This window comes from Cupriavidus yeoncheonensis, from assembly GCF_905397275.1.
In the GTDB taxonomy this organism is placed as follows: domain Bacteria; phylum Pseudomonadota; class Gammaproteobacteria; order Burkholderiales; family Burkholderiaceae; genus Cupriavidus; species Cupriavidus yeoncheonensis.
The window spans coordinates 113,144-170,361 of record NZ_CAJPUY010000016.1; the positions used below are offsets into that span (position 1 = coordinate 113,144).

Genomic DNA, 57,218 nt, shown 5'->3' on the forward strand with positions numbered 1-57,218 from the left:
CCTTCTGTGAACTCTGGATCGACACGGCCGACTTGGCCACGAGGCTTGCGTACCGGGCCTGGTCGTCGTGTGCTCGGACTGTGTCGGCATTCACCGCCGTCACCACGGCCTTCGCCTCAGCGATCATGGCCTGCTGGAGATTCTGTCGCGCATCGAGGTTGGCCAGCAGCGCCTGCTCGGCCGCCACCGCGCCCTCGGCCTTGGCCAGGGCGGCACGGTAGTCGCGGTCATCGATGCGGGCCAGCAGGTCGCCAGCATGAACCTGCTGGTTGTCCGTGACGGCCACCTCGGCGATATAGCCATTCACCTTCGCTGCAATCAGGGTGACATCGCCGCCGACATAGGCGTCATCGGTGGTCTGGACAAACCGTGCATCGGCCCACCAGTGGTAGCCGTAAGCAAGGGCGGCAAGCGCGGCAATGGCGGCGCCGCCACGCACGAGCAACTGTTTCTTGTTCACCTTCGGCTTGTTCGTGGTCGACGGCTCGGATGCAGCGCGCTCGGCGGTCGCGGTGTTAGTCATGGAAGCTCTCCTTGGTCAAAGCGTGCCCGCCACGGAAGGGGCGGGTTCAGATTGCGGAAATTCGGTTGGCGCGCCGGCCGTGTTCCCGAGCCGGGCGCGAAGCCCGTCGCTCGCGGCCGGCCCCGGCGCGATGTAGTGGTCTTCGATCGTGATCGGGTCACCGGTGGCGGCATCGACCAGGATGGGCTGCACCACGCGTCCGCTCTTGCGGTCCACCAGTTGCACGGCTGCGCCCTCGGACGCCAGGTGCCGGTTGCCCCACGCCATCAGCGCCAGCAGCACCGGGCGGAACTCGCGGCCCGCTTCGGTCAGGACATATTCGGAGCGAGGCGGGTGCTCGCTGTATGGCCGGCGCGCGAGCAGGCCATCCTGCACCAGCGCGTTCAGGCGCCGCGTCAGGATGTTGGGCGCGATGCCGAGCCGCTTCTGGAATTCATCAAAGCGAGTCACGCCATAGAAGGCCTCGCGCATGATCAGGACCGTCCAGGAGTCACCCACGCGTTCGACACCGCGGGCCATTGGACAGGGCACTTCGTTAAGTGGCGTTCGATGCATGAGAGAGGTTCCTCAAAAAGTAGTTGCTATCACGATGAAAGTTAGTCTAGAGTAGTAACTATCATCATGCAAGTAAATTCTCTCACCGCCCTGTATCGAAAGGAACCGCCATGGAAAAAGGACCCTTGCTTCTCTCCCGCGCCAGCGCCACGGCCCGCCGTGCCGCTTCTTTTGCCTTAGCCGGACTCGTCGCGGCGAGCCTGGCGGCTTGCGCCGTGGGTCCGGACTACCACACCCCGGATAGCCCCATGCCGGACCACTTTGTCCATGCGGCGGCGGTGGAGGCACTGAATGCGTCGCGCGAGCCGGTTGCGCTGGATACGTGGTGGAACGGCTTCAAGGACCCGGCCCTGACGAAGATCGTGCAGCGCGCGCTGGAGCAGAACCTCGACCTGGCAGCGTCGGTCGCACGTGTCGAACAGGCGCGTGCCGCCGCCAGCTTCGCCGGCGCCCAGTTGCTGCCGCAGGGCAGCCTCGGGGGCAGCGTTAGCAGGCAGCGCCAGTCCGTGGAAGGCGCGCAGGGCCGCGTGGGCAGCGCCTTGCCCGGCTATGAGCGGAACACCACGACGTATGCGGTCGGCGCAGGCGCGAGCTGGGAGATCGACATCGCCGGTGGCCTCAGGCGCGGCGCCGAGGCGGCGGATGCGGAATTGCAGGCTGCAGAGGCCAGCCACATCGGGGTGCGCATCCTGGTCGCGGCGGAGGCTGCGGACGCCTATTTCCGTGTGCGTGGCGCGCAGGCAAGGATTGCCATCGCGCGACAGCAGGAGGAGACCAACCGCAAGCTGCTGGAGCTGGTCCGCTATCGCCTCGCAGAAGGCATCGGCGCCGAGCGGGAGCAGGCGCAGGCCGAGGCGCAACTCGCCCAGACGCGCGTGACCATTCCTCCGCTCCAGATCGAACTCGATACCCAGCTCAACCGGCTCGATGTGCTGATGGGCGCGCAGCCCGGCACTTATGCGGCCGAGCTCGGCAAGCCGGCCGACGGGGGCGTTGTGCCCCGCATCGCCCTGGCCGAAGGCCCTGCGAACCTGCTGCAACGCCGCCCGGACGTCATTGCGGCCGAACGGCGTCTGGCCGCATCGAATGCCAGGATCGGCGTGGCAACGGCGGAGTACTACCCTAAGCTTTCGCTCTCGGCGCTGCTCGGATTCGAGAGCCTGTCCGCCGGCAAGCTGTTTACCGCGGCGGCCTTCCAGCCAGCGGCCGCCGCAGGCCTGCGTTGGCGGCTCTTTGACTTTGGCCGGGTGGACGCCGAGGTCGCGCAGGCGAAGGGGGCAAATGCCGAAGCGCTGGCCAATTACCGCAAGTCCATGCTGCGCGCCACCGAAGACGTGGAAAACGCCCTGATTTCACTGACGCAACTGGAACAGCAGAGCCGCGAGCTCGACAAGGAAATCGATGCGCAGCAGCGCGCCCGCAACGCCTCGGAAGATGCCTACAAGGGCGGGGCGGTGAGCCTGTATGAAGTCCTCGAGCAGGACCGCCAGCTGCTGGCCGCGCGTGATGAGCGCGCTCGCGTGCAGGCCGACAATGCCCGTGCCGCGGTGTCGGCATTCCGTTCGCTGGGCGGCGGATGGTCTTGATCCGGGCCGCCCGGGCGCGTGTTCCTGCAGCCCTCACACGCGATACCCGTAGAGTGTGCCGCCGGCTTCGCGCGCATTGTCCAGCGGGTCGCCAGCGAGTTCGCTGCGGGCATTGCCGTCTGGCTGAACTGTGCCGACAGTTGGCCGTGCCGCGTGGTCATTGACCGTAGCCAGGGCAAGGTTGGCGGCAGCGGCGAAAGCGGCGACTGTCATCGCCCGCATCAGCATGCGTGTGTGGATCATCTGAAATCCCCTATGTGGGTGGGAAGCTTGGAGAACGCCAGATTCATGAGCAGTTGGCCTGCGGCTGCACGAATACATTCAGGCGCCGGCCGACGTCCTCAGGTCATGCGATCAGTTGAGCGTGCGGGCCCAATGCCCTGGTGCCTAACGGTCCCAGCGGGTCCGCAGAAATCCAGCCAGACTGATGGCCGCTGCCACGGCAATGCCGACGGCCACCAGTACGAAGGCAGTGTGCAGGCTCGCGTAGCCTTGCAGGACCAGCGCCATGGCGGCCAGCGCAAATACGCAGCGCACCACGCTTGCGGTCATCGGCCAGCGCATGCGCTGTGCCCCCTGACCTGCAAAGTAGAGCTCGAAAATCACGCCGATCACCGCATAGAAGGGCGCCACCACATGCAGGTATTGGGCGCCGACCGCCATCACTGCGCTATCGCTGGTAAACATGCCCAGCCAGAGTTGCGGGAAGAGCGAGACAAGCAGTCCGCCCAGGCCGACCACGCCGGCAACAAACAGTACGTTCACGATCGCCACGCACCGGGCACGCGCCACGTTGCCTGCGCCCAGGTTCGTGCCCACCAGCGTGATCGCGGCGGTTCCGAAGCCGAACATCACCGGCACCAGCAGCATCTCGAGGCGCGAGGCAATGCCGTAGCCGGCGATGGCGGCGACGCTCACGGCACCGGCCGCAGCGGTCAGCGCATTGACCGACGTGGCCGACATGACGGCGTTGATCGACGACAGCAAGCCGACGCCGAGGATCGCACTGAAATGCTTGCGCTGCAGCGGATAGCGCCGCAGTCGCAGCGTTGACGAGGGCAAACGCATGTAGACGACCACCACGCCCAGCGCGGCGATATTGCACAGCACCTGGGCGACGCCGGCGCCCGCCACACCCATGCGCGGCGCACCCAGCCAGCCGTTGATCAGCAGCGGTGACAGCATCAGGCCGGCAACCGCGCCGCCCAGTATGATCAGCGCCGGCACCTTGACGTTGCCGGCTCCGCGCAGCGCCGACTGCAACAGCAGGAGTATCCAGAACGGGATCGCGCCTCCGAACAGGATGTTGGAGTAGAGCACCGCCTGGTCCAGCGATGGTCCGCTGCCGCCAAGGCTGCGGTACAGCGCCGGGCCGGCCAACAGCACCACCAGCGCGGACAGTCCGCCTGCCACGGCGCCGATGACCACCGCATGCCAGGCCAGGCTTTCCGCCTCGTCCTGGCGGCGGGCGCCGGTGGCGCGGGCGATGACCGACGACACGGCGCCGCCGATGCCGGCACTCGCGATCGTGGTCATCATCACCATGACGGGAACCACCAGGGATACGGCGGCGATCGCCCCCAGGCCCAGTGAGCTGACGAAATAGGTCTCGGCGACGCTGACCAGGGTTGTCACGAACAGCACTGCGACCGTCGGCAAGGCAAGGCGGATCAGATTTGACAACAACGGACCGTGGAGCAGTCTGTTGACCGGCAGGTTGTCAGGAGGCGCAGAAGGCTTGTCGGCCGGACTGGCAAGCGTAGCGGACATGATTTTTTTCCAGGCTAGGAAGAAGAGACCGCCCGACGATGGCCGGGCGAAGACAGATCGTCGGATGCGTGGGCCTCAATCAGGCGGCCATCGCGGGCCGTGTGAATTCCGCGGCGTGCGCCTGCACGAACTCGCGCATGCTCATCGGCACCCGGCCCGCCAGCCGCGTGAAGTCGTCCGTCATGCGGTCGTAGCGGCCCTGCTGGTGCAGGTGCGCCATCGCGGCGAAGTGCGCCAGCACGTGAGCCGGAAAGCCAGCCTCGCGCAGCTTGCCGATCCAGGCGTCGACCGGCACATCGCGGTAGGTGATCGTGCGCCCGAGCGCCTCGGAGAAGACCTTCGCGAAGTGCGTCAGGTCGGCCGACTCGTGGCCCGTGAGGTTGTAGGCGCGACCGATGTGAGGCGCCGGATCGTCCAGCACCAAGGCGACAGCGAATGCGACGTCCAACGCGGAGATCGGCGCGGTATGGCCGCTGCCGAGCGGCAGCACGAGCGCATCGCTGTCGCGCACGCCCGCTGCGGCGAGCACCTGGAAGAAGCCCTCCAGGAATACCGTCGGCCGTATCGTGACGACCGGCAGGCCGGACCATGAGAGCGCCTGCTCGGCGAGCCAGTGCAGTTTGTGCTGGGGACTGTCGGTGGTCTCGGTGATGCTCATCTGCGTGACCGTCATCTGCGACATGTTCACGATGGCCTCGACGCCATGGTGGCGGGCGACGGCGGCGATGTTGACGGTGGCCTCGAGATAGGCCGCGGAAACCGACATGCCGAAGTAGATGCGCTTGCAGCCCTCGACGGCGCGATGCACCGAGGCAAGGTCGGTCAGGTCACCCACGACCACCTCGGCGCCGAGGCGGCGCAGGCCTTCCGCGCGCGCATCCTCCCGTCGCACCATGGCGCGCACCTTGTGGCCCTGGGCCAGCAGCATCTCGGTGACGCTGCGGCCGATGGCGCCGACCGTGCCGGCGGCGCCGGTCACGAGGATAGGGGAGTCGTGTTCTGAACGGGTGGTCATAACGTTTTCCTTGGGAAATCAGGTTGTGATGAAAGAGGGCGGGTGCGATCGGCGCTGTGCACAGGCGACCGCCATCGAAAAATCCCGGTTCGCGCGACACGCGGCGTGGATCATGGCGGCGCAAGAGGAGCGCGATGGGGCTAGTCTGGGTCTGCCGGACTCACTTGACTAGTGCAATGTTCTGAAGCCAATATTGCATGGAATGAAAACATATGATCTGAACCTGCTGCGCACGCTTGACGCACTGCTGGCTGCCGGCAGCGTCACCGGCGCCGCCGAGCGGCTTCACCTGAGCGTGCCGGCTACGAGCCACGCGCTCGCGCGCCTGCGCGAACTCACTGGCGATCCGCTCCTGGTGCGCGCTGGCCGGCGCCTGGTGCCCACGCCGCGTGCCGTGGCGCTGCGCGAGCCGGTCGCGCAGTGGATTGCACAGGCGGCGGCGCTGGTGCAGGCGCCGCGCGGGGACGATCTGGCGGCCACTGAACGCAGCTTCGTCGTGCGCGCGCCGGATGGCTTCGCGATCGCCTTCGGCGGTGCCCTCGGCGCCGCGCTGGCGGCAGACATGCCGCGCGCCCAGTTGCGCTTCGTGACCGAGACACAAGACGATGACGGTGCGCTGCGCGACGGTCGCGTCGACCTCGACATCGGTACGTTCAGGCCGCCAGAACCGGAGATCGAAGTGGTCGACCTGTTCCCCCAGGCGCTGATCGCGGTCGTGCGCGCCGGTCATCCGTTCGCCGCCCGCCCTGCAACCGCGCGCCGTTACGCAGCACAGGCGCACATTGACGTGCAGCGCCGCGCCGGGACGCCATCGGCAGTCGACGACGCGCTGGCCGCGCTCGGCCTGGCGCGGCGCGTCGTGCTCACCGTGGCGCACGCCAGCGCGGCGCCCGTCATCGCCGCACGGGGCGACTTCGTCGCCACGCTCAGCGAGCGACTGGGGCGGGCGATGGCGCCCGGCCTCGGCCTCGTGGTGGTGCCGCTGCCGTTCCTGCCGCGCGGCGAGACGGTGGTCATGGCCTGGCATCCGCGCCACGCAGCCGACCCGGCGCACGCCTGGCTGCGGCGGCAGGTGCCGGCCGCGATCGCTGCCTCCGGTGCCGCCCAGGGCTATCGGACGGTGTCGGCCCCTTCGACGTGACCCGTGGAGGGCCGGCGGCGCACGGCGACTGATGCGGGGCGGGTAGGCCAGCCGGATGCCGGCCGAATTCAGGCCGGGCGCGCGGCTTGAATTTACCCAATGGAGGTGCCGAAGCTACTTTCGTTGCCCCCGGAGACGAAAGGCCGTCAGCGAGGCTATCCCTTGTGAATGGCCTATCCTGAAGGAGGCATATTGTCCAGGGACGCAGACATGGACTGCCTGTGCAGTGCAAAAGAAATACAGAAAAAATTCAAAGCGATTTAACGCGGCCCCGTTGCTTATTCTCTGTTTGGATTAGAGGAGGTCAATGATGTGGCTCTATCGGGTCGATGAACCTCACCTGGGATCACTTCGAATACGGGAATGGCGCCGTCGGGTGCGCCATACGATTGGTTTGCTGGTGTTGTTGCTCGTCGGTGCCGTCGTGGGGCTGGCGCTGCTTGATCGATCAAACGCATCGCCCAGCACCAAAATGTTTGCGGCATTGTGGGACGGCATGAACCTTGTCACCACGCTCGGCGATTTCTCCGAATTTGATGATCGCAAGAAGGTGTTCATGCTGCTGGCCATGTTTGCGACCATGCTGGTCGGCGGCTACGCAGTTTCGAGGCTTACGGGCATGCTGTCAGGCGACGACGTGATGGCGTATCGCGAGAACAGGGCGATGGAGCGCAAGCTCGAAAGGCTTGTCAATCATGTCGTCCTGGTTGGCTTCGATGCGCTTGGCGAACTGGTGGCGGAACGATTGCGCGAGGCGGGTGAGACAATACTCGTCCTGGTAGCCGATCGGTACGCGGCCGAGCGAGCATGCGCTCATGAGCATATGGCCTTGCTTGGCTCACCTGGCGTATTCGATGAGGTCCTCAGGCTGGCACGGCTTGATTGCGCCAAAGCTCTTATCGTGACTGTTCGCGAGGCCGACAATAAGCTGGCTGTCACATTGATGGCTCACACACTGAATCCTGCACTCGCTATCGCCGTGCCCGGCGAGAATAGTTTACGGAAGAACCTGCTTGAGAGCGCCGGCGCGTCGGACGTTGTGCTCGGGGACGAGCTTGTCGCCAATGCCTTGGTGAGCAAGCTCTTTAGCAACATGATCCCGAGGGAATAAGTTCTGCGAGTGCACCGCTCCTGCGTTGTACGCCCGGACTTCGCAATCGCCCACCCTTGAACACAGGTCTCGCAGGGGCTATGGGAGGCGTTACGACGTGCCGAGGTGCGGATAAACGGAAAGCCTGTTCCCATGCACTATCTTTAGGGAGCACGCACAATCCACCTGGCCCGGGCGCACACTGGCGCACCCAATCCTGTGATGCAGAAGGAACATTCGATGGCTGCGTCGGCTTCGATTACAGAGATTCGTAGCGGCCAACAACCACGATGGCACATCGAGGATGGCACGGCTCGTCTTGAAGGGCACTGGACGTTTGACCAGTTGCATGCGCGTGGCGCCGTGGAGAACGAACTCAGGGCCATGGAGGCGGCGCGCTGGGATATCACCGGCGTGGAGCGGTTCGATACCGTCGGGCTACGCACCCTGGTCAGGCGCTGGCATCATGCGCTCCCGGCTGACCTGCAGTGCACGCAAGCACAGCGCGTGCTGCTGGAGCAGATTGTTGCCATCGGCGACGCCCCGGCCTTGCCCGAGCGGCGGCTGGTGCAGGAAACGCTGATCGCCATCGGGGAAGCACTGCTTGGGCCGTTCCAGCACGTTGGCGAATTCATTCGCTTGCTGGGTGGCTATGTCCTTGCCACGTTGGTGATCGTGCTGCGGCCACGCCTGCTGCCATGGCGGGAGCTTTCCGTGGAGACCTATCGGGCAGGTGTCACTGCGCTCGGCATCACGGCGCTGGTCGGGTTCCTGATTGGCATGGTGCTCAGCTACCTCTCGGCCCAGCAACTTCAGCAGTATGGCGCCAACATCTTCATCGTCGACTTTCTGGGCATTGCGATTCTGCGCGAACTGGGGCCCTTGCTCTGTGCCATCCTGATCGCGGGCCGGTCGGGTTCGGCCCTGACAGCGCGCCTGGGGGCGATGAAGCTGAGCCAGGAACTGGATGCCATGAGCGTGCACGGCATTTCCCATACCCTGCGCCTGCACTGGCCGATGATTACGGCGCTGACGCTGGCCATCCCCTTGCTGACCCTGTGGACGGACCTGCTTGCGCTCGCGGGCGGTGCCCTGGCCGCGTCCATGCAACTGGATATCCCGTTCGCACTGTTCATCGACCGCTTTCGTGACGTGGTTCCCGTGCGCCAGCTGTTTATCGGCCTCGGGAAGGGTCTGCTGTTCGGCCTGTCCGTTGGCATGGTCGGCTGCTATTTCGGCATCAACGTCCAGCCGGACAGTACCAGCGTGGGCACTTCGACGACAAAGTCGGTGGTGGCGGCGATCACGCTCGTCATTGTGCTGGACGCGATCGTGGCAGTCGGACTGTCGCTGGCGGGCAGGTAGCCGTGGCAGACCAGGCTTTCCCGGTTCGGCTGACCGGCATCTGGACGCAGTTTGGCGACAAGGTCATCCATCGGGATCTGGATCTCGATGTCGGGCCGGGGGAGGTGGTCGCGCTGGTGGGTGGCTCGGGCAGCGGCAAGACGACGTTGCTGCGGCACATGATGGGGCTGACTGAACCGGCTCGCGGCACAGTCGAGATCTTCGGCGAGCAGATTCAGTCTTCGCGGTTCCTGCGGCAGCGCCACCTGCGCGAGCGGTGGGGCGTGTTGTTCCAGTTCGGAGCCCTTTTCAGCGCCTTGAGCGTGCTGGAGAACATCATGGTGCCCTTGCATGAGCGCGGCGGCATGACGCTTGGGGAGATGCGCGACATTGCCTACCTCAAGCTGGCGCAGGTCGGCCTGAATCCGACGGATGCCGACAAGCGGCCGTCGGAGCTGTCCGGCGGCATGGTCAAGCGGGCTGCACTGGCACGCGCCATCGTGCTGGATCCGGAGCTGCTGTTCCTGGACGAACCCACATCCGGCCTCGATCCGGTTGCGGCCAGCGAGTTTGTGGAACTGATCCTCTCGATGCGCCACCTGCTCAGGCTGGCGGCGGTGGTCGTCACGCACGAGATCTTCCGCCTCGAGCCGATGATCGACCGGGTGGCGGTTCTGGCTGACCAGCGCCTGATCGCGAACGGGCCGCTGGAAGCTGTGCGGCAGGTCGACCATCCCTTCATCCATCAGTATTTCCAGACCGACAGGACATCCGCCACATGACAGGCGGGCGAGACAGGAGGCGATATGGAAAGCAAGACCTATGCGCTATTCACCGGCATCTTCTTCCTGGTGCTTGTCGCCATCGGGGCCGCACTGGCGGTGTGGATGGCGCGCGAACGCGGCGCCTACGGACAGAACCTGACCCTGGTCTCGTCGGAATCAGTGACCGGCCTGAACCGCGAGGCGCCTGTGCTGTACCGCGGCATCCCGGTGGGCAAGGTGGCCGACCTTCGGATCAATTCCGAGAACCAGAAAGAGGTGGTCATCGTTGCGCGGCTGACGCAGCCGCTCAGGCTCAGCGCAGCCACTCGCGCACGACTCGTCAGCCAGGGCATCACGGGACTGTCCAATGTCGAACTGGTCGATGAAGGCGGTGCAGGAGCCCTGGATCAGGACAGTGCCCGGATCCCGGTCGAGCAGTCGTCATTGCAGCGTGTGGGCGCGTCATTGCCTGAAGCGGTGGACGAGCTGCGGCGGCTGACTGCGACGTTAGCGGATACCTTCAGCCCCGCCATGCGCGAGGATCTGCACACGACCATGCACAATGTCAGCGCCGCTTCCGCCGAATTCCCGACCCTGGTCAAGTCGGCGCATGCCAGCATGGGTGGTGTCGACCGCCTGACCAGCGAATTGCGCAGCCTTGCCGCGGACCTGAAGGGGGAGATTCGCAGTGTCCAGGTCGAGGCCAATGGCGCGCTGTCCGGCATCAAGGACATGGCGGGGAACATGGACCGTTCCGCGGCGCGCATCGACCGCAGTGTGTTGCCGCAGCTTGAGCAATCGCTGCAGGGCGTCGATGAGCTGGTCAGTTCCCTGAACGAAATCGCGGTGCAGCAGCGGGACGACCCGCAGCGGCTCATCTTTGGACGCAAGCCGGGCAAGGCAGGGCCTGGCGAGAACGGATTCGGAGGTGGAATGTGACAGGCCCGACTCGATCCCTCCGGCTTCGCAGCGTGTTTGCGGCGATGCTGGTTTCATGCCTGCTGGCAGCATGTTCGAACGCGCCGACGAACGCGGTCCGGTGGTCTGTCCCGGCCGGCGAGCGGGCGCCAGTCGCGGCGCAAGGCCTGCCCTCGGGCCTCCAGATTCGCGTCACCGGGGCACCCTGGATCAATCAGACTGGCTTCTTGTACTCCCTCGACTACAGAGCCCCAGGCACCTTCGACAACTATGCACACAATCAATGGGTCGACCGTCCGCCGGTCCTGGTCGAGGACCTGATGCGACGGGCGTATGCCGCCGCGCAGGCGACGCCATCGGGATCGGCGAGCGCGGGCGGCGGTGCGGCTGCGCAGGTGGCGGCGCTCAGCGTGCGGCTGGTGGAGTTCGCGCAGCATTACCGTAGCCAGAACGAGAGCGAGGCCCGGGTCGCGGCCGTGGTGACGGTGAGCGAGGTCAATCCCGGCCGCGTCCGCAGCGCCATGTTCCAGGCCAGTGCATCGGCACCGAGTGCCGATGCCGCTGGCGGAGCAGAAGCCATGGCGCAGGCGAGTGATCGCCTGATCGAGCAGATCTTCGCGTGGGCGGCTGCCAGATAGGGGGCAGGAGTAGCGCTCGCTCAGGACCTGGACGGAGAGTTCACGGCTTTTCCGGATCGGCGCCACGGGACTGGGCAGATCTACGAGCTGGTGTCGCAATTGCGGGCGGAGGCTGGGCCGCGCCAGGTCGAGGGCGCGCGCATCGCACTGGCCGGGGATGGCGGCGGCCTGCACGGCGTGGAAGAAGCGGTCGCGTGCCTGACCATCCTTGGCAGATAGGCCATCCCGGCGGCCTGCCGACTTCAGCCTTCCGGCATGCGGGGGATGAACGGGCATTGCTCGATAACGCCGCCCCTGGCCTGGATGGCCGTGCCCTCGGCGATCTCCGTCCACACACCAGGCAGATCCACCAGCGGTTCCGACAGGACGAGAAAAGCGTCGTCGCCCGCTTCGGCAATGCGGGGGTTCTCCGGATAGAGCTCGCGCAGATGGCGGAACGAGTTGCTGTGGAACAGCGAGCGCGAGTCGGTCTCGCTGGAATAGCGTACGGCAACGAGCTGTTCCCCGTCAGTCGCGCACACCGTCATGTTCAGCGGATTCGCGATGCCGTGGCGATGACCGACGTCTTCGATCAGGCCCGCCATCTGCTGCAGCGCGGCTACCGGATTCCGCTCCAGCCCGTAAGTCAGCGCCAGGAAGAACATGACTTCCGAGTCCGTGGATCCAGTTGAGTTCCAGCACCTTGTAGCGCACCAGTTCGCAGATCCGGGTGGTGCCGTCCACGTGCGGGATGATCTTCAGCAGATAGCCCGGGCGGCGGGCCCCGCAACATGGCTTGCCAGGTCAACGACCTTCAGGTCGGAAAAAATGCTCTCCTGCTGCACGGGCCGCTCCCTGGCAGATGTGTGGTACCTCGCTGCCCCCGGTATTCGCTTGTCAATACATCGGCTGCGAACAGAGTCTAGGCTTTCATTGAGAATCCACAAGTAAAAATATCAGGAGAGATGCCATGGATGACACCACCGATAACGTTGCCGATCAACCTATCCTGCCGCACCATGTGATCCGTGAGTTCACCAGGGTGCTCTGGCATCTGCGCGCGGTGCTGCTGGCCCTGTTCCTCTTGTTCGTGCTGCTTGCGGTGGTCATGCACTATGCGGGCGGCGCTGTTGACGTGGCCACGCGCGCACCGGCTTCCGCCGGGCAGATCGCCTATTTCTGCGCCATCACGGCACTGACGATCGGATACGGGGATATCGTGCCCACCACCGAAACTGGCCGCGTCGTCGCGGTGCTGCTTGGCATGCTGGGCGTGTTGATCACGGGGCTGGTGACTGCGGCCGCGGTGTACGGGGTCCAGGCCGCAGCCCACCGGGCGGGCATCCGGCCGCGGTAACGATGCAGCCGGGGCATTCAGGACCGCCTGATGCAGATCCTCCCGACCTCCGTGCGCAAAGGCTTGCTGAACGGGCCGCCGATGAAGCGGACCGAGTAGCGGGTTTTCCTGATGCGGTGATCGTCAGGCGCAGGTCCGTCTGCGTACCAGCTCGCTCTGCAAGCTGGGCCGTTCAACAGCCTCGGCTTGCCGCTTGGTCGCGAAGAATCGCGATCAGGTTCTCAATCGCTTTGCACTGGATCTGCCAACCGGGAAATATCCATAAATCTCGATATGCCCAGCGCGCACCGCGATGGCGCGGTGCTGTCGACCGCCGGTACGACCCCAAGCGGCATTGTCCAAGTTTGCCGAACCCTGCGTACAACCCGTGACGGCTGCCCAATCGGTATCCGCCGTCATAAGCTGTCGCACAGGAGCGGCAATGCGCTGTTTCTACATGCTATTTCAAACTGGAGAGGACAATGTTAGTGCTCAAGGGATTTCATCATCTGACCCTCGGCGTGCGGCACGCGCAGGAGGATGTGGACTTCTACGTCAAGCTGCTCGGGCAGAGCCTCGTGAAAAAGACCGTGCTTCTCGACGGCGAGGACCCCATCTACCACCTTTACTACGGCAACGCGAACGGCGATCCGGGGACCCTGGTGACGTCGTTCCCGTTCCGCCAGCGCGGGGTCATGGCGCGTCAGGGGTCGGGCCAGGTGCGGGTCATCAACTACTCGGTCCCCACGGGCTCGCTCGAGTTCTGGCGCAGCCGCTTCGCTGCCATGAACGTGCCGTATGACAGCGAGATCGTCGAGCGCTTCGGCGAGCGTCGCCAGCGGTTCCAGCATCCATGCGGCATCGAGTTCGATCTCGTCGAAACGGATCTGGATCCGCGTCCGGCATGCGTGGCCAGCGATATCCCCGAAGCCCATGCCATCCGCGGCGTGCACAGCATCACGCTGTCGCTGCGGGAAGTCGCCGAGTCGATCCGCTTCATGAGCGAAGCGATCGGCTTCCGGAACGCAGGCCAGGCGGGATCCCACTACCGCTTCGAGACGTACACCGGCGGCCCGGGCACCATTGTCGAATTCCTGCATGAGCCGGACCGGCACCAGGGTTCGTCGATCTACGGCGAAGGCACGGTCCACCATGTGGCCTTCGCAGTGGACAACGTGGAACAGCAGGAGATCCTGAAGGAGAGAATGTTTGCCCTGGGCTATATCGATACGTCCGAATCGGTGCACCGCAACTACTTCCGCTCGATGTACTTCAAGATGCCCGGCGGCGTGATGTTCGAGGCGACGACCACCGACATCGGCTTCGCGATCGATGAAGCGCCCGGCCATTTTGGCGAGGAGTTCCAGCTCCCGCCGTGGCTGGCCGGTCGCAAAGACGAGTTGCTGGGGCGGCTCGAGCCCATCTCTGTATGACCTTGCCGGGGATCACCATGCATAAAACCAAAGTACTGATTGTCTTCTACTCGCGGAACAGTTCCACCGAGATGCTGGCCAAGGCCGTCGCCGAGGGGGCCCTCGCGGCAGGCGCAGAAGTGCGCATGCGGCGTGTGCGCGAGGTCGTCGGCCCCGAGGTCATGCGGCAGGCGCCGGGCTGGCTCGAGAACGCCACGGAGATGAACGCGAAATACGAGGCGCCGACCGAGGCCGATGCCGAGTGGGCCGACGCCATCGTGTTCGGCACGCCGACGCGGTTCGGGTCGATCTCGGCCGAACTCAAGGCGTTTATCGACGGGCTCGGCGGCCTCTGGTTCGCGGGCAAGCTGAACGGAAAAGTGGGCTCGGTCTTCGGCTCGACGTCCTCGCGCCACGGCGGCAATGAAGCCACGCTGCTGGCGACCTATGCGCCCATGGCGCACCTGGGCCTGATCATCGTGCCGCTGGGCTATGCCGACGCGGCGATGTTCAAGGCCGGCACCCCGTACGGCGCGACTCACGTCTCGCACCGTGACGCCGTCAAGCCCGACGACGATCACCTGGCGGTTGCCCGGTTCCAGGGCCTCAGGGTAACGACCGTTGCCCGTGCCTTGCACGCCCAGCCGCAGCCGGTAGCAGCCTGACAATAAAAAAGGCGGAGGCACGCAGTCTCCGCCTGATTCCTGCACCGGCACAGGCCGGTGACGCGATGGCAATCACTCAGGCCGGCGCCGTCACCATGCAGCCTCCCATGGCATCCATGCTGACGCGATCGGCGACAGCAAATTCTGTATCCCCGGCACTGAAGACGACCATGGACACGAGCACTGCGATCTTGTGATCGCAGTCTGTTTCCATGGCCGTCCTGAGCGCGTTATTCCGCAGCCCGGGCGTTACCCTGTCCGCGTGCGTGCGGACACACCGCGGGCGGATCGCCGATGAAGCCGCGCGCGGACCAGAGTTCCGGGAACGGGATCTCGTTCATGGTCGGCAGGAGCCAGGCAATGCCCTCGGTGCCGAAGTAGGCCGGCCGGGCGCCGAACGTGCGGCGCGTTGCCATCAGGTGCAGGTGCTTCCACGCGGAGAATCCCTCGGCGATATCGGCCAGCGTCTCGCCCAGTTGCTGCAGTTCCCGGTGCTCGTCCGGGTCGGCGTAGACGTCGCGCCACGCGTTCTCGACTGCCTGGTCCGGCGTGTAGGGCACACTGAAATCGCGGTCGAGTACCACCGCCGGCACGGCGAAGCCCTTGCGGCCCAGGTGGGCGAGTACGTCGTCATACAGGCTCGGCTCTGCCAGCGCCTTGCTGAGTTGTTCCCAGCGCTGCGGTTGCGGCAGGAAGTGCTGCAGGTGCTCCCCCTGCTTGATGCCGAGCAGGTAGACCATCTGCCGGTATGTCCAGCCCTGGAGGGCGGTGTCCTTGCCGTACTTCGGGCCAACGCAGGACAGGATGGCCAGCAGGTCGACAGGCGTCATCCACGCGATGGAGCGCCATGTGGCATTGAGCGGCTCGTGGTGGGCGACGACGCGCCGCAGCGTCCGGCAGGCCCCGGCCAGGTCATCGGCACGCAATTGCGCCTGCGCGGCGTGTATTTCCTTGATGATCAGCATCCAGTAAAGCTCGGACACCTGCGCCGATACGATCCAGGCGTGCTCGCCGGGATGATCGCTGACCGGGTGCTGCAGCGAGTGGAGCACGTCGGTCTGCAGCCAGTCACTGTATGGCGTATGCCCGGCTGGCGTTCCGGCCGTTGTGGGGGATGTGGGGGATGCGGTCTTGACGGTATCGTTCACGTTGGTCTCCTCGTGGTGGTGGGGTCAGGCAAGTTTTGTGGAACGGTGACGGCAGGGCCTCGAGCGCGTGGCGCAGGCCCTCGGCATGCGGGAAGCTGTCCGATGGCTGGCCGGCCATTACCACAGGCTCTCCAGCAGCGCATCCAGCTTCGTGCCGGGATCCTCGCCAAGGTCGCCGACCTCGGAGGGATAGTTCTGCCTGAGCAGGGCCGCCATCTCCGGAAGCTTCGCCCGATCGAAATCGAGGTCGCCGAGCCGGCTCGGCAGCTCCAGTGCGTCCACGGCTGCCTCGATGCGGTCAGCGAGGAATGCGGCGGGCGTGCGGCTGCCGCGGTCCGTGGAGAAAATCCCGAGCTTTCGGCCATAGGCGTCGGCGCAGGCGCGGATGACGGGCGCCAGCGCGATGCACGATGTCACGCTGTGCGGTACCCCGTACGTCCCGCCGAGGATGTGCCCGATGCGATGGCTCAGGCCGTAGGTGACCGAAGCGGGATAGAAGTAACACTGCCACGCGGCCAGCTGCAGCTGCAGCAGGTCGTCGGTCGACACGTGGCTGCCCGCGATGGCCTCGCGCGTTTCGAGCTTGCGCGGCCACTTCTCCAGCACGGCAAGGAAGCGCTCCACGCCGCGGGCCGCCAGGATGGCGTGAGGGTGATCCACGTCGACGCGGCGCATGCCTTCCACCGCATGGTCGATCCCCTTGATGGCCGAACTCAGCAGCAGCATGCGTGGCGTGTCGACGATCATCCGGGGATCGAGCACCACCAGCGCGGGTGTGGTTTCGCGCACGGCATAGCTGCGCTTGAACTTCTGCGGACCGTCTGTTTCCGTCACGCCGAAGTAGTGTGAGAACTCCGAACCCGACAGGGTCGTCGGAATCGCGGCAATCGGCAGGTAGCGGCCTGTCTGCTGGAAATGCTGGAAGGAGACTGCCTTTGCGGCGTCGAGTACGGAGCCGCCGCCGAGCGCGATGATCGATCCCGCATTGGCCTCGATGCATGCGCGCAGTCCGTCGCGCACGGCGAAATCTGGCACATGCGGCGGCAGGCCGGTGAAGGTGCCAACGCCGTCGCTGATGGCAGGCTGCAGGTGCTCGCGGTTCAATGCCTCGAGGAATTCCACCGTGAACGTTATCGGACGGCGGATGCCGTAATTCCCCATGGCGGGGGCGACGGCTTTCAGCACGTCGTGCCCCCAGACAATCTCTTCCTGCGGCAAGCATTTCAACTGGTTCATTCCACCTCTCCACCCTATTTTCGTATGCGATCGGGGCTCCGATCACGAGTAGGAAGATAGGCGAATCGCGTTCGCGCGTGCGCGCGGGATTGGGGAACGGAGCGTCCAGGAATCTGGACGCCGCACATCTGCGGCCGGGCGCCCCGTCGTTCATTGTTTCCGAACGAAGCTTTCAGTATTGCCATCTTCACAAGGCAGGGGACGTGTCTGATCCTTTCCACCGTTGCAACCCCATACGACAACGGAGACATGAAGATGGAGGCAATCCAGATAACCGAAGCGCTGATTCGCGGACGCCACAGCAAGCGCGGCTTCCTTGACCAGCCGGTGCCGATCGAGACCGTCAGGGACATCCTGTCGGTCGCGAAATACGCGCCGAGTTCGAGCAACACGCAACCGTGGCGCTGCCATGTGCTGACCGGAAAGGCCCGCGAGAAGATTGCGGGAGCCGCGGTCGAGGCGTATCGCGCCGCGCCTGAGGGCCTGGTGCCCGATTACCCGTTCTTTCCCAAGGAATTGCCGGCGCCATTCTCGTCGCGCTTCAATACGTTTCGCGGGATGCTGGGCGATGCGCAGGGCGTGCAAAGGTGCGATATCGCCGGGCGCCGCCGCGACGTCGAACGGCAGTTCCGGTTCTTCGATGCGCCCGTGGGGCTGATCTTCACCATGGACCGGCGCCTGGAATGGGCCAGCTTCATCTGTTACGGCTGCTTTCTCCAGAACATCATGCTGGCCGCGCGCGCGCGGGGGCTGGACACTTGCCCGCAGCAGATCTGGTCGCTGCAATCGGCGGTGCTTCGTGAAGGCCTCGACATTCCCGACGGCGAGATGATCGTGGCCGGCATGTCACTCGGCTATGCGGACAACAGTATTCCGGAAAACAACATGCAGCTGCGCAAGCTGGAACTGGACGAGTTCGTCTCGTTCGTCGACCGGTGACACGCGGAACCGTCCGGGTCGCTCCCTGACCTGGAAAAGCACGAAGAAGCGATAGCCATCGTTAGCCTGCTTCGGCAAGTTGCGGAGCTGTCGAATCGTGATGGCAGGCGCGCTTCAGCGGCTGATGCGGATGCCCCGAGCCCTCAGCCGAAAAATAGAATACAGAGACGGAGGAGACATGATTAAAGTGCCCGCGAAGTTTTCTGCGGTGGTTGCGCTCGCATGCTTGCTGGCCTCGAACGCCAAGGCAACCGAGAATGGTCAGACCAGCTACCCTGTTGGCGTCAATACCGTATTGAATGGAATTCTGCCACCGCCTGGTGAAACCCAGTTCTACAACTACACGCTCTACTACGATGCCGGAAAGTTCGCTGGCCCGCACGGAGAAAGTCTCGTGCCCGGGTTCCAGTTGAAGGCGTTTGTTGACGCCCCGCGTTTCGTTCACACATGGGGCACTACATTGGGCCCCTTTACCCTGTCTAGTGGTGCAATCTTCCCGCTCGTTCATGTTCGGGCGGACACGCCAGGCGGCAGCGACAAGCGCACTGGAATTGGCGACATCATCGTTGAGCCGCTGTACATCGGTTATTCCAATCCATCGCGATCATTCTTCGCCTACCTCACCACTGAAATCTCGGTGCCGAGCGGGTCCTACTCCGCGAACCGGGTGGCGAACACTGGCCGCAATGTATATGCGATAACACCGCAACTCAGTACGACATGGTTCCCCACGCCCGCAGTTGAAGTCTCTACCACCATGCTGGTGGAGTTCAGTTCACCGAATTCGGCGACTCGATATCACTCCGGCGCTGTTGCAGCCCTCGAGTATCTTGTCGGCTATTCACTGAACAGCAAGTTCCAGCTCGGACTTCAGGGATATCTGCTGAAGCAGTTCACCGATGACAAGGTCAACGGCACGCCCATACCAGGGGATGGGTTCCGCGGAAGAGCTGTCGCAGTCGGGCCGCAACTACGATACATGTGGTCGCAGGCGTCCGGCGTTGTGTTCAAGTATCAGCGCGAGTTCGACGTGCAGAATCGCCCGCAAGGCAACAAGTTCTGGATTGAGCTGTGCTTCCCGCTTTGATCCGGCACATCATGCATTGACGGTCGTGGCCGAGCGGGCGCCGGCCACGGTGGCGGTCATCGGGGCGCCCGACCATGGCGCCGCGCGTAGCCGTTGCAGTACCATGCGATGGAAAGCACACGCCATTGGCCCGACCCAACCGCTACCAAGGCAGCCCGATGCTGGACCTGAAAGACGTTTTCTACTTCGTGCAAGTTGTCGACCGCGGTGGCTTTACGTCCGCCGGCAACAGCCTGGGGCTGCCCAAGTCCACGTTAAGTCACAGGGTCAAGGAGCTGGAGGCCTCGCTGGGCGTTCGCCTGATCAACCGGACCTCGCGCCAGTTTGCCTTGACCGACGTAGGCGCGGAGTTCTACCAGTACGCTCTCGCCTTGCTGCAGAGCGCGGACGTCGCGGAACAGGCGATGCGCCAGAGGCTCTCGGAACCCAGCGGGATCATTCGCGTGACGGTGGCGGTCGAGCTGGCGCAGTTTGCGCTGCGCCAGGTCCTGCCGACGTTCCTGAGCAGCAATCCCAAGGTCAGCATCGTGGAAGTCGCCACGGACAGGCTCGTGGATGTGGTCGGCGAGGGCTTCGACCTGGCGCTGCGCGGACATACCTCGGCACTGCAGGATTCCAACCTGGTCCAGCGGCCCATTGTCAGGGCGCCGTGGTACCTGTTTGCGGGTGCCGACTACCTCGAACGGATGCCACTCCTGGAGGAACCGGAGCAGCTCGCATCCCATGCCATCGTCTCGATGGTGCGCAAAGGGCCGCTGCAGTGGCAACTGCGCGGCCCCGACGACAGGCTCGTCACCATCCCGATCGAGCCAAGATTCCAGAGCAACAGCATGATGTCCCTGAAGGAGGCAGCCTGCGCCAACGTTGGCGTGGCAGCCCTGCCCGGATATATCTGCCGGTCCGAGCTGCAGGCTGGCGTGCTGCGGCAGGTACTGCCGGGCTGGATCGCCGCGGATGCGCGCATCTCCGCCCTCATGCCCTATCGGACCGGGCTGCTTCCCGCGGTGCGCTCGCTGGTCGATTACCTCGCCGCAGAGCTGCCCAAGGTCACCGCGTTCGACGGCCGCTAACCCGGCACTACCGGCACTACCGGCACTACCTCCTCCCGCTCCCATGCTGCGCGGGCCACGCCACGTGCGGCCCGCCGGGCGTTCCATATTCATGGACGCTGTGTTCGGCACCAGCCAGCTTCCAAGGCCGAGCCGATCCACTATCGTTTCCAGCCAGGGATACCAACCCCAATGTCACCCTGGAGTGGAATACATGAACCAGCCGAACTGCCTGCCGCAAGACGCGATCTTCCGCGGCCAGAACCCTGCCCGAGAGGCTGTGGCAATGACCGATCTACATCAACCATCCCGAACGACGGCCCCGCATTCGATGGGCTTGCGCAATGCGCTGGATGCCCTTGCCACGCGGCAGATCACCGCGACGTCATTGACCGAGCAGGCACTCGAACGCGCGGAAGCCAGCAAGCGGCTGCTCAATGCATTCTCGGCGATCGATTGGGACCGCGCCCTGAAGGCGGCCGCGGAAAGCGATCGCCGCTATGGCGAGAGCCGGCAGCGGGCGCTGGAAGGCTTGCCCATTGCGGTCAAGGATCTGATCGACACCAGGGGCATGGAGACCCGCTACGGTTCCGCGGCCTATCTCGGCCACCAGCCCGCCGCCGATGCCGACATCGTGACAGCACTGGTGGAACGTGGCGCGATCATCATCGGCAAGACCACGACGCACGAATTCGCGTGGGGCGTGACAACCGCCAGCGCCAGGTTTGGCGATACCCTGAATCCGCTGGACCATGCGCGCATACCCGGCGGGTCCAGTGGTGGCGCCGCGGCAGCGATTGCGCACGGTGCCATCAAGGCGGGCGTGGGCACCGATACCGGCGGCTCGGTCCGGATTCCCGCCGCGCTGTGCGGCGTCGTCGGATACAAGCCCACGCTCGGCACGTTGTCCACGCGCGGCGTGTTTCCCCTGGCGCCTACTTGCGACCATATTGGCCTGCTCGGCGAGCAGGTGGATGACGTGATGTTGCTCGCCGATGCCATCGACATCAAGGTTCCCGAGAGCGATGCGTGGCTGTCCGCAAGGCTGGGGGTCATTCGTGACATCGCACCGGTTCCACTGAGTCCGGAAATTGCGGTGGCCTTTGATGGCGCGACGAAGCGGCTGGCGCAAGTCTTTTCCTGTGTGAATGTCAGCACGTCCGGCCTGTTCGACGGGGTATTCGGTGCCTTCGCGAGCATCGTCCTGATCGAAGGCGGCATCGAGCATTTCCGCCGCAACGACTGGGACCGTATCTCGACGCACTACAACCCGGAAACCGTCGACCGGCTGAAGCGCGCCGAAACCATGGACCTGCGCGCCTATGCGGCGGCCCAGCAGACCAGGCGATGTTTCACGGCACGGCTGCACGAGGTGATGTCGACGGTTGACTATCTCGTGCTGCCGACATGCCCGTGCACCGCACCGCATCTCGATGCCGGCACCGTCAGCATTGGCGCGTGGACCGGCACCGTCCGCGAGGCGCTGATGACCTATACCGCACCGTTCAATATCGCGGGATTTCCCGCCATTTCGATTCCCCTGGCGACCGGCGAACGCAGCCTTCCGGCTGCATTGCAGATCGTCGCGAAGCCCGGCGACGACGGTGCGCTGCTGCAGATCGCACAGCAGATGGAGCTGATGCTCCGAACAGGCACCGCCCACAAGCATTGATAGACGTCAGAGACGTCAGCCCCAACAACCAGGAGACAACGATGAACAATAGCGCCAAACCTGAGCACGCAGTCATGAGCAAGGAGAAATTGACGAATATGGCGGCCGGTGCGCGTGCCGCCATCGCGGATCGCGCGCGAATCTCCCTCGTGGGTAGTGACGCCAATCCGCGCTTCGAACTGTTCCACGCAGCCAGTTCGCTCTGCTCGCAGAAAGTGCGCACGGTACTGTCCGAGAAGCAGTTGCCATACCGTTCCAACGACATGATGATCCTCGGTTCGATGGGCGCCGATGGCCTTGTTCCAGCCGAGCACTACCATCCCCCCTACGTCCGACTGCGGACGATTGCAGGCCGGGAAGTGGGGCGGGAACTTGTCAGCGGCTATAGCGGGCGCACTTCGGTGGAGACCGAAGGCTTTGATCCCTGCACGGTCCCGTTGCTGGTGGACTACGAGGCTGGCCGTGTCATTGCCGATTCCAAGTGGATCTGCTGCTATCTCGATGCGGTGTCGCGCGACCCCATTGATCTCGTGCCGGAAGAAGCCGATGCGCGCGCCCGGGTGATGCATCAGGTGAGCATCGTCGACCGGATCCCGAACGGCACGTTGCTCTACGGCTTTCATCCCGACGCCGACCTGCGGCCCGAAGCGCTCAAGACGGCCATGGAAACGGTCTACGACTACAAGATCAAGGCGCTCGAAGCCATGATTGAAGCCAATGCCGACGATGCCGAGCTCGTTGCAGCCTATCGCGCGAAGATCGCGAAGGAGCGGGGCGGCAAGTCGGTCCGCCACAATGCGGCATTCCAGCGTGCCGCACGTCAGTACGTCGGCGGCCTCCTGGCGGACCTCGACCACGCGCTTGGTTCATCGTCACCGTACCTCAGGGGGGAATCATTTTCGCTCGCCGATGTGCTGTGGGGTGTCAACCTGGTTCGGATGGCTTATCTGGGGCTTGCGGCGATGTGGGAAAACCTGCCCAACGTCGAGCGGTATGTGGATGCGCTGGCCAGGCGTCCGTCCCTGTGCAAGGAAGCGGTCCAGGCCACGCTCGAATCCATGCCGCCCTCGCGCTATATGCATGTCTTTGCCGGCTGCGGGGAGGCGGTGCCGGTGTAGTCCCCCAGCCCGATGGCACCGGCCAACGCCAGTGCCTGTGGCAAGAGGGGAAGGGGGACTCTGAGCCTCCGCCCCTTTGCCTTCTCAGGCTGCCGCGGGCCGGATCCCGGCGGATGCGCGCCCTGGAGTATGATCGGAGCTCAAGATCACACCCATATCCGATCCGTTGCCACCGCCGGCGATGATCCGCGTTCCCATGCATCGGCGCTGCGGCACTGCCCGGATACGTCTGCCAGGCTATGACGAAGTCACCGGCTCACGACCCATCCCATGCAGCGCCGCTGCATGAGCAGATCTACGCGCGGATTCTTGCCTCGATTCGGCAAGGGCAACTCAAACCCGGGCAGCGGGTGCCATCCTTGCGTGCGTTTGCGGGCGAGCTCGGCGTGGCTCGCGGGACCGTTCAGGTTGCCTATGACCGGCTCCTGGGCGAAGGCTACCTAATCGCCAAGGGTCCTGCGGGGACGTTCGTTTCCGAGCAGACTGCGCCATTGCGCCCCCACCGCGTCGCCACCGCGGCTGCTTCCGGCTGCGCGCCACCGGACCAGGAACTTACCGAGTTTTCGACCGAAGCGGAAAGGGTAATCCCCGCGCCGTTCCAGCTGGGGCTTCCCGCGCTGGATGAGTTCCCGCGAAAGCTATGGACGAGGTTGATGGCGAGTCAGATACGCAGCGCCGGCTCGCTGACCAGGCCGGCGGCAGCCGGATATGGCCCATTGCGGGAAGCGTTGACCGCTTACTTGCAGCGCGCACGGGGCATCGACGCCCAGCCGCACCAGGTGTTCGTCGTGCCGGCCTATACGGCCGGCCTTGCGCTGATCGTGGATGCGCTCAGGCTGGCGGGCGAAGGCGCCTGGGTCGAGGATCCCGGCTACCCTCCGACCGCCCAGTCGCTCCGGCGCCTGAACCTGCAGGTCCGGAAGGTGCCAGTGGATGATCATGGCCTCGATGTCGAATTCGGGCGTCAGCGTTTTCCGGATGCGCGCCTGGCCGTCGTGACGCCATCGCACCAGAGCCCGACTGGCGTGGCACTGACACTGCAACGTCGCGTCGAACTGCTCGACTGGGCCGGTGAGCGGGGCGCATGGGTCATCGAGGACGACTACGATGGCGAGTTTCGTTACCGCGGCCACCCGTTGCCGGCCTTGAAGAGCCTGGACACATGCGAGCGGGTGATCTATTGCGGCACGCTCAGCAAGGTGCTGTACCCGGGGCTACGGCTCGCTTACGTGGTCGTGCCACAAAGTCTGGCGCCGACCATGGATCTGGCCTGCAGGCGCACGGTGCATGGCGGTTGCCCCGAACTTTTGCAAGCCGTGGCGGCGGAGTTTATCGCACAGGGGCACTTCGCCCGGCACATCAAACGCATGCGCACGCTCTACGCGCGCCGACGGGGAATGCTGGCCGAGGCGCTGGCTCCATTCATCACGGACGGCTTCACCGTTCGCCTGCAGGATGGCGGCATGCACCTGCTGGTCGATGTCAGGGACGATCTCGACGATCTGGCGATGGCCCGCCGTGCGCGCGAGGCAGGCTTCGCCGTCCATTCGCTGACCGCCTGGCGGCAGGGTGCGCCAGGGCGGCGTGGCCTGATCATCGGCTTCACCAATCTCCGTAGCCAGACTGAAGCCGATCGCCTGGTTGCCGATCTGATGCGCGCGCTGAAAGCATAGACGATCGTCATACGCGCACTCGCGCCAGTCGATCACCGGATCGACTCAGCCGCCCCATGTCGATGGCCCAGTCGAAAACGATAAACATGTGCCTGTTGACGGTCTGATCGCTCAATTACATTGACCGCACAGAGCAGCACGCATCGGCACCATGACCAAGGACCTGCCGCTCACACGTATTCAAGGCAACGCGCGCACGCGCCAAGAGAGGAGTCTCACCATGTCTTCAGATCGCAGCCTCGACCCGGGCCTGTCGCGACGTAACCTGCTGCTGGGCAGCGCGGCCGCAGCCAGCGCGCTGGTGGCCTCCGGCTTGTCCGAACCTGCGGCGGCAGCACCGTCGGCAGAAAAGGCGAACACCGCAAAGGCAAGCGGGAAGGCTCCGGGCAGCTACATCACGGTAAAGGATGGCACCCAGCTCTATTTCAAGGACTGGGGCGCCGGCCGCCCCGTCGTATTCAGTCATGGCTGGCCACTGAGCTCGGACAGTTGGGAATCCCAGATGATGCTGGTTGCGTCGGAAGGGTATCGCGCCGTGGCACATGACCGTCGTGGTCACGGCCGTTCCAGCCAGTCATGGCATGGCAATGAGATGAACACGTATGCCGACGACCTGGCCGCTGTGTTCGACACCCTTGACCTGCGGGATGCCATCCTGGTGGGCTTCTCCACAGGTGGAGGCGAGGTGGCCCGGTATATCGGCCGGCATGGGACGCGACGCGTTGCAAAGGTGGTGCTGGTTTCGGCGGTGCCGCCCTTGATGGTGAAGACCGCCGCCAATCCACGCGGACTGCCAATCGAAGTATTCGACGGCCTGCGTGCCGCACAACTTGCCAATCGGTCGCAGTTCTACCGGGACGTGCCGGCGGGGCCGTTCTATGGCTTCAACCGTCCCGGTGCAAAGCCGTCGCAGGGGTTGATCGACGCATGGTGGGCGCAGGGCATGCAGGGTGGACACAAGAATACGTACGACTCGATCAAGGCCTTTTCCGAGACCGATTTCACCGAGGACCTCAGGAAGATCGATGTGCCGACCCTGATCATCCACGGCGACGACGATCAGATCGTGCCGATCGACGCCGCCGGGCGCGCCTCGGCAAAGCTCGTCAGGAACTCGAAGCTGATCGTCTACCCCGGTGCGCCGCATGGGCTCACCGACATCCACAAAGACAGATTCAACGCCGACCTGCTGGCATTCATCCGTAGCTGAAGCGACGCCGTATCTGCCGGGCCCCACGAAGGCGCCGGCAGACTGGCTCACCATAAGAGGTACTTCCCTTGTGCAACCACCATGGTCCCTACGCAGATCCCGTTGATCCGGCTCTGCCGAAGTCCGGCATTGCGCTGGACCTGTCACGCACCGCGCTCGTCGTGATTGACCCGCAGATCGACTTCATGAGCCCCGAAGGCCGCAGCTGGGGCGTGGTCGGAGAAAGCGTGACGGAGCAGGACCTCGTACCCAACCTTGTCCGTCTGTTCGAGGCCGCAAGACAGGCGGGCATCACGGTCGCCATCTCTCCCCACTATTACTTTCCCCATGACCACACATGGAAAGTGCAGGGCCCCGCCGAAATGTTCCAGCATGCCATCGGCATGTTCGACCGTCCGGGCGCGCTGAACCTGGACGGATTCCGTGACTCGGGCGCGGACTTCATGCCGGAGCTCAGGCCGTATATCGAGGATGGCAAGACCATCATCTGCTCCACGCACAAGCTGTATGGCCCGCAGGCCAACGACCTGGTCCTGCAGTTGCGCAAGCAGCGCGTCGACCAGGTGATCCTTGCGGGCATGGCCGCCAATCTGTGCGTCGAATCCCATCTGCGGGATCTGCTGGAGCAAGGTTTCGAAGTAGCTGTCGTGCGCGACGCCGTAGCAGGGCCGAAGCTACCGGAAGGCGACGGGTATCACGCGGCACTGGTCAACTTCCGCTTCATCGCAAACGCGCTGTGGGATACCGACGAAACCGTGCAGCGGTTGGCAGCAAAGGTTGGAGCAGCCGCGTAGCTCCGGCGCGGCGATGGCAGGGTGCAGGAGTGTCCAGTTCAAAGAATGCATAGGCGAATCACATGCCCAAGATTCCTTCGCGCTACAGCTATTTCGCCTATGGCGTTATCCAGGCCGGCCTGACCTGCTCCATCGCTGCTGCCATTGCAAGCATTCCATTTGCGGAAGAAGGCCGGTTCTTTCAGCACTGGCTAAGGTCCTGGAGCGTTTCCTGGCTGACCATGCTGCCGGTTGTGGTGTCGGCCACGCCCATCATTCGCCGCCTGGTCGATCGCATGACAAGCCACTCTTAGGTCATACCGTCCATGTCGATGGCCTAGTTGAAAACGATAAACATGTGCCTGTTGACTGCGCCATCGCTCCACTACATTGAAGCCTGCACAAACCAGCACGCATCGACAATATGACCAGGAACCTGACTCTCAGACACGCGGAAACGGAGGCCGAGATCCGTGCTTGTTTCCCTGTCATGCGGCAACTACGCCCCACGCTGAAAATGCCGGAAGACTTTCTCGACACCGTCACGCTGCAAAGCGGACAGGGGTACCGGCTGCTCGCGCTCTGGGACGGTGGCGAGGCGGTTGCGCTGGCCGGATATCGGCGTCTCGACAACCTGATTCACGGGCGCTTCCTGTACGTCGACGATCTGATCACCGATGCCGGAGGCCGGGGGCAGGGTCACGGCGAGCGTCTGCTGCAAGCGCTTTGCGAACTGGGACGCACAGAAGGCTGCCAGCGACTCGTCCTGGATACCGGACTCGCGAACGCGCTGGCCCAGCGCTTCTATTTCCGTTCCGGCCTGCTCGCCAAGGGCCTCCACTTCTGCATGGAACTGCAATGAAGCCCCTCAACCTGCTGCTGCTTGATTGCAGCCCGCGCCGCGACTATTCCACGAGCCGGCACCTGACCGGGCAACTGCTGCCTGCGTTGTCCGCGCATTTCGGGCGGGAGATCCGTGTCACGCGACGCAATCTAGGCACCGAACCGCTGCCGGCGATCACCGCGGAGTACGCGGAGTCACTGCTCCTGCCCGCCGCCGAGGCACAGCAACGCTATGGCGCAGCGCTCGCCGCGTCGGACGCGTTGATTCGGGAGCTGGAACAGGCCGATCTGCTGTGGATTTCCACCCCGGTGTACAACTTCACCGTCCCGGCCGTGCTCAAGAACTGGATCGATCTCGTGGTCCGACGCGACGTGACGTTCATCGCCACGCCCGGGGGAAAAGTCGGATTGCTGCGGGATCGCCCGACGTTCGTGGCGGTGACTTCCGGCGGCGCCATGTTCCGCGATCCACCCGTCCAGCCCGATTTCTTTCGGCCGTATCTGAGCGCCGTGCTTGGCATCATCGGACTCAAGGATGTGAGGTTCTCGCACGCCACGGGCCTGGCTTTTACGGAAGTGCCTCAATCCGTCATCGAAGTCCAGGCTACGCAATCGCTGCGCAGCGGCGCGCTGTTGTAGCACAGTCGTCCCGGCGGGCCTTTCCCCGTTCACATATTTCAGCATCCGCAAGCAGCGCTGATGCCGCTTCCGGATGGATGCCGAACGGGAAACCCGGTGCGCTCCGAGTCGATCTGGCACGGGGGCATCGCCTTACCTAACATGGCTTCGTGGGATCGTTCCACGTGCCTCAATATGGAGACATAGCATGAAGATTGTCATCATTGGCGGGACCGGCCTGATCGGCTCGAAGACCGTCGCCATTCTGCGCCAGGGCGGCCACGAGGTCGTGGCCGCCTCTCCCAAGAGCGGTGTCAACAGCATCACTGGCGAGGGGCTCCGGGAGGCCCTGAGCGGCGCCCAGGTGGTGATCGACCTCGCCAATTCCCCATCGTTTGAAGACAAGGCGGTGCTGGAATTCTTCGAGACCTCCGGCAAAAACCTTCACGCGGCGGAGGCCGCAGCGGGCGTTCAGCACCATGTCGCGCTGTCCATCGTCGGCACCGACCGGACGCCTGACAACGGCTATTTCCGCGCCAAGGTCGCGCAGGAAAAACTGATCGAGGCCTCCGGCATTCCCTACACCATCATCCGCTCGACCCAGTTCATGGAATTCCTCGGCGGCATCGCCGATTCCGGTGCGCAAGGAAATGTCGTCCGCCTTTCTCCCGGGCTGTTCCAGCCGATTGCCGCGGACGACGTGGCTGCCCAGGTTGCCGATGTTGCGCTGGCGCCCCCCCGAAACGGCATCGTCGAGATCGCCGGCCCGGAGCGAGCCCCGTTTGACGAGATCGTCGCCCGCTATCTCAAGGCGGTTGGCGACCCGCGCGAAGTCGTGCGCGACCCCGAGGCCCGCTACTTCGGCGGCCGGGTCGAGGAACATTCGCTCGTGCCGTTGGGCGAGGCACGCCTCGGGCGCATCGGCCTGGAGGAATGGATGCGTCAAGCGCGGCAACGATAGTCCGCGGGGCGCATGCCCACGTCAGCAGCATCGGTTTCTTAAGCACCACATTGATCAGATCAACAGGAGCAAACATGACCCAACGTACGAATTACTTCCAGCAATCCCCGGAACTGTCCAAGAAGCTCATGGAATTCGGGCCGCTGTTCCAGAAGACCACGATCGAAGCGCCCATCCGCGAACTCGTCGAGATTCGCGCATCGCAGCTCAATGGCTGCGCGTTCTGTGTCGACATGCATATCAAGATGGCGAAGATCCACGGCGAGCGCGAATTGCGCCTGCATCATGTGGCGATCTGGCGCGAGTCGACGCTATTCTCGCCGCGCGAACGCGCCGCGCTGGCCTGGACCGAGGTGCTGACCAGGCTTCCCGCCGACGGCGTGCCCGACGATATCTATGAGCGCGTGCGCACCCAGTACAGCGAGAAGGAACTGTCGGACCTCACTTTCCTGGTGGGGGCGATCAATACCTGGAACCGCCTGAACGTGGCGTTCCGCATGGTGCCTGGTTCGTCGGACAAGGCGTTCGGGCTCGACAAGGCCAACCTGGAGTGATGCCATGAAGACCGTCACTTCCGTTGCGGCAGCACTGGTGTTGTCGTGCCTGACGGTTGCACAGCCGGTCGCCGCCGCGCCGGAGGCAAGCGTCACGCCCTTGCTCTCGGAGGCGTTGCCCGAATACCCGGGGAAGGAGGCCACGATGATCGTGGTGGACTATCCGCCGGGCGCCGTCGATCCCGTGCATCGCCATGACGCGCACGCCTTCGTCTATGTACTCGAGGGTAGCATCGTCATGGGCGTCAGGGGCGGCAAGGAGGTGACGCTCAAGGCGGGTGACACCTTCCACGAACGTCCCGACGATATCCATACCGTCGGACGCAACGCCAGCAACACACAGCCGGCAAAATTCGTCGTGTTCCTGCTCAAGAAGAAGGGCGCGCCAATCCTGACGCCGGTGAAGTAGCCGCCGTCCACGCACGCGCCGGCAATGCCGGTGCTCACCCTCCGGCCGGCAAGAGCAGTGCTACCGCATGCTCTTGCCGGCCGCTGTCTTCCAGGGTGGTGTGACAGTCTTGATGAAGCGGCCGGATAGCCCGGCTCGGTGAACGGAACCACGCCCCCCGGGGCAGGTTTTCGCTCGCCCACCGTCGGCCGCCATGCGCGTCGATGATCAACGGCAGATCGACAGCCCCATGGCCCCCATGGTCCCGACATGGCGGTACCACCTCTTGAAAGGGTGCGGTACGGAAATTGATACTCCGCGGGTTTCTTGGCAATATCACCCTTACAAAATCAGGCCCCGGGCAGCAATCTGGCCGGTGGTGAGGGCGGTTGGCCATATTGCCGCCGGCAGTTCGGACCTCCGCCCTGCGACCGGCCGCGCCGCCGCGAGACGCGCACACCATGCACCTGGGAAAATCGTACACAATCTCCGAGTTCACATTCTGGTCGAGACGGCTCATCTACGCCTCGCTGGCCTGCGGTACGCTGCCCGTTGTCCTGTATCAGTTCCTCGGACTCAAATGGCTGTCGATCCCGGTCTCGGTTGTGGTGCTGCTGGGCACGGCCACTTCATTCATCGTAGGTTTCAGGAACGTGCAGACCTACAGCAGGGCCCTGGAGGCCCAGCAGATCTGGACTGAGATTCTGAATGGCAGCCGGTGTCTGGGTGTGATGAGCCGGGACTTCCTGGCCGGGCAGGCGGGCGGGCGAGAACTGATTCTCCGGCATTGCGCCTGGCTGACGGCGCTGCGCTATCAACTGAGGACCCCAAGGATCTGGGAAAACGCCGGCAAGGCATCCAACCTGGAGTACCGGAAGTACTACCGGGTTCCGGAGTGGGAGACGCCCCTGGACGAGGCGCTTGCGCGGTATCTGCCACAGGCGGAGATCGACTCGCTTGCGCATGCCGAGAGCAAGACAAGCCGCTTGCTGGGAACGCAGTCAGCGACGATCAGGCGGTTCCTCGATGCTGGCGAGATCAGCAATGCCTTCTATCTGGAGTTGGTAGCATCGATCAGAGGCTTCTTCGCGCAGCAGGGACGGGCGGAGCGTATCAAGGACTATCCGTATCCCAGGCAATATGCAGTCACTAACAAGCTCTTTGTCCGTACCTTTTGCCTGCTGTTGCCTTTCGGCATTCTTACGGAGTTCGAAAAGCTCGATGCCAGCATTTCGGGCTTCATGCATGGCAACATGATCTGGCTGGTCATTCCATTCAGCACGATGATCTCGTGGATGTACCTCGCGCTGGAGCAGGTGGGCGAAAGCACGGAGAACCCGTTTGAAGGCATGCCCAATGACGTGCCCATGGCACAGATCTCCAGGAAGATCGAACGCGAACTCATGGACATGCTTGGCGAGAAGAGCGATGTCGAGCCATTTGACGAGCGCGATATTGTCCTCTAGACCGTTCCACGGCTAGCGCCTTTCGGCCAGACAGGAATCATCCTGCTTCAAAGGTTCCGGGCCGGCTTGAGCGACGGTCGATGGCATGTCGCGTCAGCGCAGGCTGCCGTCCAGGCGGAGCAGCGCCGTCGCGATGGCGTACATCGAATACGCGGCCGCCAGCAGCAGCATGCTGCCCACAATGGATGCGGTCATCATCTGGAGTGCGACATCCGAAAAGATGGCGGCCGCCTGCCAGCTGGCTCCGACCAGCCTGTGCGAGGTACGACGGAGGTCTGCCAGGCTGGCGGAAGGGAAGGGGCTTTGCGACATCGCTGTGGAACGAAGTGGTCTGGCGATCCGTTTCTGCGTTGCGGCTGGGCGGCTCTCAGTGGGCCGCGGCCGCGGCGTCGGATACCTGGCCCTTGCCTGGCTTGGTGAACCAGATCAGCGGCACGATGGCGACGAAGATCACTCCCGATATCCAGAAGATGTCGTTCAGGCCGAGCATGATGGCCTGCGTGTTCAGGCTGCGCTCGAAGTAAGCAACGGCCTGCCCTGGCGTGAAGCCCAGGGTTGACTGGATCGAAGCGAGCGCGGCACTGTACGCCGGATTGTTCGGGCCGGCTTGTTCCGCGAGGCGTGCATGGTGCAGGACGGCACGGTTGTTCCAGACGGTGGTGGCGAGCGACGTGCCCGCGGCGCCGCAGAATACGCGCACGAAGTTGGACAGGCCGGCGGCGGCGGGGATCTTCGCCGGAGGCTGGCCCGAGAGGATGATCGCCGTCAGCGGGACGAAGAACAGCGCCGTCGGAATGCCCTGAAGCAGGGTCGGCATGACCAGCGTGTAGGTGTCGACGCCGGTGGTGTAGTGCGAGCGCATAAAGAATACAGCCGCATAACCGACGAAAGAGAGCGTGGCGAGTACGCGCAGTTCCGACTTCGGCAGGATCTTGCCGATCACCGGCGCCAGCAGCACGGCGAAGATGCCCAGCGGTGCGGTAGCCAGCCCGGCGTTGACGGCGGGGTAGGCCAGGTACTGCTGCATCCACTGCGGCAGCACCACCAGGTTGGCGAAGAAGACGGCGAAGGCCACCGAGATCGCGACGGTGCCGGCCAGGAAGTTGCGACCCATGAACAGGCGCAGGTCGATGATGGGATTCGGTTCTGTCAGTTCCCAGATCACGAAGAAGAGGAAGCTGAGCAGGGCGACGATGGCCAGGATGATGATCACCGGCGAACTGAACCAGTCGAGGTCCTTGCCTTTGTCGAGCATGATCTGCAGCGATGCCACCCAGGTGATCAGCGAAGCCAGGCCTACCAGGTCGATGGGCAGCTTGCGCGTCGGGGTTTCGCGATCGCGGTAGATCGTCCAGGTGATGGCCGCGGCGAACAGGCCTACCGGCACATTGATGTAGAAAATCCATGACCACGAGTAGCTGTCGGTCATCCAGCCACCCAGTGCCGGACCTGCGATCGGCCCCACCGTTGCGGTCATGGCCCAGAGGGCCAGGGCCGAGGCGCTCTTTTCCCTGGGGAAGGACGACAGCAGGATCGACTGCGACAGCGGAATCAGCGGACCTGCCACTGCGCCCTGCAGGATGCGCGCGGCCAGCAGCATGGTCAGGTTGGGCGCAATGCCGCACAGCCACGACGACAGCACGAACAGCAGGATGGCGCCGACGAACAGGCGGATCTGGCCCACGCGCTGCGTGAGCCAGCCGGTCAGCGGAATTGCCACGGCATTGGCGGCGGCGAACAGGGTGATCACCCAGGTGCCTTCATCCACCGAAACGCCGAGGTTGCCGGAAATCGTCGGGATCGCGACGTTGGCGATCGACGAGTCCAGCACGTTCATGAAGGTGGCCAGGGCCACGGCGAAGCTTCCCATGACCAGCTTGCCGCCGGTGAGCGGCGCTGGCACGAGTGAGGTCTGGGCTTGGGATGACATGGTGTGCTCGGGCTGGGAATCTGATTTGTCAGATAAATGGGCAGGGCAAGGCGGTGGCGGGCGGCTTGCTCAGGCGCCCGAAGCCTCACTGGCTGGCTGTCCGGCGCGATGCGCCAGGGGCTGTGGCCGGACCTTGTTTCCCTGTTGCACCTGGCGGTGCTCGGCTAGCGGCTCCGGGCTTCCCGTGCCGATGCGGTTCTGGGCGATGATCCGCTGGATCTCGCGCTCGGCCTCCTCGCCGTACCGCTGGAATACATCGGTCCGGTAAGTCGCGCGGTACGGTGCTTCCCCGCTATTCGCGAGCCGGGAGCCTTCTTCCTTCTCCGTCTGTACATCGACCTGCATCGACAGGCCGATCTGCAGCGGGTGGGCGCGCAGCTCGGCCGGATCGAGCCGAATGCGCACCGGCAGGCGCTGCACGACCTTGATCCAGTTGCCGGTGGCATTCTGCGCGGGCAGGGCAGAGAATGCGCTGCCGGTACCGGCCGAGAAACCGACCACCACGCCGTGGTAGGTCACCTTGCTGCCATACAGGTCGGCATGCAGTTCAACCGGCTGGCCGGTGCGAATGTGCTTGAGCTGGACTTCCTTGAAGTTGGCATCGACCCAGACGCCGTCGAGCGGCACGATGGCCATCAGCGGGTTGCCCGGCGCCACGCGCTGCCCGACCTGCACCGAGCGCCGCGCGACATAGCCGGCGACCGGGGCGGGAAGGGTATTGCGGGCATTGGCCAGGTGGGCCTCGCGCACCTTGGCTGCCGCGGCGAGCACGCTGGGATGGTCGACAACGCTGGCCTGGTCGGTCAGTGCGTGGTTGGAGGAGAGCTGCTGGCGCGCAGTCTCGAGCGCGGCTTCGGCTGCCCTGACCGCATTGCGGGCGTGGGCCACGTCTTCCGCGGCCACGGCGCCCGTTTCAGCCACTTCGGTGCGGCGGCGCAGGTCATCCTGGGCACGGGCCAGATCCGTCTGCCGCTGCTGCACCGTGGCTGCCAGCACGTTGTTGTTGACATAGAGCGCGCTGACCTGCCGCACGGTCTGGCCGAGCGCCGCTTCGGCGTTGGCCAGCGCAATGCGGGCGTCGGCGGCATCGAGGGTTACCACGGCTTCCCCGGCCTTGACGATCTGCGTGTCGTCGGCGTTGACCGCGACGACGGTGCCGCTCACCTGTGGCGTGAGCTGGACGAGGTTGCCGTTGACGTAAGCGTCATCGGTTTCCTCGTGGAAGCGCGCTACGGTGTAGTAGTAGGCGCCATAGCCGGCCGCTGCCAAGGCGGTGGCCAGGCCGAGCATGGCAAGCAGGCGCTTGCGGGTGTTCTTCTTGCCGGGATGGGCCTGGGCGGCCGCCGGCGCGCCGGGCTGTTCGGCTGCGGGGCTGGTTCTGGTCGTTTCGTTCATGGCGTCACCTGTTTGTTGCGTGCGGATTCAGCGGATAAGCGCCGCTTGCCGGATCGAGTCGGAGGTATCCGTATAACCACCGCCCAGCGCGGCGGCCAGCGCGATCTTCCGGTCGCGTCGGGTCATGCGCAGATTGGCCAGCACCTGGCTGCTGCGCAGCGCGTTGGTCTGCGCATTCAGGACGGTCAGCTGCGTGGTCAGGCCTGCCTTGTACTGCGCCAGCGCCAGAGTCAGTGCGCGTTGCGCGGCGGTGTCGGTGCGCACGGCGCTATCGATCTGCGTGTCGATGGAGCGGATGTCCGCGAGTTGCGTGGCGACGTCGGTCAGCGCATTGACCAGCGTTTCGTTGTAGTTGGCCACGGCGAAGTCGAACTCGGCGTAGCGCCCCTTGAGCTGGGCACGCAGTGCGCCGCCATCGAAAATTGGCAGGTGAATCGCGGCACCGGCCGAAGCGGTGCGGCTGGCGGCGTGCAGGAAACGGCTCCAGCCGAAGGCATCGAGGCCGATCATGGCGCCCAGGTTGATGTCCGGATAGAACTCGGCCTTGGCGACCTTGATATCGTGCAGCGTTGCATCGACGCGCCAGCGCGCGGCTACGAGGTCGGGCCGGCGCGAGATCAGGTCGGCGGGCAGGTTGTCGGGCAGGCGGACTTCATCGCCGGTGCCAAGGGCCGGGCGGGCGATCGCCATGCCGCGGTCCGGGCCCTGCCCGAGCAGCGCGCCGAGCTGGTAGCGCGTGCGCTGGATGCTGCCATCGAGCGCGGCCAGCGCAACTTCACTGGCAGCCAGGTTGGCTTCCGCGGTGCGTTTCTCGACCTCGGTGTCCAGCCCCATCGTGACGCGGCCGCCGGTGACGCGCAGCACTTCGCGGCGCTGCTTCACCTCATCCTGCGCGATGTCATGCAGCGCGTAGAGGCGGGCAAGCTCGTTGTAAGCGCGGGCGACCGCGCTGCTGAGCGTCAGCTTCACCTGTTCCGACTCGGCCTCGCTGGCGTGCAGCGCGGAGATGGCGGATCTGAGCGCCTCACGGTTCTTGCCCCACAGGTCCAGCTCATACGATGCGTTGATGAACGCCTTGTTTTCGGATTGCCAGGAACCGGCGAAGGGCGGCGGCACCAGCGTGCTCTCCGAGTAGCGCTGGCGCGTCCAGGAATAGCCGGCGCCCACCTGCGGCAGCGTATTGGCGTTGGCGCTCTCGCTGAACGCGGTAGCGGCGGCGACACGTGCCCGGGCCTTTTCCAGCGAGGGGCTGCCCTGCAGCGCTTCCGCAATCAGCGTCTTGAGCTGCGCATCACCGAACTGGTCGGCCCAGTCCACGGAGGGCCAGCGGCCCTGTTCGGCAGGGATACTCTGCGTTGTGGTATAGGCGGCGGCGTCTGCGATGTGCTTGTCGCTCTTGATGCCGGCATAGTTTGCACAGCCGGCCAGCACGGCGACCATCAGGATAGAGAGCGCGGGGCCCGCACGCCGTCGAAGTCGGCGAAAGACGCCTGGTTTCTGAGTTTGCATTGTCTGACATGTCAGATAAATGGGTATGAAAAAAACGCGCTCACGCGTCTCCGAATTTGGCGAGTAGCCGGCGGAATTCCGCGAACTCCTGCCTGGTAAAGTGCTTGAGTCGGCGGTTGAGCACCTTCGGTGCCAACTCAGGGATGCGCTCGGCGACTTCCTCGCCCTTCCGAGTCAGGATCAGGTTCACCACGCGGCGATCGTCGACGCTGCGGCTGCGGGTCAGGAGGCCCCTGGCTTCCAGCTTGTCCAGCATGCGCGTCATCAGGCCCGTGTCGATCTCAAGCAACTTGCTCAGCTCGTACGGGGTGGACGCTGTGCCACTGGTCAGCGACAGCAGAATTCCCATCTGCTGGCCGGTGATGTCCAGTTCCTTCAGGGCCGCATCCATTTCCATCAGCACGGCGTTGCGGGCGCGGTTCAGGAGGAACCCCACGCTCTGCGTGAGCTGGTAGTTTTCCTTCGAATAGTGGTCCATGGCGAGCGTCCTGATTTTGTTGATTCAACAGTAGCTGATTTGTCAGATAATTACAAGAAGAATGCACGAGTGCTACCAGGAGAGGGGGACCGGGATTCGAAGATCTGCGAACGTGCTTTTTGTGCGGGGTTGGCGTCTTTTGCGGGGTGGACGTCAGGCAGTGGTGCTGGCTTGAGACGCCAGAGTGGATCGGGGTGGGGCGGTTCCGTCCCCGTCGGCGAAGTTAAAATGTCCACCTTCTGATCAGCAGCGTGCAGGCTGGCGCGCGCTCCTCAAACCAGCGATGATCGCAGCCGTCGATCTGAATCAGCTCGCCATAGCAGGCACGGCGGTTGCGCGGCTGGTAGATCTTCGGCGGCCGCTGTTTGCGCGGTATCCAAAGCCCAGATGCCGTCATCAGCCGGCGGATCGTTTCCTTGGACAATGTGAGTCCGTGGCGTTCGCGGAGCTTCTCGCAGGCCAGTGCTATTCGGACACAGCCGGCATCTTCCGCGTCACTATGGTATTCAGCCTGCCCGGTTGAACACGATGGAGGCGCCAAAGGATGGCTAAATCCGAGGTCATTACAGTCAGCATGCAGGAGTTAGACAGGCTCAAGACCGTCCAGGCGGTCGTGGATGGTCAGTTACGGCCCGGTGTGGCCGCCGAACGCCGATGTTCAGCTCGAACAGCGCGCGCCCGAACTGCGTGTAGCCGCGGCCTTCGGCGTTCTCCCGGGCATTGACGCGGAAGATGCCGGCTTTGTCCGAATAGAACGTGAGGGGCTTGCCGTGGCGCTCGACATAGGCGCGTGTGGCGGTGAAATACGCCGGCGTGGACTCGGTCGGCACGAACAAGAGCTGCATCAACTGACCGGTCGCGTCGTCGACAAACACCAGCAGCGTGCAGGCCGGCGCCCTGTGCTCGAAGCTTCTGGGCCGCGCGCCAGACCGTCAGGCCATGGTCGACCACGGCCTGAATCACCTTGAGCCGATCGAGTTCGCGCATCGTCATCGTGAGGGTCTCGGGCTTGCGCATCGCGGTCTCCGGTCTCGGACAGACGGAAAGCCGCCAGCATGCCAGTCCTGACAAGGGGGTACGACATGTCTATTTGGCCCAGGTACGACAATTCTATTTGGCCCTGACACACAAGGTTCGCATAATGGTTATTATGTTAAATTAACGATTCGAGTACCAGTCTGAATCCAGCTGCACGTCTATCCAACCCGCGTCCCTTTCGGCCTTCCGGCCTCGGCGCCCTCGATCCACAGCTTCCAGCCGCTCGATTAGAGGCCGCATAGCCGCCGCTATCGCTGCGGCGCTGAACGCAAGACAGCTGTCGCGATTTCCCCGGCCAGTTCGCCCGCCGCCGCCAGTTCGGTCTTGGTCAGGCCGCCGGCAATCCGGGTCGTGCCCCAGTCGCCGCAGATCATGGCGACGCAGCGGCTGCGCACCTTGACCGGAATCAGCAGCACGGAGCGCGTGTCGGGCATGGCGTCGCGATACCAGCGCGGGACGCGATGCGACACGGCTTTGTCGCTCAGGTCCTCGATCAGCAAAGGCTGCGGCGCGATCATCGCGAAATGGAACATGTCGGGCACGAAGCCTTCTTCGAACGACAAGCGCTCAAGCTTGTCCCGCATGCCATCGCCGAACCCCAGGCGCGCACCGAAGCGCTTGGTCGTCGGGTGCAGCAGCATCAGGAAACAGTGCGAGAAGTTCAGCGCCCGCATGGCCGACTCCAGCACCAGCGGAGCAAGCTGGGATACCGTCATGCCGGCACCCTCCTGCCGAACCTCGTCGAGCGCGTGCTGCAGGCGCGTCAGCGTATCGGCGGGCTTGCCGCCCTCTTCGGGAACGCTGCCCTCGCCCGAGTCCGGTGTCTCGGAACACGCCATGGTCGTCTTCAGCTTACCCGCCTGCTGGATCGCCGCGTTGACGTGGGACGGCTCCAGCCCGAGTCTTTGCGCGTGGGCCAGCAGCGGTGCGAGCACGACCTCTTCCGGGTGCTCGGCAAGCATGGAGGCCGCGGCATCGGACGACAGGCTGGCTACCGCGCCCAGCCAGTCGGCGTGGGTTTCCAGCACCGTATCCTCGTGCAGTTCGCGGCCCAGCATGCCGTCCGCGAGCAAGGTCGGCAGGCGCCACCGGAAGGCGGCCGCCTTGGCGATCTCGTCGAACGAGATGCCGATGACCTCGCGGCACGCGTCGCTTTCGCTCATGGCGCCATCCGCGCTCAGCGTGGCGATGCGGTCCCACTCATCCGGGAAATAGAAGATGACGAGCAAGCGGCTGACATGGTGCATCAGCGTGCAGACGACGCCCTCTTCCCCGCCCAGGATGCCGCGCGCATCGTTCAGCGCGCGGGTGATCTCGCCGGCCATGATGGCCTGCTTGAGCGCCCTCCCCGCCTGGGGCCGGTTCGGTGCCACGCCCTGGAAAAAGTCGAGCACCTGGACGCCCAGCGTCAGGTGCGTAATGGTGTCCACGCCCAGCACCATGATGGCGCGGGATACGGTGGTGACCTCGCCGCCGAACGAACGGTACATGGCGGAGTTGGCCAGCCGGATGACTTTCTGGGACAGGCTGAAGTCCGACAGGACCGTGCTGGCCATTTCGCCAATGCTCATGTCGCTGTTCAGCGTCTTGAAGACATTGTCGATGCAGTACTGCAGCGTCGGGAAATCGCCCTTCTGGGCCATCCTGTCCCAGAGCTGATCGAGGAACTGTTTCTTTGGCATGGTCTCGATTACGTGGACAGTGCGTCCTCGGCGTCGATGTGGAACTTGCCCGCGCGGACAGCGTCCTCGAAATCATTGGGGCCCATCGCCCGGGCAAACCGCCAGCCCTGTGCCAGCTCGCAGCGCTGGGCCGCCAGCAGATCGCATTGCGCCTCGGTCTCGACGCCTTCCGCGATCGCCACCAGACCGAGTTCCCGCGCCAGCGACAGCACGGCGGAAACGATGGTGCGGGCGTGCGGGGAATCCACCATGTCCGCGACAAAGCTGCGGTCGATCTTCAGCGCCGACAGGGGAAACCTGCGCAGATAGGACAAGCTGGAATAGCCCGTGCCAAAGTCATCGACCGCAAAGCGGATACCGAGCGCCCCGAGTTCGGTCAGCAGATCCCCGGCGACCTTCGGGTCCGTCATCAGCGCGCCTTCGGTGATCTCGAGCACCAGCCGGTGCGGGTCGATGCCGGTATCGCGGATCGCGCTGCGCACGCTGTCGACAAAGCCCGGATGCCTGAACTGCACCGGTGACACATTGACCGACACGTATCCAAGCTCCACACCGTTTGCATCCCATGCGGCCAGTTGCGCGCATGCGCAGCGTACAGCCCACGCGCCAAGATGATTGATCAGCCCGTTGCTCTCGGCGAGCGGCACGAAGATTTCCGGCGAGATGGCGCCGCCGCGATGCTCCCACCGCATCAGCGCCTCGACTGCGCAGACGGTGTCCGGACCGACCCGGAAGATCGGCTGGTAATGCAGGAAGAGCTCACCGTTGAGCACGGCTTCGAACAGATCCTGCTCGATGCGGAATTGTTCGTTCAGCCGGTGATCCAGTTCCGACGAGTACAGGCAATAGCGATTGTTGCCCTGCGCCTTGGCCTGGTACATGGCCCGGTCGGCCCGCCGCAGCAACTGCGCCTCGGTCTCCCGCACGCCTGAGGCGAACGCCAGCCCGATACTGGTCGTGACACGCACCGGGCAGCCAGCCAGGTGGAATGGCTGCCTGCAGACTCGCATGATCTGTTCGAGCACGCCCCTTGCCGCCTCTTCCGAGGTCACGTCGTCGAGCAGGACCACGAACTCGTCGCCGCCAAGGCGGGCTATGGTGTCGCGGGAGCGCAGGGTCCCCGCGAGGCGCAGGCTCAGTTCTTTCAGCAGGATGTCGCCGACCTCGTGGCCGAGCGAATCGTTGACCTTCTTGAACCCGTCGAGGTCCATCAGCGCGATGGCAAAGCGCCCGCGCTGCGTGGCATCGCCGGTGAAATACGCGTCCACCCGATTGCGGATCAGTCCGCGGTTGCCGACACCGGTCAGCGGGTCGGTGAGCGATTGTTCCGTCAGCCGATGGAGTTTCTGGGCCCATTTGGTGACGTCGGTGCCAAACAGGAGTATCGATGTCCGGCCATCCGTGCCGGCATGACGGCAAACGCGCAGATCGATCCAGCGCGTGCCGGTAATGGCGTTGGCAAATCGGATTTCGGCCTGTTTGGGAAGACCGTCGCGGAAACAGGCTTGCAGCAGATGGGTGGCGCGCTCGCGTTCGTCAAAGGCAATAATGTCCTTGATCGATGCACGCAGCAGGTATTCGCGAGGAAAGGCCAGCAGATCCGCCGAAGCACTCGTGGCCTGGAGAATATTCCCGGATTCGCCGACCTGCAGCGCCAGTCCACCCCATGCTTCCAGCAGCGCCCAGGCATCCCTGTTTCCGGCAGGAGCCATCGCTCCCGCAACGCCGCCGGAACGGACCGGTTCCTGTGCGTTGCCTGCCTGAACAGCATCATACGTGAACGACGTCATGTGGTCTTTGGCCTAGCCTGTTTGGCGATTGCGCCTTGCCGATCTCCGGGGGCCGGCGGTAACGCAGGGAAACCCGGTAAAAAAGACAGCATTAATGGTTCAGAAACACGACTTACCGCCCTGGGTGAATCGACGGGAAGCCAATTCTATTACGGCCTCGAAGGATCGCGCTTGAAAACCCGTCACGGCATTGACATTCACAACGCAGTCATCCCGCTTCAATAGCGCGTGGGGTAGACAAAAGCCCTGATCTATGGAAGCGCAGAATTCACGCTGCTTCAGCAAGGCTCAGGATTTTGGTCTGTCAGTGGTTATCGGCAATCATTGCCTCGCCTTTAGATCCCGTTTGACCACAGGCGGACGACGGCAATGTGCTTGCCCTAGGTCGGCTCTTCCTGCTTCAGCCTTGCCGCACTGTTCTTGACGATATCCAGCACTGCGGCGGTCATTACCGCGGTCGAGACGCCGAACATCAGGATGCCATGAGCCGCCTCGATCGGCCCGAGCAGACGCCAGCGCTCGGACATGACAATGTCGCCATAGCCCAGGGTCGAGAAATTCACCGCCGAGTGGTAGAGGGCCTTCAAGAGGTCCGTGAACTCGCCGAGCAGCATGAACAATCCTGCCCAGATTGCCATCTGGGCGAAATTGCCGCACAGCGTGACAAGCATGATCACCGACAGGATGGCGACATCCACCCAGAACGGTTCGCGGCCCTGCCAGTGATGGCAGAAGCGGGCATAGCGGCGCAGACACACGGCTACGACCAGCCCCTGCAGCAGCAGGCACGCCAGCATGACCGGGACTGCGACCAGCAGATGGAGGCGCATGGCGGGCTTTCCTTGTCAGGGCGTGGAGGACGAAGCGCGGCTGCGTTGATCAAGCAGTTCCAGCATCAGGCAGGCATACAGCGTTACCCCGATGAACAGGCCCATGCGGACAGCGAAAGCATGGTAGACATCCTTGCCGGCCGCGCTGTCCTCGACCGACTGGCCCAGCAGGATGATCAGCGTCACCAGGGTGTTGAGCCAGAAGCCCGGCGAAAGCCGGCCCGCAGGCCCCGCAAAGAGCTTGCGCGCCAGCAGCAGCGCGAACAGGAGCATCCAGAGAAAGAACATCCACAGATGCACGAACAGGCCCAGGGCCCACCAGAACAGGATGGCCAGCAGTCCCCCGAACAGCGTGGAGCCAACCAGTTCGCGTGCGGCGCCGCGCGCCGTCGTGCAGCTTTGCCGCCCCAGACTGACCGCCTTCATGAGGATTGGCATATAGGCCGCCGGGTCCGCCAGCGCCAGCAGGACAGTCGGCATGACCACGAGCGCCGCGCGCAGCGCCATCCAGTCGGCGGCGCTTTGCGACATCGCCGGGGGGCGCCGTTGCGCCGGCACCGCCGCCGGTTCGGGAATCAGCCAGAAGCACAGGGCCAGGACCGTCACCGCGAGCAGCAATCCTTTGACGAGTGCGGCCACCACGGTAAGGGCCAGGCCGATGTCCGCGGTCCCTGCCACCGAGACCATGGTCAGGCCGGCCGCCAGGAACGTGCCGACCAGGCTGTTGCCGCCTCGCAGGCCCTGGCGAAATGCCAGGAACAGGCCAAGCCCGGTCATCAACACGCCACTGGACGGGTAGTGGCGCAGGAACGGAACCACCAGCAGCCCGCTGCCCGTGGCCAGCATGGCCACCAGTGCCAGCCCCACGCCAGCCCTGGCAGACAACGGCCGGTCGACGGAGGCGAGCACGAACGCGCCCACCACCGGTGCCACCATCGGAATGGGCCAGCCCAACCCGAAGCTCGTGGCGAGGCAGAGCGCGGTACCGATGGCCAGTCGCAGCGCGCGCCGTCCGCGCACCGCTGCCAGGCCAGCCGCGACACCGTCAGTAGACATAGGACAGCCAGCTCATCACGCGCAGGAACAGGCGGCCGAGCGGATTGAGGGGGTTGCCCTCGGTCGGGAATGCCATGACTTCGGCCTGCCCGCCCACGCGGACACCCTTCAGCGTCGCCAGCTCGCCCTTGTCGATCTCGACGATCACGGGGAAGCGCTGAGCCGGCCGAAGCCAGTCACGGCTGTTCTGGACCGTCGGCAGGCTGCCCGGTGGCGGACTCTGGCCCGCGCTGACGCCGTAGCCAACGCTGCGCACACGGCCCGCGAGTACCTTGCCGGGCCAGGCATCCAGCACGATCCCCACCGGCGTTCCCGGTTCGACATGGCCAAGATTGTTCTCGGTCATGTCTGCGCTGATCCAGAGGTCATGGATCGCGATCAGCGTCATGACCGGACTGCCGGCGGCGGCGTACTGGCCGGCTTCGGTGCGCAGGTCAGTGATGAGGCCGGCGGTGCGCGCACGCACCTGCGCATTGGCCAGGTCCAGCTCGGCCTTCTCCAGCGTCGCAGCCGCGCTGCGCAGCTTGGCATTCTCCTCTTCGCTGCCGCCCTGCTGCTCGCGCGCGCGCTCGACCTCCGCGCGGGCTCCGTCGACCTGGCTGATGGCCTGGGTGTGGGTGGCTCGCGCCACCTCGAGCCGCCGCAGCGATACCGTGCCCTGATCCTCGCTGTACAGGCGTTGAAGGCGTTCGCTGTCCTGGCGTGCCTTGACCTCGTTGGCCTGGGCGGCGCGCAGCGCGGCCTGCGCCGAGGCAATGCCTGCGGTGCCCGCGCCGATCTGCCGGCGCATGGATTCCAGGTCCGCGCGCGCGCGATCCGCCGCGATGCGGTAGTGCTGCGGATCGACCTCGAACAGGATGGCGCCGGCCTGCACGTCCTGGTTGTTGTGCACCAGCACGCGCGCCACGCGTCCGGACACTTCCGACGCCACCGGAACGACGAAGGCCTGGATGCGCGCCTGCTGCGTATAGGGCGTATAGCGGTCCGCGAACAGGTACCACGCCAGGCTCAGCACGATCAGCACCACCACCCACTTCACGCCCTTGCGCGCGGGATCTGCCGATGGCGCAGGCGCCTGGGGTGCCGGCGCTGGTGCCGGTGCCGGCGCTGGTGCCGGTGTCGATGGAGCAGCGTCACTCATCGGGTCTGCCTCCCTGCATGGATGAGCGTTTGCCGGCTGGCTCGCTCGCTGCTTCGTCGATCAGTCCACCCCAGTCGGTGCGTTGCTCCATCTGCTGCTGTGTCGGCGCGTCGACGAGCGGCTGCCCGGATTGCCAGCCGCCGCCAAGCGCCTTGTAGAGGGCAATCAGATATCCGACGGCCGTGCTGCGATTGACGAGATAGGCGTCCTGCTGTGCAAACAGCGCGCGCTGGGCGTCCAGCACGCGCTCGAAGTCGGAGTACCCTTCGCGAAACAGCGCGTTGGCCAGCGCCAGCGAACGGCTGGCGGCCTCCGACGCCTGGGCCAGGATCGCTTCGCGCTCCAGCGCCTTGATCAGGCCGGTGGCGGCGTCGTCCGCCTCGCGCGCGGCCTGGCGCACGCTGTCCTGGTAAGTCACGATGAGCTGCTGCAAGCGCGCGTCCTGTATGCGCACGTTGTTGCGGATGCGTCCGTAGTCAAAGACGTTCCAGCGCAGGCTCGGCCCCGCTATCAGCACCAGGCCGTTGGGTGTGGCGGGCAGCGAGCTGGCCGACCAGCCGATGCTGCCGAGCAAGGTCACGGACGGATAGAGATCGGCCTTGGCCACGCCGATCAGCGCCGATTGCGCGGCCATCTGCAATTCGGCGGCGCGGATGTCCGGCCGGCGCAGCAGCAGGCTGGCCGGGACATCCTGCAGCACGGCGCGGTCGATGAGCGGCACCACGCCCTCCCTGTCCGGCATGTCCAGCTGCTCATGCATGGGCGCCGGCGGGCGACCGACCAGGATCGCGAGCGCATTGCGCGCCTGCAGGATCTGGTTTTCCAGTTCGGGAATGCTGCTCAGGGTGCCAAGGTATTGTGTCTTGGCCTGCTGCAGGTCGAGCTCATCGCTCTCGCCGCCCTTGAACAGTCGCTCGGTAATTTCATAGCTGCGCTTCTGCAGCCGGGCGTTCTCGCGGGCGATGCGCAGGCGCGCCTGTGCCGCGCGCAAGGTGAAGTAGGTCTGGGCAACCTGTGCATGCAGCAGCACCAGCACGTCCTCATGGATCGCCCGCGAGGCAAAGTAGGCGGCATCCGCAGATTCGATCGCGCGACTGAAACGCCCCCAGAAGTCCAGCTCCCAGCCAACGTCCAGCCCGGCACTGTATTGCCAGACACGGCTGGTCTGGACCGTGGCGCCCGACTTCCGGCTATGAACGTAGAGCGTTTCGGCGCTTGCCTGCTGGACTTGCGGGAAGCGGCCGGCGAGCGCGATGCCGAGCTGGGCCCGGGCTTCCACCACGCGCAGGCCCGCGATCCTGACACCGGCGTTGCTGGCGTCGGCTTCGGCAATCAGTTTATCGAGGATGGGGTCGCCGAAAACCTGCCACCACTGGCGCAGATCCGGCTGCTGCCGCTGCTGCGTGACCTGGTCGAGCGCGGCAGTGCTCCATTGTTCGGTCCACGACTCGTGTTGCGCCTGGAAGTCCGGTCCCAGCCGGACACAGCCGCCTAGCAGCAGCGCCACCATCAGCAGCCGACAATGCAGGTGGACCGGCAGCGCCATGGTCAGAGGCTGACTGCTGCGGCGACACACTTCCGGAGCTGGCCCCGTGCGCCGGACACGGCGGAGCCTGCCCGGCCCCTGGTGTCAGGCAAGCCTGGGCGGATCGTCGTTTCCGAAGCAGGAACCTGCGGCATACGGGTCTCCTTTGAGAAACCGCGTTGTGACGATTCGGCGTACTAGGCCATTATGGTGTGCCATTGTGATTTCGGCCACCCATCGTTCGTTTCAGGCGCAACACCGGCGCGACACATGGAGCCAGGCAGAAAAACGGCCGGTCTTGCGACCGGCCGTGTTGGCTGCGCATGGCCGGCTTCAGCCGACGCTCAGCGGTTGGCGACCTCGAAGCGGTCCAGGTCCATCACCTTGCTCCAGGCCGCGACAAAATCCTGAACGAACTTCCCCCTGGCGTCCGAGCAGCCGTAGACTTCCGCCACGGCGCGCAGTTGCGAGTTGGAGCCGAAGATCAGGTCGATACGCGTGCCGGTCCACTTCAGCTTGCCCGTTGCGCGGTCGTAGCCTTCGAACACGTCCTTGCTGTCCGCGACCGGCTTCCACTCCGTGCCCATGTCGAGCAGGTTGATGAAGAAGTCGTTGGTCAGCGTTTCCGGCCGGTCGGTAAAGACGCCGTGCTTCGTCTGCCCGAAGTTCGCATTCAGGGCGCGCATGCCACCCACAAGCACGGTCAGCTCCGGCACCGTCAGCGTCAGGAGCTGCGCCTTGTCGACCATCAGCGTCTCGGCCGGGATCGCGTACGTACCTTTCAGGTAGTTGCGGAAACCATCCGCGATCGGCTCCAGCGCGCTGAACGACTCCACATCGGTCTGCTCCTGCGTGGCATCCATGCGTCCTGGGGTGAACGGGACCTTGACGTCGTGGCCGCCCTGCTTCGCCGCCTGCTCGACGCCGGCGCAACCGGCCAGCACGATCAGGTCGGCCAGCGACACCTTCTTGCCGCCCGACTGGGCGCTGTTGAACGCGCTCTGGACGCCCGCAAGGGTCTCCAGCACCTGCGCCAGCCGGGTCGGCTGGTTCACCTCCCAGTCCTTCTGCGGGGCAAGGCGGATGCGTGCGCCATTGGCGCCGCCGCGCTTGTCGGAGCCGCGGAACGTCGACGCCGAGGCCCAGGCCGTCGACACCAACTGCGACACCGGCACCCCGGTAGCCAGGATCCTGGCCTTGAGCGCGGCAACGTCCTGCTCGTCGATCAGCGCATGGTCGACGGCGGAGATCGGATCCTGCCAGATCAGCTCTTCGGCCGGGACTTCCGGGCCCAGGTAGCGCGCACGCGGCCCCATGTCGCGGTGGGTCAGCTTGAACCACGCCCGGGCAAACGCGTCGGCCAACTGATCCGGGTTCTCATGGAAGCGCCTGGAGATCTTTTCATAGGCCGGATCAACCCGCAGGGAAAGATCCGTCGTCAGCATGGTCGGTCCGCGGCGCTTGGATGGGTCGAAGGGGTCTGGCACGGTATTGGCCCCCGCATCGCCCTTGGGCTTCCATTGATGCGCACCGGCCGGGCTTTTCGTCAGTTCCCATTCATAGCCGAACAAGGTTTCGAAGTAGTTATTGCTCCACTTTGTTGGCGTGTTGGTCCAGATAACTTCGAGGCCGCTGGTGATGGCGTCGCCAGCTTTACCGGAACCATAGCTGCTATGCCAGCCCAGGCCCTGTGCTTCGAGCCCGGCGGCTTCCGGCTCCGGTCCCACATGGGACGCGGGTCCGGCGCCATGCGTCTTGCCAAAGGTATGGCCACCAGCGATGAGCGCAACCGTCTCTTCGTCGTTCATGGCCATGCGGGCAAAGGTCTCGCGGATATCCACGGCGGCCGCGGCCGGATCCGGGTTGCCGTTCGGGCCTTCCGGGTTCACGTAGATCAGGCCCATCTGGACAGCGGCCAGCGGGTTTTCCAGGTCGCGCACGCCGGAGTAGCGCTTGTCGGCCAGCCACGTGTTTTCGGATCCCCAGTAAACGTCCTGGTCCGGTTCCCATACATCCGGGCGCCCGCCACCGAAACCGAACGTCTTGAAGCCCATCGATTCCAGTGCGACGTTGCCGGTCAATACGATCAGGTCGGCCCACGAAATCTTCTTGCCGTATTTCTGCTTGATCGGCCACAGCAGCCGGCGCGCCTTGTCCAGGTTGACGTTGTCGGGCCAGCTGTTCAGCGGGGCAAAGCGTTGCTGCCCCGAACCCGCGCCGCCACGGCCATCGCCGGTACGGTACGTGCCGGCGGCATGCCAGGCCATGCGGATGAACAGGCCGCCGTAGTGACCGAAGTCCGCGGGCCACCAGTCCTGCGAGTCGGTCATCAGCGCCGTGAGATCCCGCTTCACTGCCGCCAGGTCCAGGCTCTTGAAGGCCTCGGCGTAGTTGAATCCCTTGTCCATGGGATCGGCCAGGGAAGAGTGCTGGCGCAGGATGCCCAGGTTCAGCTGATCGGGCCACCAGTCCCTGTTGGTTGGCCCCGAGCCGGCGGCGTGATTGAACGGACACTTCGCTTCGGTCGACATGTGTTCCCCTCCTTGGTTCGTATGCACCCAGATCGTTCGTTGTCAGATCGTTTGCTTCCAACCACACAGCTCAGCCTTGGAGTCCAAGCATGCCCTGAATAGAGTACTGTTTCTCCACACGGGGCGGAAATAGGTTTACTTCATGGCAGACAAAGAAAGAACCTAAGGCGAGGGCATCTTCTCTTCCGTATCCCCGTCGCCAATGTTCATGACAGGCCCGTATCGCCCCGTTCGGGTGAGGCATGCAGGCCAGCCCGGATCCGGAAACGCCGGTCAGAGTACGCCCGCCGACTAGAATGAAACAGCCCGCCCGGCGGGTGCATCGAAACGGCCCTCGCAGGTCATTGGCCGATGGCGGTGCCTTCGCATAGGCTCTACTGAAACCACGCTGCTGGAAGGATTGCCATGACGGAACTCGAACAGGACAAGGTCGTCGCCGTGCTGAACCGGATACTCGAAGCCGAGCTCGCCGGCGTGGTGCGCTACACGCACTATTCATTCCTGGTATTCGGCTTTGGGCGCATCCCGATCGTGTCGTGGCTGCGCGAGCAGGCCAACGAATCGCTGCTGCATGCCCACCAGGCCGGGGAATGGATCACCACCCTCGGCGCCTACCCGTCGCTCGGCATTGGCAAGCTGCTGGACAGCCATACGTTCGATATCGGTTCGATCCTGCGCGAGTCCCTGGCGACGGAGACGCTTGCGCTGGAGCTGTACCGCGAACTGCTAGGCCTGGTCGAAGGCCGCTCGGTGGCGCTGGAAGAGTATGCGCGTCAGCAGATCCAGGTCGAGGAGCTGCATGCCGGCGAAGTCGACAAGATGCTGCGCAAGCCCGGACAGTCGGCGACGTCGCAGTCGAGCCCGGCCTGACGCTTACCCTTGCGGCGCCTGCCCGGCGGCCCGATGGATCGCCGCGCGGATGCGCGGATAGGTGCCGCAGCGGCAGACGATATTCCCGAGCGCCGCGTCGATGTCCGCATCGGTCGGCTTCGGCGTGGCCTTGAGCAGCGCGCAGGCGGCCATGACCTGCGCGCTCTGGCAGTAGCCGCACTGGACCACGTCGACATCGAGCCACGCCGCCCTGACGGCATCGGCCTCCCTGCCCTGCACTCCTTCGATGGTCGTGATCTTCATGGCCGGGCGCAGCTTCGACAGGGTCAGCTGGCATGCCAGTTCGGCCTTGCCGTCCACATGCAGCGTGCAGGCTCCGCAGATGCCCACACCGCAACCGAACTTCGTTCCGGTCAGCGCCAGGTCGCAACGCAGTATCCAGAGCAGCGGCATGTCGGGTTCAGCATCCACGCTGACCGGCTTGCCGTTGACGTTCAGGGTCGCCATGGTGTTCCTCCTCGGCTAGGCGAGCTTCAGCGGCAGCGCGCGCAGCCGCTGGCCGGTCAATGCGAACAGCGCGTTGGCTACCGCCGGCGCAACGGGCGGCGTGCAGACTTCTCCCGCGCCCAGAGGTGCCGCGGCGCTGGCGATGATCTCGGTCTGGATCGCGGGGCAATCCGCCATGCGCACGACCGGGAAGTCATGGAAATTCTTCTGCTGCACGACGCCATCCGCAAAGGTGATTTCCTGGAGCAGCGCAGCGGACAATCCGAAGATGATGCCGCTCTCGGCCTGCTGGCGGATCAGGTTGGGATTCACCGGCGTACCGCAATCGATCACGCAGTACACGCGATGGACGCGGATCGTCTTGTCCGCCGCGACAGACACCTCCGCCACCTGCCCGACGATGCTCCCGTACGACTGGTGCAGCGCCACGCCGCGCGCGCGCGCGATGCCGTCGGCAGCGCGCGCCATCGGCTTGCCCCAGCCCGACAAGGCCGCCACGCGCTGCAGCACGGTCAGGTGACGCGGATGCTCTTCCAGCAGGGCTGCCCGGAACACAACCGGATCCTTGCCCGCCGCCGCCGCCATCTCATCGATAAAACACTCCGTGAAGAATGCCTGGTGCGAGTGTCCCACCGAGCGCCAGAAGCCCACCGGGATGGGCAGTTCGACATTCGTGTGGGAAATGCGGGCCGCCGGCCAGGCATAGGGCTGGTCGTAGGCGCCTTCCGCCACCGTCTTGTCGATGGGAATGCGCGGAAAGCCAAAGTCGCGCGCCAGCATCTCCGGTACGATGGCCTGCCCCGCCGAACGGGCCTGCCAGCCCACGAGCCGCCCTTCGCGATCCAGGCCGGCCCGCAACCGCGCCACGCAGGCAGGCCGGTAGAAGTCATGCGCCATGTCTTGCGAGCGCGTCCAGATCGTCTGCACCGGCCGCCCCTTGACCTCGCGCGCGATCGCAGCCGCCTGCGAGACAAAGTCCGCCTCAAGGCGCCGGCCGAATCCGCCGCCCAGCATCATGACCTGCAGGTCGACCTGGTCGGGCCGCAGGTCGAGGACTCTCGCGGCATGGGCGCGGGCAATCCCCGGCACCTGTGTCGAGACCCACACCGTTGCAGCATGGTCCTCGTACTGGACCGTGCAGTTGATCGGCTCGACGGCACCGTGCGCGAGATATGGCGCGCGATACTCGGCGTTGATCACTTTCGCGGCGCCGCGCAGTACCTCGTCCACATCGCCACGCGCATAGTATTCATGGCCATCGTCGCGGTCCAGTGCCGCGGCGATGCGCGCCATCAGCCTGGCGCTCGAAGCGCCGGCTGCCGGGCCAGGGTCCCAGTCGACCTTCAACGTGTCCAGCGCCTGCATCGCGCGGAACGCGTTGTCGGCAATCACGGCCACGCCGCCCGTGCCGCCGTTGAAAGGCGGCACCACGAATGCCTTCACGACGCCGCGCTGCGCCACGGCGGCACTGACGTCGGCATGCTTGACGCGGCCGCCGACGGTCGGGCACATCAGCACGCTGGCATACAGCAGCCTGGGGGGCAAGGCATCGATGCCAAAGCGTGCCGAGCCGTTCGTCTTTGCCGCCGCATCGAGCCTGTGCAACGGGCGGCCGACCAGGCGGAACGCGGACGGCTCCTTGAGCGGGACCTTGTCCGGCATCGGCTGGCGCGCGGCATCGGCGGCCAGCTCGCCGAATGTCGCGGAACGCCCGGAGCCATGCAGTACCTTGCCACCTTCCGTGCGGCATTCCGATTCGGTCACGCGCCAGCGCTGCGCAGCCGCGGACACAAGCATGGCCCGTGCCGAAGCCCCGGCCTCGCGCATGGGCATCCACAGGTCGCTGAGGCCGGAGGACCCGCCGGTGGCAATCTCGCCGATCTCGCGCATCAGCTTGCGCGTGACGTGGTCGGCGAAGCGGCGGACAAGGCGATGGTCATCAGGATGGAAAGGCAAGCCATCCACGACCACCTGAAGGTTGTTGAAGATCTTGTCCGGCGGCGCGTTCTCCACGCGCACGCGGCTCCAGTCGGCATCGAGTTCCTCCGCCAGGATCATCGCCAGGCCGGTATGCACGCCCTGCCCCATCTCCGAGCGGCACATCATGATGGTGACGCTGTTGTCCGCGTCGATCTTGACCCATCCGTTCAGCGCGACCTCGGCGCCTTGCGTCGGCAGCGGCGCCGACGTGGTCAGGCGCTGGCGCACGGGCAGCACAGTCCAGCCGACAACCAGGGCGCCGACTGCGCCGACTGCACCGATACCGCCGAAGATGAACGCTCTGCGCTTCATGGCGGGATCAGAATTCCAGGCAGAAGTCGATCAGGCGTGCCTTGTCCCAGTAGACCTTCCCCAGGTATACGCCCGGCGCAACGCAGCGGATCTCGTCGCGGATCCAGTGCGCCACCAGCGAGGTATCGGAATAGTCGAGCACGATGCATTCCTTCTGGTCGAGCCAGCTGTCCGCCTTGTAGACCCTGGCCAGGATCGCCTCCAGCCCGAATGGCGTGATGCGGTTCTTGAGCACGCCGCGGCTGGCATCGAATACCTTGCCCTGCCACGCGAACAGGCTGATCATGCGCGCGATGCTCTCGCTGAACACCGTGCCCGGCGAGATGATGGCGGTGCCCTTCGCTTCGCCGTTCGGGAGATCGCCCGCGGGACTCCCACGAAACAGGTCATCCAGTTCGGCCTGCTGCATTTGCAGGAGCTTGTGCACGTCGTAGGCCATGGTGGTCTCCCATCTGGAATTGCAGCGGCGGCGTTGCCTGTGCAGTGGCCAGCAGTTCGTCGGCAGCCTTCTCGGCCATCATGTAGATCGCGCTCACCGGGAAGAAGCCCGGGATGCGCGGAAACGCCGAGGCATCGACGACACGCAGCCGGCGCGTGCCGTGCACGCCGAAACGGCTGTCGAGCACGCCCCCCGCCGCGCGCGCACCGATCGGGCACGAGCACGACGCATGGTGGCCCCACGCGTTGTCGCGGATATAGCCGGCCAGGTCCTCATCGCTCTGGACATGCGTGCCGGGCAGCTCTTCCCGGGCGATATACCCCTGCTCCGCCAGCGGCCCGGCCAGGCCCCGCACAAAGCGGATCGCGCCGATCAGTGCGCGCATGTCCTCGCCTTTCGGATCATCCGCCGCCTCGAAATACCGGAAGTCGATATCAGGCACGTCGCGCGGATCGGCCGAACGCAGTGACACGATGCCGGCGCGGTTGCGCGTGTGCGCCTTGAGGATCGCCCAGGTCAGCATGTTGTCGTTCTGCGCGAAGATCTTGGAGTAGCCCGGGTAGTAGCCGACAAATCGTTCCAGCAGCGCCATGCAGAAGATGTCCGGCACCGGCATGCGGCGGCCCGAGCGGCGGATCACCGCCGTCGCCACGCCGTTGGTGGTGTAGACGCCGTCGCGCGCATCGAACCAGCTGCGGTACGGCGCGTCGTCACGCACGAACTTCGCGCCCTGAAGCACTTCCCATGAGCGCGACATCCGGTTCACCACACCGATCTCATAACGGTCCTGCAGGTTGCGGCCGACGCCGGGCAGGTCCACCCGTACCGGAATGCCGTGCTCGCGCAAATGTTCGGCCGGCCCGATGCCGGACAACATCAGCAGCTGCGGCGTGTTGAACGCGCCGCCCGCGAGGATGACCTCACGCCGCGCGCGGATCCGGCACCGCTCGCCAGGCTCTGCGTTGGGCTTTGCATGGGCCTGATAGAGATGCCTGCCCTTCAGGTACTCCACGCCGCAGGCGTCGCCCTGCTCGTCTAAGAGGACGCGCGTGGCCAGGGCGTCCATCTCGATATGCAGCATCGCCGGGTGCTGCTGCGCCACGTCCAGCAGGCGTTCGCGCGTACCGTGGCGCGCGTGGCGCTGCGTGGTCAGCGGCGTATAGCAGACGCCGTGGAAGCAGCGCCGCCCCCACAGCCGCGAATTGGGATCGCCCTGCCACCGGAGCAGCCGCAGCCATGCGTGCAGGCGCCGGGGCACGCTTCGCGCGGCCAGTTCCATCGAGCCGATGATGACGCGGACCAGGGCATCGTCGGCCAGCGCTTCCAGCGGCATCGCGCGTTCCGTCTGCAGCCAGCCGTCCCATCCGTGCAGCGTAGGGTCCAGGCCCAGGCGGCGCGCCAGGTTCCACAGCGGCCGATGGTGGCATTGCTCGACCAGCTTCGCATACCGGCGCATGCGTGACGCCGTCCAGGACGGGTCGCCGGTCAGGTCTGCAATGTAGTCCCAGTCCGCATCGTGTGGATACAGGAAGATCAGCGCGTTGTGCGCGGTGCAGCCGCCCAGCGTGCCCGCGCGCGGATACAGCACGCCGGACGGCCCGCATTTGGGGTCGCGGCGCTGCTGCGCGTCATCGGCATAGTGGCGCACGAAGAAGTTCCACGCCATGGACGGGTTCTCGCTCGCGCAGGCGTGGAAGCCCGGCACGTCGTAGTCCTCGGGCATGCACGACATCTCATGCGCGCGCGCATCGCAGCCGGCTTCCAGCACGCACACGCGCATGCCAGCCTCTGCCAGGCGCGCGGCCAGCGTACCGCCGCCAGCGCCGGATCCGACGACTACGTAGTCCCATTCCGTTTCATCTTGCCCAGACATAGCCCCCCGCCACGTCGCTGCCTTTGCATTGTCAGAACGTCTTCAGGAAGGCGATCAAGGCGCGCTTGTCGTCGTCGCTCAGCACGGGTTCCTTGCCGAACGCCCGCTCGTCGGCACTCAGGCCGTCCTGGTTGTTGAACTCGGCGGTGCCGAAATAGTGGCCGCGGTTGACCACGAAGTCCGGGCACTTGCTGAGCGACAGCATCGGCTTGACCACGTCCGCATAGATCCGGCGCAAGTCGTCGTCCGTCGCGCCTGCGGGCACCGATGCGAGGTCTCCCTTGAGCTTGACCAGCAGCTTGAGCACCTTGGCCGCGTGGTCCGCCTTGGCGATCGGATCGGATGTCTCCGACAGCGGCTGCAGGTTCGCCAGCAGGTTCACCGGCATCCTGGCCGGGGCCGGGCCGATGGTCACGTCGCCACTCTCGCCCACCAGCCAGGGCGCCCAACGGTGGAGTACGTCCTCCATGGGCCGCAGCACATCAGGCACGAACCCAACCGGGATGGTGATCTGGCTGCGTTCCGTGGTGCGGTCGATCACGCCCGGTACTTTGGTGCCGAGCACGCTGTCATGGGCACGCTTTTCGGGCCACAGAAGCTGTTCGATCGATGCGTCAAAAACCTGCATGCGGCTCTTGACCGAAGGATCGCCGCTGAATGGCCCGAGCGAATTGTTGAGCAGGAACGGCGCCGTCGACCAGATGCTGATCAGCGACGGCACCCGCGTATAGCCGCGCCCGCCGGCCGGCATGCGGTACGGCCAGCGCTCGGCCGTGAACGGGTCGTACAGCGTCACGGTACCTACCGACGGCAGGCTCTTGTAGGTCTGCGAAGAAAAGTTGTCCCAGATATTGCCGCGGATCGCATTGGTGGCCAGCGGGCTGCAGATATTCGTGCGCAGCAGCGTGGCCGGCACGCGGACATCGCTGGACAGGTAGTTGTTGGCAAGGAAATCCGGCGCGTTGACGATGTCGCGCATCTTTGCCTTGTAGTCGTCGGTCTGAGTCCATTTCCAATAGCGCTGGACGCAACCGATGTACTTGTCGCCACCGCAGTCGCGCATCTGCAGGTCCGCCGGGGGCGGTGGTCCCTTGCTCGAATGGCAGCGCGCGCAGGTCTCCGCGAACACGGTCTTGCCGCGGTTCAACAGACGGGCGCCATCGGGCGTTGCAGGATCGGCCAGGTAGGCCTTGCCACCTGGGGCATCGGCCAGGTGGTCGGCCGGCGTCGATTTCAGCAGGAATGCGGCCAGATTGAAGGATCCCGCCTCCGTGGCGCGCCAGTAGGAAGAATTCTTCTGCGCCACCGCGATCTCGATCGGCGAGATCGACTTGCCGCCGAGGATCGGATTGAAATGCAGCAGCCATTCCTCGCTGAACAACCCGATGTTCAGGTAGACGCGGTTCAGTGCTCCGAGTACGCCGACGGAATCGGCGCCATCCTTCAGGACGTGCGGCGTCCAGACGGTATCAGGCGCCTTGTAGAACTCCGCAAGCGCGCCGGTCTGGACGAAATCGTTCAGCTGCTTGTTGTTCTTCTCTCCGCCGGCGATGGTCTCCTGTCCGATCCGCCTGGCCACGCCCATGCGCGCCATCAGGTCGTAGAGCGCATTCATCGTGCGCGGGTTGTTGATGTTGTCGGTCGAGACCAGCGAGGTGTCCATCGCCCCCGGCCGGAATGTATGGACGAGCTGGAACATGAAGTTCTGCTTGCCCGCGGGTGTGGCGGCGTTGTGGATGAAGAGGCGATCGACCCACATATACTGCGCCCCCACGGTGGAACTGAGTTCGGCCCATTGCGGATGCTCTGGATCGGCCGGTGGGTGGATCGGGCTCGGGCCAATGTGGCAGAACCCGCAAGACATTCCTACACGGTAAGGCCGGACGAGGTCTGCCCGGTTGTAGTAGGACGGATCGGTGTAGTAGCGCTCCGGGTCCCAGGCCTTGGCGGCTTTATCGTCGAAGGCGGGATTGGGGAATAGCCGCAGGCCGACAATGCCGGTCGGGTAGCCGTAGTACGAGCCGACCGGAAGCTTCTGGCCACTCGCGAATGTCGCGCCGCGTGCGCCGGTCCTGACGCCTGGATACGCCTGCTCGTTCTCGAACGGATCGGCCGGGCAATCCTTGGCACGCTGGTCCAGCCACAAGCCAAAACGCTGCGGATCGGGTCCGCGTGGCTTGCTGAAGCACGGCTCGTTGAGCAGGCCAAGGTAGGTCCAGCGGTTGTCGCGCGAATAACCCTGGCTTGGATGGGAGCTGATCGACTTGAGCAGGTCAAATGCACCGAACGTGTAGTTCGTCATCGCGTCCCAGAACCGGTCGTTGCCACCGGTCCACACGATCCACATATTGCGGCCCTGGATTTCTTCCTTGGTCAGGGCTACGCCACGGTCCATGTCGTGGAAGTAGTCGTCGGCGGCCTGTCGGAATGATTCGGCATTGCGGCCGGCCTGGAGCGCTTCGTCCTGGACGTGGCCAGCCTTGGGCCTTGAACAGCCACTTGCGAGCACCGCGGCGCAGAAAACGGCGGACCAAAGAATCGACTTGCTGTGCAGGTTCACCGTCGTCCCTCCCCGGCCGGATGGTCTATCACAGCAGCGTGTGCGCTACGCACGCCGTTGGGTACAGATAAACCTAGAAATGACCTGAGGAGAAGTCAAGGTTGTAACTGATCTACAACACTTTTTTTCGACGGCGTGTTCGACGATGTTTCCGACAGAGATAAGCGAAGAGATATACGGCGGCGTCAGCGGGATCCGTCGCTGGGGGGCTGTGCCAAGCCGGCGCCACAAAGCAAAAACCCCTCGCAGCACATGCTGTCGAGGGGTTTTGCATTGTAAGAGCCTGGCGATGACCTACTTTCACACGGGTAATCCGCACTATCATCGGCGCGGAGTCGTT

Annotated in this window: 48 protein-coding genes and 5 pseudogenes (1 of these 53 cut by a window edge); 27 read left to right on the forward strand and 26 right to left on the reverse strand. The window is 64.7% G+C overall.

Features of this window, described 5'->3' with window-relative positions:
• Positions 1-523 carry the beginning of an HlyD family secretion protein gene (locus KHO22_RS21595; protein ID WP_211949212.1) on the reverse strand. It extends 578 nt beyond the left edge of the window, so only the first 523 of its 1,101 coding nucleotides appear in the window; it begins with the start codon at positions 521-523; its stop codon lies beyond the left edge, outside the window.
• A gap of 15 nt (positions 524-538) precedes the next feature.
• Complete coding sequence (locus tag KHO22_RS21600; RefSeq protein ID WP_211949213.1) at positions 539-1,078, reverse strand: winged helix-turn-helix transcriptional regulator; 540 nt, start codon at positions 1,076-1,078, stop codon at positions 539-541.
• A gap of 110 nt (positions 1,079-1,188) precedes the next feature.
• On the opposite strand from KHO22_RS21600, the gene KHO22_RS21605 reads away from it, so the two are divergent.
• Positions 1,189-2,664 (forward strand): efflux transporter outer membrane subunit, encoded by a 1,476-nt coding sequence (locus KHO22_RS21605; protein ID WP_211949214.1) that lies wholly within the window; start codon positions 1,189-1,191, stop codon positions 2,662-2,664.
• A 33-nt stretch (positions 2,665-2,697) separates the two neighbouring features.
• Here KHO22_RS21605 and KHO22_RS21610 read toward each other — a convergent pair whose 3' ends face one another.
• The 3 genes from KHO22_RS21610 to KHO22_RS21620 form a co-directional block, all read right to left on the reverse strand.
• On the reverse strand, positions 2,698-2,907 hold the full coding sequence (locus KHO22_RS21610; RefSeq protein WP_211949215.1) for a hypothetical protein: 210 nt from the start codon (positions 2,905-2,907) through the stop codon (positions 2,698-2,700).
• Positions 2,908-3,051: 144 nt separating this feature from the next.
• The gene (locus KHO22_RS21615; RefSeq protein WP_211949216.1) at positions 3,052-4,434 is read right to left on the reverse strand and encodes an MATE family efflux transporter; all 1,383 of its coding nucleotides are present in this window, start codon (positions 4,432-4,434) and stop codon (positions 3,052-3,054) included.
• 79 nt (positions 4,435-4,513) lie between these two features.
• Positions 4,514-5,449, reverse strand: coding sequence for an NmrA family NAD(P)-binding protein (locus KHO22_RS21620; RefSeq protein ID WP_211949217.1), 936 nt, complete (start codon positions 5,447-5,449; stop codon positions 4,514-4,516).
• A gap of 202 nt (positions 5,450-5,651) precedes the next feature.
• Here KHO22_RS21620 and KHO22_RS21625 point away from each other — a divergent pair, with 202 nt between their 5' ends.
• From KHO22_RS21625 to KHO22_RS32540, 7 genes and pseudogenes are all read left to right on the forward strand, one after another.
• Complete coding sequence (locus tag KHO22_RS21625; protein ID WP_211949218.1) at positions 5,652-6,590, forward strand: LysR family transcriptional regulator; 939 nt, start codon at positions 5,652-5,654, stop codon at positions 6,588-6,590.
• Between the two features lie 307 nt (positions 6,591-6,897).
• Positions 6,898-7,701, forward strand: coding sequence for an NAD-binding protein (locus KHO22_RS21630; RefSeq protein ID WP_230426957.1), 804 nt, complete (start codon positions 6,898-6,900; stop codon positions 7,699-7,701).
• A 219-nt stretch (positions 7,702-7,920) separates the two neighbouring features.
• Positions 7,921-9,045, forward strand: coding sequence for an MlaE family ABC transporter permease (locus KHO22_RS21635; RefSeq protein WP_211949219.1), 1,125 nt, complete (start codon positions 7,921-7,923; stop codon positions 9,043-9,045).
• A 2-nt stretch (positions 9,046-9,047) separates the two neighbouring features.
• Positions 9,048-9,806, forward strand: coding sequence for an ABC transporter ATP-binding protein (locus KHO22_RS21640; RefSeq protein WP_211949220.1), 759 nt, complete (start codon positions 9,048-9,050; stop codon positions 9,804-9,806).
• Positions 9,807-9,830: 24 nt separating this feature from the next.
• Positions 9,831-10,727 carry an MlaD family protein gene (locus KHO22_RS21645; RefSeq protein ID WP_211949221.1) on the forward strand — a complete coding sequence of 299 codons (897 nt, stop codon included), beginning with the start codon at positions 9,831-9,833 and terminating at the stop codon, positions 10,725-10,727.
• A 206-nt stretch (positions 10,728-10,933) separates the two neighbouring features.
• On the forward strand, positions 10,934-11,344 hold the full coding sequence (locus KHO22_RS21650) for an ABC-type transport auxiliary lipoprotein family protein (RefSeq protein WP_211949222.1): 411 nt from the start codon (positions 10,934-10,936) through the stop codon (positions 11,342-11,344).
• 66 nt (positions 11,345-11,410) lie between these two features.
• Positions 11,411-11,563 (forward strand): annotated as a pseudogene (locus KHO22_RS32540) (thiolase C-terminal domain-containing protein); the annotation flags it as partial.
• Between the two features lie 23 nt (positions 11,564-11,586).
• Here KHO22_RS32540 and KHO22_RS21655 read toward each other — a convergent pair.
• Positions 11,587-12,009: pseudogene (locus KHO22_RS21655) on the reverse strand (class II glutamine amidotransferase); the annotation flags it as partial.
• Between the two features lie 284 nt (positions 12,010-12,293).
• On the opposite strand from KHO22_RS21655, the gene KHO22_RS21660 reads away from it, so the two are divergent.
• The 3 genes from KHO22_RS21660 (at position 12,294) to wrbA (ending at position 14,736) form a co-directional block, all read left to right on the forward strand.
• The gene (locus KHO22_RS21660; RefSeq protein ID WP_211949223.1) at positions 12,294-12,680 is read left to right on the forward strand and encodes a potassium channel family protein; all 387 of its coding nucleotides are present in this window, start codon (positions 12,294-12,296) and stop codon (positions 12,678-12,680) included.
• Positions 12,681-13,141: 461 nt separating this feature from the next.
• On the forward strand, positions 13,142-14,092 hold the full coding sequence (locus KHO22_RS21665; RefSeq protein WP_211949224.1) for a ring-cleaving dioxygenase: 951 nt from the start codon (positions 13,142-13,144) through the stop codon (positions 14,090-14,092).
• A 17-nt stretch (positions 14,093-14,109) separates the two neighbouring features.
• Complete coding sequence (gene wrbA, locus KHO22_RS21670) at positions 14,110-14,736, forward strand: NAD(P)H:quinone oxidoreductase (protein ID WP_211949225.1); 627 nt, start codon at positions 14,110-14,112, stop codon at positions 14,734-14,736.
• A gap of 230 nt (positions 14,737-14,966) precedes the next feature.
• On the opposite strand, the gene KHO22_RS21675 is transcribed toward wrbA, so the two are convergent.
• Together KHO22_RS21675 and KHO22_RS21680 are read right to left on the reverse strand one after the other, a co-directional pair.
• Positions 14,967-15,884: a tryptophan 2,3-dioxygenase gene (locus KHO22_RS21675; RefSeq protein ID WP_211949226.1), complete on the reverse strand. Its 918-nt coding sequence runs from the start codon at positions 15,882-15,884 to the stop codon at positions 14,967-14,969.
• A 117-nt stretch (positions 15,885-16,001) separates the two neighbouring features.
• The gene (locus KHO22_RS21680) at positions 16,002-17,120 is read right to left on the reverse strand and encodes an iron-containing alcohol dehydrogenase (RefSeq protein WP_211949227.1); all 1,119 of its coding nucleotides are present in this window, start codon (positions 17,118-17,120) and stop codon (positions 16,002-16,004) included.
• A 255-nt stretch (positions 17,121-17,375) separates the two neighbouring features.
• On the opposite strand from KHO22_RS21680, the gene KHO22_RS21685 reads away from it, so the two are divergent.
• From KHO22_RS21685 to KHO22_RS21755, 15 genes are all read left to right on the forward strand, one after another.
• Entirely contained in the window at positions 17,376-18,059 is a 684-nt protein-coding gene (locus KHO22_RS21685) for a nitroreductase (protein WP_211949263.1), read from the forward strand.
• A 178-nt stretch (positions 18,060-18,237) separates the two neighbouring features.
• Positions 18,238-19,146: a SphA family protein gene (locus KHO22_RS21690; RefSeq protein WP_211949228.1), complete on the forward strand. Its 909-nt coding sequence runs from the start codon at positions 18,238-18,240 to the stop codon at positions 19,144-19,146.
• Positions 19,147-19,304: 158 nt separating this feature from the next.
• Entirely contained in the window at positions 19,305-20,216 is a 912-nt protein-coding gene (locus KHO22_RS21695; protein WP_211949264.1) for a LysR substrate-binding domain-containing protein, read from the forward strand.
• Positions 20,217-20,526: 310 nt separating this feature from the next.
• Entirely contained in the window at positions 20,527-21,867 is a 1,341-nt protein-coding gene (locus KHO22_RS21700; protein ID WP_211949265.1) for an amidase, read from the forward strand.
• A 41-nt stretch (positions 21,868-21,908) separates the two neighbouring features.
• Positions 21,909-22,985: a glutathione S-transferase family protein gene (locus tag KHO22_RS21705; RefSeq protein WP_420839639.1), complete on the forward strand. Its 1,077-nt coding sequence runs from the start codon at positions 21,909-21,911 to the stop codon at positions 22,983-22,985.
• A 239-nt stretch (positions 22,986-23,224) separates the two neighbouring features.
• The gene (gene pdxR, locus KHO22_RS21710; RefSeq protein ID WP_211949229.1) at positions 23,225-24,658 is read left to right on the forward strand and encodes a MocR-like pyridoxine biosynthesis transcription factor PdxR; all 1,434 of its coding nucleotides are present in this window, start codon (positions 23,225-23,227) and stop codon (positions 24,656-24,658) included.
• Between the two features lie 220 nt (positions 24,659-24,878).
• Entirely contained in the window at positions 24,879-25,868 is a 990-nt protein-coding gene (locus KHO22_RS21715) for an alpha/beta fold hydrolase (protein ID WP_211949267.1), read from the forward strand.
• Between the two features lie 68 nt (positions 25,869-25,936).
• Positions 25,937-26,662: a cysteine hydrolase family protein gene (locus KHO22_RS21720; protein WP_211949230.1), complete on the forward strand. Its 726-nt coding sequence runs from the start codon at positions 25,937-25,939 to the stop codon at positions 26,660-26,662.
• Between the two features lie 62 nt (positions 26,663-26,724).
• Positions 26,725-26,955, forward strand: a complete 231-nt coding sequence (locus KHO22_RS21725; protein WP_211949231.1) for a DUF2798 domain-containing protein — start codon at positions 26,725-26,727, stop codon at positions 26,953-26,955.
• A gap of 110 nt (positions 26,956-27,065) precedes the next feature.
• Positions 27,066-27,503 (forward strand): GNAT family N-acetyltransferase, encoded by a 438-nt coding sequence (locus tag KHO22_RS21730; protein WP_211949232.1) that lies wholly within the window; start codon positions 27,066-27,068, stop codon positions 27,501-27,503.
• The gene (locus tag KHO22_RS21735) at positions 27,500-28,123 is read left to right on the forward strand and encodes an FMN-dependent NADH-azoreductase (protein WP_211949233.1); all 624 of its coding nucleotides are present in this window, start codon (positions 27,500-27,502) and stop codon (positions 28,121-28,123) included. The genes KHO22_RS21730 and KHO22_RS21735 overlap by 4 nt, the downstream gene beginning before the upstream one ends.
• 187 nt (positions 28,124-28,310) lie before the next feature.
• Complete coding sequence (locus tag KHO22_RS21740; protein WP_211949234.1) at positions 28,311-29,063, forward strand: SDR family oxidoreductase; 753 nt, start codon at positions 28,311-28,313, stop codon at positions 29,061-29,063.
• Positions 29,064-29,137: 74 nt separating this feature from the next.
• A complete protein-coding gene (locus tag KHO22_RS21745) occupies positions 29,138-29,617 on the forward strand; it encodes a carboxymuconolactone decarboxylase family protein (protein WP_010812680.1) in 480 nt (159 codons plus the stop codon).
• Positions 29,618-29,621: 4 nt separating this feature from the next.
• Entirely contained in the window at positions 29,622-30,026 is a 405-nt protein-coding gene (locus KHO22_RS21750) for a cupin domain-containing protein (protein WP_211949235.1), read from the forward strand.
• 440 nt (positions 30,027-30,466) lie between these two features.
• The gene (locus tag KHO22_RS21755) at positions 30,467-31,471 is read left to right on the forward strand and encodes a bestrophin family protein (RefSeq protein ID WP_211949236.1); all 1,005 of its coding nucleotides are present in this window, start codon (positions 30,467-30,469) and stop codon (positions 31,469-31,471) included.
• Positions 31,472-31,838: 367 nt separating this feature from the next.
• On the opposite strand, the pseudogene KHO22_RS21760 reads toward KHO22_RS21755, so the two are convergent.
• The 13 genes and pseudogenes from KHO22_RS21760 to katG all read right to left on the reverse strand — a co-directional run.
• Positions 31,839-33,407, reverse strand: a pseudogene (locus tag KHO22_RS21760) (DHA2 family efflux MFS transporter permease subunit); the annotation flags it as partial.
• 63 nt (positions 33,408-33,470) lie between these two features.
• The gene (locus KHO22_RS21765) at positions 33,471-34,796 is read right to left on the reverse strand and encodes an HlyD/EmrA/EmrK family protein (RefSeq protein WP_211949238.1); all 1,326 of its coding nucleotides are present in this window, start codon (positions 34,794-34,796) and stop codon (positions 33,471-33,473) included.
• Positions 34,797-34,823: 27 nt separating this feature from the next.
• Positions 34,824-36,305, reverse strand: a complete 1,482-nt coding sequence (locus tag KHO22_RS21770; RefSeq protein WP_211949239.1) for an efflux transporter outer membrane subunit — start codon at positions 36,303-36,305, stop codon at positions 34,824-34,826.
• A gap of 40 nt (positions 36,306-36,345) precedes the next feature.
• Complete coding sequence (locus KHO22_RS21775; RefSeq protein ID WP_211949240.1) at positions 36,346-36,783, reverse strand: MarR family winged helix-turn-helix transcriptional regulator; 438 nt, start codon at positions 36,781-36,783, stop codon at positions 36,346-36,348.
• Positions 36,784-37,024: 241 nt separating this feature from the next.
• Positions 37,025-37,246 (reverse strand): annotated as a pseudogene (locus KHO22_RS21780) (ISNCY family transposase); the annotation flags it as partial.
• Positions 37,247-37,436: 190 nt separating this feature from the next.
• A pseudogene (locus KHO22_RS21785) lies at positions 37,437-37,691 on the reverse strand (ISNCY family transposase); the annotation flags it as partial.
• Positions 37,692-38,069: 378 nt separating this feature from the next.
• Positions 38,070-39,503: an HDOD domain-containing protein gene (locus tag KHO22_RS21790; protein WP_211949241.1), complete on the reverse strand. Its 1,434-nt coding sequence runs from the start codon at positions 39,501-39,503 to the stop codon at positions 38,070-38,072.
• 8 nt (positions 39,504-39,511) lie between these two features.
• The gene (locus tag KHO22_RS21795; RefSeq protein ID WP_211949242.1) at positions 39,512-41,215 is read right to left on the reverse strand and encodes a putative bifunctional diguanylate cyclase/phosphodiesterase; all 1,704 of its coding nucleotides are present in this window, start codon (positions 41,213-41,215) and stop codon (positions 39,512-39,514) included.
• Between the two features lie 458 nt (positions 41,216-41,673).
• The gene (locus KHO22_RS21800; protein WP_211949243.1) at positions 41,674-42,123 is read right to left on the reverse strand and encodes a potassium channel family protein; all 450 of its coding nucleotides are present in this window, start codon (positions 42,121-42,123) and stop codon (positions 41,674-41,676) included.
• 15 nt (positions 42,124-42,138) lie between these two features.
• Positions 42,139-43,179, reverse strand: coding sequence for a DUF2955 domain-containing protein (locus tag KHO22_RS21805; RefSeq protein WP_211949244.1), 1,041 nt, complete (start codon positions 43,177-43,179; stop codon positions 42,139-42,141).
• On the reverse strand, positions 43,169-44,320 hold the full coding sequence (locus tag KHO22_RS21810) for an HlyD family secretion protein (protein WP_211949245.1): 1,152 nt from the start codon (positions 44,318-44,320) through the stop codon (positions 43,169-43,171). Before KHO22_RS21810 ends, KHO22_RS21805 begins: the two co-directional genes overlap by 11 nt.
• A complete protein-coding gene (locus tag KHO22_RS21815; protein WP_211949246.1) occupies positions 44,313-45,866 on the reverse strand; it encodes an efflux transporter outer membrane subunit in 1,554 nt (517 codons plus the stop codon). The genes KHO22_RS21810 and KHO22_RS21815 overlap by 8 nt, the downstream gene beginning before the upstream one ends.
• 323 nt (positions 45,867-46,189) lie before the next feature.
• The gene (katG, locus tag KHO22_RS21820; protein ID WP_211949247.1) at positions 46,190-48,376 is read right to left on the reverse strand and encodes a catalase/peroxidase HPI; all 2,187 of its coding nucleotides are present in this window, start codon (positions 48,374-48,376) and stop codon (positions 46,190-46,192) included.
• Positions 48,377-48,781: 405 nt separating this feature from the next.
• Here katG and KHO22_RS21825 point away from each other — a divergent pair, with 405 nt between their 5' ends.
• Positions 48,782-49,246, forward strand: a complete 465-nt coding sequence (locus KHO22_RS21825; protein WP_211949248.1) for a ferritin-like domain-containing protein — start codon at positions 48,782-48,784, stop codon at positions 49,244-49,246.
• Between the two features lie 3 nt (positions 49,247-49,249).
• On the opposite strand, the gene KHO22_RS21830 is transcribed toward KHO22_RS21825, so the two are convergent.
• From KHO22_RS21830 to KHO22_RS21850, 5 genes are read right to left on the reverse strand one after another with little or no spacing between them, the layout of a single operon-like run.
• Positions 49,250-49,714, reverse strand: a complete 465-nt coding sequence (locus KHO22_RS21830) for a (2Fe-2S)-binding protein (RefSeq protein WP_211949249.1) — start codon at positions 49,712-49,714, stop codon at positions 49,250-49,252.
• 15 nt (positions 49,715-49,729) lie between these two features.
• Positions 49,730-52,006: a xanthine dehydrogenase family protein molybdopterin-binding subunit gene (locus KHO22_RS21835; protein WP_211949250.1), complete on the reverse strand. Its 2,277-nt coding sequence runs from the start codon at positions 52,004-52,006 to the stop codon at positions 49,730-49,732.
• A gap of 7 nt (positions 52,007-52,013) precedes the next feature.
• The gene (locus KHO22_RS21840) at positions 52,014-52,445 is read right to left on the reverse strand and encodes a hypothetical protein (RefSeq protein ID WP_211949251.1); all 432 of its coding nucleotides are present in this window, start codon (positions 52,443-52,445) and stop codon (positions 52,014-52,016) included.
• Positions 52,393-54,318 carry a GMC family oxidoreductase gene (locus tag KHO22_RS21845; protein ID WP_211949252.1) on the reverse strand — a complete coding sequence of 642 codons (1,926 nt, stop codon included), beginning with the start codon at positions 54,316-54,318 and terminating at the stop codon, positions 52,393-52,395. Before KHO22_RS21845 ends, KHO22_RS21840 begins: the two co-directional genes overlap by 53 nt.
• 31 nt (positions 54,319-54,349) lie before the next feature.
• Entirely contained in the window at positions 54,350-56,878 is a 2,529-nt protein-coding gene (locus KHO22_RS21850) for a hypothetical protein (protein ID WP_211949253.1), read from the reverse strand.
• Positions 56,879-57,218: the final 340 nt, after the last annotated feature.

Bases quoted from the DNA above. Each gene is read 5' to 3' on its own strand.
- KHO22_RS21600 (WP_211949213.1), bottom strand. From the start codon at position 1,078: ATGCATCGAACGCCACTTAACGAAGTGCCCTGTCCAATGGCCCGCGGT.
- KHO22_RS21605 (WP_211949214.1), top strand. From the start codon at position 1,189: ATGGAAAAAGGACCCTTGCTTCTCTCCCGCGCCAGCGCCACGGCCCGC.
- KHO22_RS21610 (WP_211949215.1), bottom strand. From the start codon at position 2,907: ATGATCCACACACGCATGCTGATGCGGGCGATGACAGTCGCCGCTTTC.
- KHO22_RS21615 (WP_211949216.1), bottom strand. From the start codon at position 4,434: ATGTCCGCTACGCTTGCCAGTCCGGCCGACAAGCCTTCTGCGCCTCCT.
- KHO22_RS21620 (WP_211949217.1), bottom strand. From the start codon at position 5,449: ATGACCACCCGTTCAGAACACGACTCCCCTATCCTCGTGACCGGCGCC.
- KHO22_RS21625 (WP_211949218.1), top strand. From the start codon at position 5,652: ATGAAAACATATGATCTGAACCTGCTGCGCACGCTTGACGCACTGCTG.
- KHO22_RS21630 (WP_230426957.1), top strand. From the start codon at position 6,898: ATGATGTGGCTCTATCGGGTCGATGAACCTCACCTGGGATCACTTCGA.
- KHO22_RS21635 (WP_211949219.1), top strand. From the start codon at position 7,921: ATGGCTGCGTCGGCTTCGATTACAGAGATTCGTAGCGGCCAACAACCA.
- KHO22_RS21645 (WP_211949221.1), top strand. From the start codon at position 9,831: ATGGAAAGCAAGACCTATGCGCTATTCACCGGCATCTTCTTCCTGGTG.
- KHO22_RS21660 (WP_211949223.1), top strand. From the start codon at position 12,294: ATGGATGACACCACCGATAACGTTGCCGATCAACCTATCCTGCCGCAC.
- KHO22_RS21665 (WP_211949224.1), top strand. From the start codon at position 13,142: ATGTTAGTGCTCAAGGGATTTCATCATCTGACCCTCGGCGTGCGGCAC.
- wrbA (WP_211949225.1), top strand. From the start codon at position 14,110: ATGCATAAAACCAAAGTACTGATTGTCTTCTACTCGCGGAACAGTTCC.
- KHO22_RS21680 (WP_211949227.1), bottom strand. From the start codon at position 17,120: ATGAACCAGTTGAAATGCTTGCCGCAGGAAGAGATTGTCTGGGGGCAC.
- KHO22_RS21685 (WP_211949263.1), top strand. From the start codon at position 17,376: ATGGAGGCAATCCAGATAACCGAAGCGCTGATTCGCGGACGCCACAGC.
- KHO22_RS21690 (WP_211949228.1), top strand. From the start codon at position 18,238: ATGATTAAAGTGCCCGCGAAGTTTTCTGCGGTGGTTGCGCTCGCATGC.
- KHO22_RS21695 (WP_211949264.1), top strand. From the start codon at position 19,305: ATGCTGGACCTGAAAGACGTTTTCTACTTCGTGCAAGTTGTCGACCGC.
- KHO22_RS21700 (WP_211949265.1), top strand. From the start codon at position 20,527: ATGGGCTTGCGCAATGCGCTGGATGCCCTTGCCACGCGGCAGATCACC.
- KHO22_RS21705 (WP_420839639.1), top strand. From the start codon at position 21,909: ATGAACAATAGCGCCAAACCTGAGCACGCAGTCATGAGCAAGGAGAAA.
- pdxR (WP_211949229.1), top strand. From the start codon at position 23,225: ATGACGAAGTCACCGGCTCACGACCCATCCCATGCAGCGCCGCTGCAT.
- KHO22_RS21715 (WP_211949267.1), top strand. From the start codon at position 24,879: ATGTCTTCAGATCGCAGCCTCGACCCGGGCCTGTCGCGACGTAACCTG.
- KHO22_RS21725 (WP_211949231.1), top strand. From the start codon at position 26,725: ATGCCCAAGATTCCTTCGCGCTACAGCTATTTCGCCTATGGCGTTATC.
- KHO22_RS21730 (WP_211949232.1), top strand. From the start codon at position 27,066: ATGACCAGGAACCTGACTCTCAGACACGCGGAAACGGAGGCCGAGATC.
- KHO22_RS21735 (WP_211949233.1), top strand. From the start codon at position 27,500: ATGAAGCCCCTCAACCTGCTGCTGCTTGATTGCAGCCCGCGCCGCGAC.
- KHO22_RS21740 (WP_211949234.1), top strand. From the start codon at position 28,311: ATGAAGATTGTCATCATTGGCGGGACCGGCCTGATCGGCTCGAAGACC.
- KHO22_RS21745 (WP_010812680.1), top strand. From the start codon at position 29,138: ATGACCCAACGTACGAATTACTTCCAGCAATCCCCGGAACTGTCCAAG.
- KHO22_RS21750 (WP_211949235.1), top strand. From the start codon at position 29,622: ATGAAGACCGTCACTTCCGTTGCGGCAGCACTGGTGTTGTCGTGCCTG.
- KHO22_RS21755 (WP_211949236.1), top strand. From the start codon at position 30,467: ATGCACCTGGGAAAATCGTACACAATCTCCGAGTTCACATTCTGGTCG.
- KHO22_RS21765 (WP_211949238.1), bottom strand. From the start codon at position 34,796: ATGAACGAAACGACCAGAACCAGCCCCGCAGCCGAACAGCCCGGCGCG.
- KHO22_RS21770 (WP_211949239.1), bottom strand. From the start codon at position 36,305: ATGCAAACTCAGAAACCAGGCGTCTTTCGCCGACTTCGACGGCGTGCG.
- KHO22_RS21775 (WP_211949240.1), bottom strand. From the start codon at position 36,783: ATGGACCACTATTCGAAGGAAAACTACCAGCTCACGCAGAGCGTGGGG.
- KHO22_RS21790 (WP_211949241.1), bottom strand. From the start codon at position 39,503: ATGCCAAAGAAACAGTTCCTCGATCAGCTCTGGGACAGGATGGCCCAG.
- KHO22_RS21795 (WP_211949242.1), bottom strand. From the start codon at position 41,215: ATGGCTCCTGCCGGAAACAGGGATGCCTGGGCGCTGCTGGAAGCATGG.
- KHO22_RS21800 (WP_211949243.1), bottom strand. From the start codon at position 42,123: ATGCGCCTCCATCTGCTGGTCGCAGTCCCGGTCATGCTGGCGTGCCTG.
- KHO22_RS21805 (WP_211949244.1), bottom strand. From the start codon at position 43,179: ATGTCTACTGACGGTGTCGCGGCTGGCCTGGCAGCGGTGCGCGGACGG.
- KHO22_RS21810 (WP_211949245.1), bottom strand. From the start codon at position 44,320: ATGAGTGACGCTGCTCCATCGACACCGGCACCAGCGCCGGCACCGGCA.
- KHO22_RS21815 (WP_211949246.1), bottom strand. From the start codon at position 45,866: ATGGCGCTGCCGGTCCACCTGCATTGTCGGCTGCTGATGGTGGCGCTG.
- katG (WP_211949247.1), bottom strand. From the start codon at position 48,376: ATGTCGACCGAAGCGAAGTGTCCGTTCAATCACGCCGCCGGCTCGGGG.
- KHO22_RS21825 (WP_211949248.1), top strand. From the start codon at position 48,782: ATGACGGAACTCGAACAGGACAAGGTCGTCGCCGTGCTGAACCGGATA.
- KHO22_RS21830 (WP_211949249.1), bottom strand. From the start codon at position 49,714: ATGGCGACCCTGAACGTCAACGGCAAGCCGGTCAGCGTGGATGCTGAA.
- KHO22_RS21835 (WP_211949250.1), bottom strand. From the start codon at position 52,006: ATGAAGCGCAGAGCGTTCATCTTCGGCGGTATCGGTGCAGTCGGCGCA.
- KHO22_RS21840 (WP_211949251.1), bottom strand. From the start codon at position 52,445: ATGGCCTACGACGTGCACAAGCTCCTGCAAATGCAGCAGGCCGAACTG.
- KHO22_RS21845 (WP_211949252.1), bottom strand. From the start codon at position 54,318: ATGTCTGGGCAAGATGAAACGGAATGGGACTACGTAGTCGTCGGATCC.